Source organism: Aeromonas sp. S5(2024), from assembly GCF_041403025.1.
GTDB classification, from domain to species: Bacteria; Pseudomonadota; Gammaproteobacteria; order Enterobacterales; family Aeromonadaceae; genus Aeromonas; species Aeromonas hydrophila.
The window spans coordinates 114631-172301 of sequence record NZ_JBGLRI010000003.1; the positions used below are offsets into that span (position 1 = coordinate 114631).

The following is a 57671-nucleotide window of genomic DNA, read 5'->3' on the forward strand; positions in this document are numbered from 1 at the left end:
AGGATGAGGTCGTTGGTAGTGCCGCTGAAACAGACATCGGCCTGCTCGCAATGACGGGCCACCACCAGCTTGCCATCCTGCTCGCTGATGAACCAGCACAGCTCCAGATCCAAGACTTCGACCTTGAGCCACTTGCCCGCCAGGAATTCAAAGTCGCCATCTGCGATGGCCTCTTTGAACACGCTGGCCAGCAGGCGCTCCATCAGGCTCTGCTGCAAGGAAAATGGCACCAGTTTGAGAGGATGGCGCAGAATGCGGGGAGCCTGTTCGACCAGGCGACGTTGCAGTTGTTGAAACACGATAAACTCCCAGTTTTTTGCGCATTCAAGCACAGGGCCGCAGCCATGATCCTGTTGGAAATCAAACTTGTGCCCACTTACCTCAAGAAGGGTAAAGCCACACAAAGCTGCCTCAGGTCAAAAAGTGGAAGGACGCCGGTGAATACAATCGGGCCACTTTTGCATTTTTTGCCCTCTCGGAGCGTACCCGATGGAATTACTCTGTCCGGCAGGCAGTTTGCCGGCACTGAAAACAGCCGTGGATAACGGGGCCGATGCGGTCTATATCGGCTTCAAGGATGACACCAACGCCCGCCATTTCGCCGGGCTCAACTTCACCGACAGCAAGCTGGAGAAAGCGGTCGACTATGTGCACCAGCATGGCCGCAAACTCCATATCGCCATCAACACCTTCGCCCACCCAGGCTCCGATGTCCGCTGGCAGCAGGCGGTGGACAAGGGCGCCGCACTGGGGGCCGATGCCCTGATCATCGCCGACCTCGCCGTGCTCGACTATGCCAGCCGCCGCTACCCGGATCTGGAACTGCACGTCTCGGTGCAGGCCAGTGCCACCAACGCCGCCGCCATCCGTTTCTACCAACAGCACTTCAACGTCGGTCGGGTGGTGTTGCCGCGCGTCCTCTCCATGCATCAGGTGAGGCAGCTGGCCCGCGAGACCGACGTCGGCCTCGAGGTGTTCGCCTTCGGCAGCCTCTGCATCATGGCGGAGGGGCGCTGCTACCTCTCCTCCTACATGACCGGCGAGAGCCCCAATACCGTCGGCGCCTGCTCACCGGCCAAGTTCGTGCGCTGGGAGGAGACCCCGAGCGGCCTCGAGTCTCGCCTCAACGAGGTGCTGATCGACCGCTACGGCCCGGGGGAAAACGCCGGCTACCCGACCCTGTGCAAGGGTCGCTTCGAGGTGGATGGCCAGACCTACCACGCGCTGGAGGAGCCCACCAGCCTCAACACCCTTGGCCTGTTGCCCGAGCTGTTCCAGACCGGTATCCAGTCGGTCAAGATTGAAGGACGCCAACGCAGCCCCGCCTACGTGGAGCAGGTCACCCGGGTCTGGCGCGCCGCCATCGACGCCTATCAGGCCAACCCGGAAGCCTATCAGGTCAAGGCCGAGTGGGATGCCCAGCTCGCCCGCGTCTCCGAGGGGAGCCAGACCACCCTCGGTGCCTACCATCGCCAGTGGCAATAAGGAGCCCTGTTCATGAAATTCTCTCTCGGCCCCCTGCTCTTCTACTGGCCCAAGGCCGACACCCAGGGCTTCTATCAGGCGGCCGCCGCCAGCCAGGCCGACATCGTCTATCTGGGGGAAACCGTCTGCAGCAAGCGCCGCGAACTGAAAGTGGATGACTGGATTGCCCTCGCCCGTCAGGTAGCCGGCTCGGGCAAGCAGGCGGTGCTCTCCACGCTGGCGCTCATCTCCGCCCCCTCCGAGCTCAAGGAGGTCAAGCGGCTGGTCGACAACGGCGAGCTGATGATCGAGGCCAACGATCTGGGGGCGGTCCAGCTTGCCAGCGAAGCCGGGCTGCCGTTCGTCTGCGGCCCCGCCATCAACGCCTACAACGCCGACGTGCTGCGCATGCTGCTCAAACAGGGGATGCAGCGCTGGGTGATGCCGGTGGAGCTGTCACGGGACTGGCTGGTGCAGCTCAATCAGGATCTGGGCAGTGCCCGCCAGCAGTTCGAGGTGGAGGTGTTCGCCTACGGCCACCTGCCGCTCGCCTACTCGGCGCGCTGCTTCACCGCCCGCTCCCTTGACCGCCCCAAGGACAACTGCGAACTGGCCTGCATCGACTACCCCACCGGTCGGCTCGCCAGCAGTCGCGAGGGGCAGAAGGTGTTCAATCTCAACGGCATCCAGACCCAGTCCGGTTATTGCTACAACCTGGGCAACGATCTGGCCGGGATGGAGGGTCTGGTGGATGTGGTGCGCCTCTCCCCCGAGGGACTGGACACCCTGACGATGCTGGAGCGCTTCAAGGCCAACCAGCAGGGCCAGGCTCCCCTGCCCCTGCAGCAGGAGCGGGACTGCAACGGTTACTGGCGCCAGATCCCCGGCATGATGCTGGCGCAGTGAGCCGGCGGTGTACCGTCTGACAGGCGTGATTACCTCGGAGTGAGTCGATGAAGCAACATCGTCATGTCTGACACCCGGACAGCAAAAAGGCCTCGCAATGAGGCCTTTTCTACATCATTCAAACCGGCAACAGGGCAAGCTCAGGATGCCTGCTTGCTGCTCTTGCCCTGGGCACTCTGGGCACCGGGCGGCAGGGGTTTGCGCGCCATCAGCTCCAGTTCGAGCAGGGCATATCTGTGCTCGATGAAGTCATACACGTTGTTGGCGAGCGCCAGCTTGAAGTAGCTGATGGCTTCCTTGCGGTTGCCCTTGGCCAGTTCAAACTTGCCGAGGTAGAAGTAGGTTTCGCACAGGCGCTCGGCGAGCTCCCGGTTGTCCTTCACCCCTTTCACCACGTTGCCCATCAACTGGGTAGCATTGAGTTCGCCGGTATAGAGGCGCACCAGATCCCAGTTCCAGGCATCGTCATCGTACTTGTTGAGCCGCTCGCGCATCCGGCTCATGGCGGCCGGTGCATTGAGCTTCTGTTCGGCCAGATAGAGCCAGATCACCCGGTAGGGATCTTCCGGCTGCGCCTCGTAGAAGCGCTTCATATCGGCCGCGGCCAGCTCGGGACGATTGCCGTAATAGAGCGCAATGCCACGGTTCAGGTAGGCATAGTCATAATCGGGAGCCAGCTCGAGGGCGGAATCAAATGCCTCGTAGGCCTCGTCATAATTCTGCTGCTGCACCAGATAGACGCCGATGAAGTTGTAGGCTTCGGCGAAATCCGGCTTCTCCCGCAGGGCGCGGTTGAAATCCAGCCGCGCCAGGGAGCGCAAGCCTACCCGGTCAAATACGACAGCACGCTCATAAAACAGTTCAGCCCGTTGCTCCGTGGTCAATTCCATCTCACTGAGCATCTGCCCGAGTCGCGCCAACGCCAACTCGCTCTGGTAAGAGACCTGCAGGGGGGTCGCCAATACCAGTGAAGCGGGTTGCGGCTTGGGAACTTGAGGCGCTTCAACCTGACTGCTACTGCTGCAACCCCACATGGGGAGCAGCAACAGGATACCAAGGAGGTATCCAATCCCTTTCCTGACGTTCAATGAACACTCCGACGCTTACGCTTGACCCGGCATATGGTAAAGGTCAGCCGACACTTTGTCATGTGGCTGAGCCTCTCTCCCTCAAATAAATCAGGATTCGACAGGGTATCCGGCATCACACCAGCCCCGAAAGCCACCATCGACGCTGACCACCCGGCCGTAGCCCATCTTCTGTAGGTTCTCCGCCACCAGAATGGAGCGAAATCCCCCACCACAATAGAGGTAGAGCTCGGTGTCGGGATCCGGGTAACGGGTCTCGATGTCCCGCTCGATCACCCCGCGACCGAGGTAGGTCGCCCCCGGCAGATGGCCCCTGGCCCACTCGCTCTCTTCCCGCACGTCGACCAGGTGAAAGGTGCGCCCCTCATCCTGCCAGCGTTTGATCTGGTGCACATCGGTCTCCTGCACATGGGGACGAATGGCCTCTACCAGTGCCAGAAAACGGGGATTGTGTTGCATGGCTTGCTCCTTGCCTGTTGGCCAACAGCCGTGGGTGAAACCGTCATAATGACTCACCCGGACGATAAGAGAAAGGGCGCCTCGCGGCGCCCTTGTCATTTACGGCAGGATCTCTTGCTGATCCGCGCCCTCTTTTTCCACCTGGGTCGGCAGCATGTGCTCCCGCTTGACCCCGAAGAACATGGCGAACGAGCTCGCCACATAGATGGAGGAGTAGGTACCGAAGGCGACACCGATCACCATGGCCACCGAGAAACCGTGGATCAGCGGACCGCCCTTGAGCAGCAGCGCCAGCACCACCACGAAGGTCAACCCCGAGGTGATGATGGTCCGGCTCAGGGTCTCGGTCATGGAGAGATCCAGGATGTACTCGGTATCCCCTTTGCGCACCTTGCGAAAGTTCTCCCGCAACCGGTCGAACACCACGATGGTGTCGTTCAGGGAGTAACCCACCAGGGTCATCAATGCCGCCAGCACGGTCAGGTCGAACTCGTACTGGAAGTAGGCAAAGACGCCGAGGGTGATCACCACGTCGTGCACCAGGGAGAGAATGCCCCCCATGGCCAGACGCCACTCGAAGCGCACCGCCACGTAGATCAGGATACAGATGATGGAGGCCAGCATGGCCAGCGCACCGTCGGTCGCCAGCTCGTCACCCACGGAGGGGCCGACGAACTCGACGCGCTTGAGCACGGCCGCAGGATCGATCAGCTTGGCCGCTGCCAGCACCTCGTTGCCCTGCTGCTCCACCTTGACCCCCTCTTTCGGGGTCAGGCGGAACAGTACGTCACGGCTGGAGCCGAAGTGTTGCAGGGTCGCCCCTTCAATCTTCTGCTCGTCCAGCACCTGGTGCACCTTGTCCAGGCTCACCGACTGCTGGAAACCCACCTCGATGGTGGTACCACCGGTGAAGTCCAGACCCCAGTTCAGGCCCCGATCGAACAGGAAGAACAGGGAGATCACCATCAGCAGGGTAGAGAAGACCACACCCGGCCTGGCATAGCGCATGAAGGGAATGGGCTTTTCAAAATGTAGAATCTGAAACATGTCTCTTCCTTAGATCGGCAGCTTGTCGAGGCGCCGTCCACCCCAGGCCAGGTTGATGATGGCGCGGGAGACCGTGATGGCGGTAAACATGGAAGCACTCAGACCAATCCCCAGCGTCAGGGCGAAACCCTTGATGGCGCCGGTACCGATACCGAACAGGATCACACAGGTGATGAGCGAGGTGACGTTGGAGTCGGCGATGGTCGAGAATGCCCGATCAAAGCCCAGATGGATGGCCTGCTGCACCCCGCGACCATTGCGGATCTCTTCACGAATACGCTCGTAGATCAGCACGTTGGCATCCACCGCCATGCCCAGCGTCAAGACGATACCGGCAATGCCCGGCAGGGTCATGGTGGCCCCCGGGATCATCGACATGATACCGACGATCAGCACCAGGTTCATGGTGAGGGCGATGTTGGCCACCCAGCCGAACGCACGGTAGTAGATCCCCATGAACAGCACGATCACCAGCATGGCCCAGCCGATGGCTTCCATGCCGCTGTCGATGTTCTGCTGACCCAGGCTCGGGCCAATGGTGCGCTCTTCGACGATCTGGATCGGGGCGATCAGTGCACCGGCACGCAGCAGTAGCGCCAGGTTGTGGGCTTCGTTGGCGTTGTCGATGCCGGTGATGCGGAACTGGCTGCCAAGGCGCGACTGGATGGTGGCGACGTTGATCACCTCCTCCTGCTTGCGGAACTTGCGCTTGCCGTCCGGACCCGGCTGACCGACCGGCTTGTATTCGATGAACACGGTCGCCATGCCCTTACCAACGTTGTCCTTGGTAAAGTTGGCCATCTTGTTGCCACCCTGGCCATCAAGCTTGATGTTGACCTGGGGACGGCTGTATTCGTCGAAACCGGACTGGGCACCCACGATGTGGTCACCGGTCAGGATGATGCGCTTTTGCAGCACCACCGGACGTCCGTTGCGATCGTTGTAGACCTTGGAGCTCGGCGGCACCCGACCATCGGCCGCGGCCTGGATGTCGGCTGTCTCATCGACCATGTGGAATTCCAGGGTCGCGGTCGCGCCCAGGATCTCCTTGGCACGGGCGGTGTCCTGGATACCGGGCAGTTCCACCACGATGCGCTCGGCACCCTGCTGTTGTACCAGCGGCTCGGCCACGCCCAGCTCGTTCACCCGGTTGCGGATGATGGTGATGTTCTGCTCGAGGGCGTACTTCTTCACTTCCTTGATCTTGGCCTCACTCAGACCGGCCAGCAGGACGAACTCGTCCCCCTTCTGCTCGGTGGTGAAGGTGAGATCCGGGTTCTGACGACGCAGGTGAGAGATGGCCTTGGCCTGATCGGCCTCGTCACGGAACAGCACCTGTACCTGATCACCGGCCCGGCGCACGCCGGAATAACGGATCTTCTGGGTACGCAGCTCGGAGCGGAAATCCTGCACCATCTGCTCTTGCTGCTTGGTCAGCGCCTCGGCCATGTCCACTTCCATCAGGAAGTGCACACCGCCGCGCAGGTCCAGACCCAGCTTGAGCGGGTTGGCGCCGATGGCTTCGAGCCAGGCAGGCGTGGAAGGAGCCAGGTTGAGAGCGGTAATGAAGTTGTCGCCCAGCTTGTTGGCGACGATGTCGCGCGCCTTGAGCTGCTCTTCGGTATTTTTGAAACGAACCAGGATGAAGCCGTGCTCGAACGCCGCATGCTTGACCGGGATCTGAGCCGCATCGAGCGTCTCTTTCACCAGGTCAAGGGTGTCCAGCTTGACTTCGGCCCCCCGGCTGGCAGAGATCTGCAAGGCCGGGTCTTCGCCGTAAAGATTGGGGGCTGCATATAGAAAACCGATGGCGATCACCACGACCACCATCAGGTATTTCCACAGCGGATAGCGATTTAACACGCTGTGCTCCTCGGGAGATTAGAGGGACTGGATAGAACCCTTGGGCAGAACGGCAGAGACGAAGTCACGTTTGATGGTGACCTGGGTCTGATCGTTCAGGGCCAGCACGAGGTATTCGCTGTCGGCGGATACTTTGGCGATCTTGCCGACCAGGCCACCGGAAGTGAGTACTTCGTCACCCTTGGAGAGGGAGCTCATCAGGTTGCGGTGATCTTTGGCGCGCTTGGCCTGGGGACGATAGATCATGAAGTAGAAGATGAGGCCGAATACAGCCAGCATGATGATCATTTCCATGCCACTACTCTGTGCACCCGGAACTGCGCCTTCTGCATACGCCTTGGAGATAATGCTCATTTAACAACCTCTTATTGATGTAGATTTGAAAACTAGCTTATATATCGTTGTTATTTCACGTCATTTTCAGCTAACGGAGGCACGGGCTTCCCTTGCCGACGGTAAAACTCAGTTACAAAGTCGTCTAATTTACCCTGCTCGATCGCGTCCCGCAAACCCTGCATCACACGCTGGTAATAACGCAGGTTGTGAATGGTGTTCAGACGGGCACCGAGGATCTCGTTGCACTTGTCCAGATGGTACAAATAACTGCGGGTGTAGTTCTTGCAGGTGTAGCAATCGCAGTCGGCATCCAGGGTGCTGGTGTCTTCGCGATACTTGGCGTTGCGGATCTTGACCACCCCGTCGGTGGTGAACAGGTGGCCGTTGCGAGCGTTGCGGGTCGGCATCACGCAGTCGAACATGTCGATGCCGCGGCGCACCCCTTCCACCAGATCTTCCGGCTTGCCCACGCCCATCAGGTAGCGCGGCTTGTCGGCCGGGATTTTCGGGCAGACGTGCTCGAGGATGCGATGCATGTCCTCTTTCGGCTCACCCACCGCCAGACCACCGACCGCGTAACCGTCGAAGCCGATCTCCAAGAGGCCGTCCAGCGACACATCCCGCAGATCTTCGTACACGGACCCTTGGATGATGCCGAACAGGGCGTTCTTGTTGCCGAGCGCATCGAACTTGTCGCGCGAACGCTTGCCCCAGCGCAGGGACATCTCCATGGACTTGCGGGCCTCTTCGTAAGTGGCCGGGTACGGCGTGCACTCATCGAAGATCATCACGATGTCGGAACCCAGATCGTACTGGATCTCCATGGATTTCTCGGGGTCGAGGAAGATCTTCTCGCCGTTGATGGGGTGACGGAAGTGCACCCCCGCCTCGGTGATCTTGCGGATGTGTCCCAGGCTGAACACCTGGAAACCACCGGAGTCGGTCAGGATCGGGCCCTGCCAGTTCATGAAGTCATGCAGATCGCCGTGGGCGCGCATCACTTCCTGCCCCGGCCGCAGCCAGAGGTGGAAGGTGTTGCCTAGCAGGATCTGGGCACCGGTCTCACGCACCTCTTCCGGGGTCATCCCCTTGACGGTGCCGTAGGTGCCGACCGGCATAAAGGCCGGGGTCTGCACGGTGCCGCGCTCGAATACCAGCTGGCCGCGACGGGCACGGCCGTCAGTGGTTTTCAGTTCAAATTTCATTGCTACCTCGTTGCGTCAGAGAAACAGTCTGACAGTAGGGGGCCCGAGGGCCCGGTATAAAGGGCGCGGCTTATGCCAGCGCCCGGCGACGGGTGACGAACATCGCGTCCCCGTAGCTGAAGAAACGGTACTGCTCGGCCACGGCCGCCTGGTAGGCCGCCATCACGTTGTCGTAGCCGGCAAAGGCGCTGACCAGCATGATCAGAGTCGACTCCGGCAGATGGAAGTTGGTGACCATGGCATCGACCACCTGGAACTGGTAACCGGGGAAGATGAAGATGTCGGTGTCGCTGAAGAACGGCGCCAGCGGCTTGCCCTGGGCCAGGGTCACCTTGGCCGCGCTCTCGAGCGATCGCACCGAAGTGGTTCCCACCGCAATCACCCGGCCACCGCGGGCGCGCGTCGCGGCGATGGCGTCCACCACCTCCTGCGGCACCTCGGCATACTCCGAGTGCATGTGGTGATCTTCAATCTTGTCCACCCGCACCGGCTGGAAGGTGCCCGCCCCGACGTGCAGGGTGACGAACGCCGTTTCCACCCCCTTGGCACGAATTTTCTCGAGCAGCGGCTCATCGAAGTGCAGGCCGGCAGTCGGCGCCGCCACGGCACCCGGCTTCTGGTTGTAGACGGTCTGGTAGCGCTCCTTGTCGGCATCCTCGTCGGGACGGTCGATGTAAGGGGGCAGCGGCATGTGGCCGATGGCTTCCAGGATCTCCAGCACAGGGCGGGGGTCCAAGAAGTGGATCTCGAACAGGGCATCGTGACGGGCGCGCATCTCGGCTTCGACTTTCTCGCCGTCAGCCCCGCCATCCAGAATGAGCCGGGTACCGGGCTTGGGCGATTTGGAAGAGCGCACATGGGCCAGCACGCTGTGCTCGTCCAGCATCCGCTCCACCAGCACCTCCAGCTTGCCGCCGCTGGCCTTCTGGCCAAACATGCGCGCCGGAATGACACGGGTGTTGTTGAACACCAGCAGATCGCCGGGGTTGAGCTGGTCCAGCACATCCACAAATTGACCGTGGCGCAGTGCGCCAGTTTGACCATCGAGCTGCAACAGACGACTGGCGGTACGTTCCGTCATGGGATAGCGGGCAATCAGCTCGTCTGGCAGATCAAAATGAAAATCGGATACTTGCATCTTTCACCTCGGGGGGAATCGGCGGCTAGTCTAGTTATCCCCTTCTTCCAAGGCAACCCAAAAGACCAAAAACCCAAGGGAGACAAGGGATAGCGAGCAATTATGTGAAGCAGGGCCAGTTAAAAAACCTTTAAGGTTTTGTATTGACCCTGATCATGTTTTGCCGAGGGGGGCTGGGCTAGGGTGAAAGCAGATACACAAGGAGGCCCACCATGATGACCCTATCCGAGATCATGACTGAACACCCCTTCACCCTGGGTCCGGAAAACAGCGTCAAACAGGCGATGGATCTGATGCAGCAGGAGCGGATCCGCCACATCCCCATCGTTGACGAACAGCATCATCTGCTGGGCCTGGTTACCCTCTCCGACATCCTGGCCACCCGCGAGTCCAAACTGCTGCTGATCAATCCGGAGCGGGAGGCGGAGTTCACCGACAGCGTGCAGCTCGACGAGATCATGACCCGCCAGGTGGCTAGCGTGGATCCCCATGCCGGCATCAAGGAGGCGGCGCTCTACCTGCAACGACACAGATACGGCTGCCTGCCGGTACTCAAAGGGAGCAAGTTGATCGGCATCGTCACCGAGTCGGACTTCATTGCCGTCGCCATCAACCTGCTGGAACTGATGGAGGAGCAGGAGCCACCTGGCGACTTTTGATCTGAATTTCATGTAATAAAATTACAATAAAAGCGTTTTCAGCGTACTTGATCGGCAATAAAGCTGAAACCCTTTCATTTTGATTGAAAAATTACACCACAACCTTGCTTTGTGATCTGCATCACACTATCATGACCGTCATGCAATAGTTGCCGAGCGGAAGACGAGGGATTGTGCACCCGTCCTCTTCCTCTCATATGTCTGCAAGTTTGCACACCCCGTAGTTAGTCTTTGCTGTAAAGCTTTTGTTTATATAGCCATTCCTTGTTTGATGACCCGGCCTTGTCCTTGCGACGACGCCGGGATTTTTTTATCCGCGCGTTTCCCCTCCCCTCGCCCCGTGCGTGCCGGCGCCTGTGCGTCGCAAGGCAGCAACCCCTCACCTCTCTGCGGTTGGCAGACTGCCACTCGCCCCTTGAAAAGCCGAAGCCACGCACAGATGTTGAATCTCGACAAGGAGTTATCCCGGCATGCCGGCGATATTCATGTTAGGTACAGCAGCCATGGTTTATCTAATAAGTAGATTTAAGTGATTCAAAATTGCGGCTTTGATCGATTAGGAAAAGTCCCTATGATGAATCCATCGAAAGTTAAACGCCTCGTCCGGCACGACTCTTCAAACCCAGACGGGCATATGTACATCACCAAGGAGCAAATACATGTCTACCTACATCAACACTGAAATCAAGCCGTTCAACGCCACCGCCTACCACAATGGCAAATTCGTTCAGGTGTCTGACGCTGACCTGAAAGGCAAGTGGTCCGTGGTGTTCTTCTACCCGGCTGACTTCACCTTCGTCTGCCCGACCGAGCTGGGCGACCTGGCCGACAACTACGCCGAATTCCAGAAGCTGGGCGTCGAGATCTACTCCGTCTCCACCGACACCCACTTCACCCACAAGGCCTGGCACGACACTTCTGACACCATCCAGAAGATCCAGTACCCGATGATCGGCGACCCGACCGGCACCATCACCCGCAACTTCGGCGTGATGATCGAAGAAGCCGGTCTGGCTGACCGCGGTACCTTCGTCATCGACCCGCAAGGCATCATCCAGATCGTTGAAATCAACGCCGGCGGCATCGGCCGTGACGCCCTGGAGCTGCTGCGCAAGGTCAAGGCTGCCCAGTACGTTGCCGCTCACCCGGGTGAAGTGTGCCCGGCCAAGTGGAAAGAAGGCGACGCCACCCTGGCCCCGTCCCTGGATCTGGTAGGCAAAATCTAAGCCTCCCCGCTCTGAAGACCGGCCCACTCAAGGGCCGGTCTGCTTTCTGGCCTGACACAACGCCGACCCGCAATCAAAAGAAGGAATTCGAAGATGTTGGATACCAACCTCAAACAACAGCTGAACACCTATCTGCAGTACATCGTCAATCCCATCGAGATCAGCGTGTCCGGCAACGACAGCGACAAATCCGCCGAACTGCTGGCATTGGCCACAGAGATCAGCGAGATGTCCCCCAAGATTGCCATGACAGATGGCACTGCCGCTCGCAAGCCTTCCATGAGCGTCGCGCCGAAGGGCCAGGCCCCGCGCGTTCATTTTGCCGGCATCCCCATGGGTCATGAATTCACTTCCCTGGTCCTTGCCCTGCTGCAAAGCGGCGGTCACCCCTCCAAGGCCGATGCGGCCGTGCAGGAGCAGATCCGCAACCTCAAGGGCGAGTTCCACTTCGAGACTTACATTTCGCTCTCCTGCCACAACTGCCCGGACGTGGTGCAGGCCCTCAACCTGATGGCGACCCTGAACCCCGGCATCACCCACACCATGATCGACGGTGCCCTGTTCCAGGACGAGGTCAACGAGCGTCAGATCATGGCGGTACCAAACGTCTACCTGAACGGTCAGCCGTTCAGCCAGGGCCGCATTTCGCTCGAAGAGATCGTCGCCAAGCTCGACACCGGCGCCGCCGAACGCAAGGCTGAGGAGCTCAACGAAAAAGCGCCTTACGACGTACTGGTCGTCGGTGGTGGCCCGGCTGGCGCCGCCGCCGCCATCTATGCCGCTCGCAAGGGCATTCGCACCGCCATCGTCGCCGAGCGTTTCGGTGGCCAGGTGATGGACACCGTCGGCATCGAGAACTTCATCTCCGTGCCCTACACCGAAGGCCCCAAGCTGGCCGCGAGCCTGGAGCAGCACGTCAAGCAGTACGGCGTGGAAGTGATCACCGAGCAGCGCGCCGCCGCCATCAGCAAGGATGGCTACGTCAATGTGGATCTCGCCTCTGGCGCCACCTTGAAGAGCCGCGCCGTGATCCTGGCGACCGGTGCCCGCTGGCGCGACCTGAACGTGCCGGGCGAGCTCGAGTACCGCACCAAGGGCGTGGCCTACTGCCCGCACTGTGATGGCCCCTTCTTCAAGGGCAAGCGAGTCGCAGTGATCGGGGGCGGCAACTCCGGCATCGAGGCAGCCATCGATCTGGCTGGCATCGTCGAACACGTCACCGTGGTGGAGTTCGCCGACACCCTGCGTGCCGATGAGGTGTTGCAGAAGAAGGCCCGCTCCATGGGCAACATCGACATCATCATGAGCGCTCGCACCACCGAAGTGATCGGTGATGGCAGCAAGGTGGTGGGCATGGATTACGAAGATCGCACCACCGGCGAGATCAAGCATCTGGCGGTGGCCGGCATCTTCGTCCAGATCGGTCTGGTGCCGAACACCGAGTTCCTGAAAGGGAGCGACGTGGCCCTGACCCGCTTTGGCGAGATCGAGATCGACACCAAGGGCGCCACCTCCCTGCCCGGCGTCTACGCCGCAGGGGACGCCACCACGGTGCCGTTCAAGCAGATCATCATCTCCATGGGCGCCGGGGCGACCGCCGCACTGGGAGCGTTTGACTACCTCATTCGCAATCCGGCGCCGGAAGCGACCAAAGCTGACGCCGTCACCGCCTGATAGCCACCAGATGAACAAAAAGCCGACTCAGTGAGTCGGCTTTTTTTGTTGCTACGCACCCGCGACTCAGCCTGCCTTTGACTGCTGACCCTCATCCGATCCGGGTGTGGCATAGCTGGCGGGTACCGCCTCCCCCGCCAGATCCGTTCTCGGCTCCAGCTCCGCCGTCATCGGGGTATTGGGCGGCACCGGGATGAACACCTGATGATCGGCCAGCGGAATGGGGGCCCGTTGCCGCTTGCGCCAGCCGAGATACCCTGTCAGCAGCAGGCCACAGAGAGCAAAGTAGACGAACAGTCCCTCTGGCCCGAACTGCGCCATGACAAAAGGCGCCAGCAGCGGCCCGGTCATGGCCCCCAGGCTGTAGGCGAGCAGCAACCCCTGATTGGCCCCCAGCACCTGGTCCGGGCGCAGCTCGTCACAGGCGTGGCTGAGGCTCAAGGGATAGATAGAGAACGCCATGCCGCCCAGCAGGAACACCAGGCCCCCCATCAGTGGCTCGCGCCAGCCGGCGGGCAGCAGCACCATCAACAGGGCCAGCAGCGCCAGCACGGCGCCGAGCAGCAGGATCACCAGCCGCCTGTCGTAGCGATCGGAGAGACGACCTATGGGGTACTGCAGGCACATGCCCCCCAGGATCACCAATGCCATCATGTCCGCCACCTTGGAGAGCGACGAACCGCTGTCGGTAAAATAGAGCGGCAGCAGACCGTAGATGGCCCCGAGGATAAGGCCGGAGGTAAAGCTGCTGCCCATCCCCGCCGGGGTGAGGCGCACCAGCTCCAGCACGCCGACCGGCTGGGGTGCCACCATGGCCGGGGTCGCCACCCGGGAAATCGCCAGCGGGATCACCGACAGGGTCGCCGCCATGGCGCACAGGGCGAACGGGGTCAACACCATGGGATCCACCCACTTGAGCAGCAGTTGCCCCATGGCCAGGGAGCCGTAGAGCAGGATCATGTAGAGGGACATCAGCCGGCCCCGGTTGGCCGGCGTGCTGGAGACCAGCATCCAGGACTCCAGCACCACGAACAGACCGCCGGTGGCAAAGCCCCCCACCAGCCGCAGCGCCGCCCAGCTCAGCGGCTCCACCACCATGCCGTGCAGCAGAAACAGAAAGCAGAGCAGGGAGGCATAGGCCGCATAGGCCCGGATGTGGCCCACCCGGATGATGAGGCGGGCATTGACGAAGGCCCCCAGCACCAGACCGCCGAAGTAGGCGGCCGATACCAGGCCGATGGCCTGGGCCGATACCTGCTCGGCAGACAGGCGCACCGTCAGCAGGGTGTTGAACATGCCGTGGCCCAGAATGAAGATCACCAGACTGGTCAGGGGTGAGAGGAACCTTGCGAGTGTCATGGGGTCTCCCTGATTGGCTCAATCGTGAGCAAAACAACCATGGTACCGTCTGCTTCCCGCCCACTTCAACCCGAGCGCCCCGCCAGGGCGCGGACCGCGGGCTATGCTTGCTGGGTAGCCCATGATGGAGCGTCCCATCATGGTCATCACAGTGGAGACAGCCGACATGAAACCAGCCCTGCTTTTGGCCAGCCTGCTCTTTACCGGCAGCGCCCTCGCCTTTCACTGCCCCGCCGACATGAAGAAGATCGATGATGCCCTCGCCGCCAAACCCGCCCTCAGCGCCGACAAACTGGCCGAGGTGAAGAAGCTGCGCGCCGAGGGGGAAGTCCTGCACAAGGCGGGCAAGCATCAGGAGTCCGTCGATACCCTGGCCAAGGCGATGGCCATGCTGGGGTTGAACAAGAGTTAGCGCAGGCACCACAGCCCACCGCTGCGAACAGCATCAGCCATGCCCTTGCGGGCCCTCGCCACCGGTGGCAAGGGCCCGCTGTTTATCTGGGCCCCTTGCTACCCCCGACTGCTACACCCGACCGCTGTAGAGCAGGGTGTCGTAGTTGAAGGCAATCACGCCATCGACCGCATGGCGGGCAAATTCCCGCGCGATCAGCGCCGTCAGCGCGGCATGGGCTTGCGAGCCGGCCACCGGGGCATAGGAAGAGGAGTTGAGCCGCCCCAATACTCCGTCAAGATCGAACAGCTGGCGGTTGGCGAAACGATCGAGCCGGTACTCCCCCTCGAAGAAGGCCTGAAAATCCTCTTCACCCAGATTGCGGTGATTGACCTCCTCATAATCCCCCGAATAGGTGCGCAGGCCCGCTTCATAAGCCTTGAGAAATGGGGTGTCGGTCAGCCGGTCGTTCCAGATGAGGGCGACCCGGCCACCGGGTCTGAGCAGCCGCCGGCACTCCTTCTTGAAGGCGGCGCGATCAAACCAGTGAAACGCCTGCGCCACCGTCACCAGATCCACCGACCCGTCTGCCAGACCGGTGGCTTCGGCACTGCCATCCCGCCATTCGATATTGGTCACTGACTGCAGCTGGTGCCGGGCCGCCCCGCGCATCTCCGCATTTGGCTCGACCGCCCAGACCCGCGCCACCCGGGGGGCCAGCAGTGCGGTCAGGATGCCGGTGCCGGCCCCGATATCGGCCACCCGAGCAGCCGGCCCCATGGCCAACTCGCTGGCCAGAAAATCGAGCAGGGCGGCAGGATAACTTGGCCGATATTTCACATAGGCCTCGACCCGGGTCGAGAATCGCTGGGTACTGTCCATTGCCACTCCTTGTGCTGGATCTGTGCGGGATCAGGGCCGAATCAATCGCCCCGCCACTCATCCTGCCCCGAACGCAACCGGCAAGGCAACCACCCCGTCATGGCGGCCGGCATCATCGCCATTCACGCCACGGCCGGAGTCAGCCGATGCGCCGGCCTTGTGCATCCACCACCTGCTCTCCATCTTCCTTGCTGAAGGCTCCTTGCTGAGGGGACGGCAGAATATCCAGTACCACTTCTGACGGGCGGCACAGCTTGGTGCCAAGCGGGGTCACCACGATGGGCCGGTTGATCAGGATGGGGTGCGCCAGCATGGCATCGATCAGTTCATCGTCGCTGAACTTGTTCTCGGCCAGTCCCAACGCCTCATAAGGGGGCACGTTCTGGCGCAGCAGGCCGCGAACCGGTATACCCATGGCGGCAATCAACGCCAGCAGCGTCTCGCGGCTCGGTGGTGTCTCCAGATAGTGGATAACGGTAGGTTCAACACCTGAGTTGCGGATAAGCGCCAGCGTATTGCGGGAAGTGCCGCAGGCCGGGTTGTGGTAGATGGTGATGTGGGTATCATTCATGATGGGTTCTCTGGGTTGGTATAAGAGCGCTTCATGCGCAGGGCGACATTGACCAGGGCGATCAGTACGGGCACCTCCACCAGCGGGCCGATCACCCCGGCAAAGGCCTGATCCGAGCTCAGCCCGAACACCGCGATGGCGACGGCAATGGCCAGCTCGAAGTTGTTGCCGGTGGCGGTAAAGGCGATGGAGGCATTCTTGTCATAGGGGATGCCCAGTTTCTTGCCCACCAAGAAGCTGGTGAAGAACATCAGCACGAAGTAGACCACCAGGGGCACCGCGACCCGCAGCACATCCATGGGCAGTTCGACGATCATCTCCCCCTTGAGGCTGAACATCAGCACGATAGTGAGCAGCAGCGCGATCAGCGTGATGGGGGAAATTGCCGGAATAAAACGCTCGGTGTACCACTTTTCCCCTTTCGCCTTGACCAGATAGTGACGGCTCAGGAAGCCTGCGAGGAAGGGAATGCCCAGATAGATCAGCACGCTTTGCGCGATATCCAGCATGGTGATATCCACCGCAAAGCCCTGCAGGCCAAACAGCGGCGGCAGCACGGTAATAAACAACCAGGCCATCAGGCTGTAGGTGAGGATCTGGAACGCGCTGTTGAGCGCCACCAGGCCGGCGCCGTACTCCTTGCTGCCGCCGCCGAGATCGTTCCACACCAGCACCATGGCGATGCAGCGCGCCAGACCTATCAAGATGAGCCCCACCATATAGCCAGGCTGATCGTGCAAAAACACCAAGGCAATAGCGAACATCAAGATGGGGCCAACCAGCCAGTTCATCACCAGCGAGAGGGTGATGGCGCGGCGATCCCGGGTCATGGCCCCCATGGTGGCGTAATTCACCTTGGCCAGCGGTGGATACATCATCAGGATAAGGCCGATGGCCAAAGGTATATTGGTAGTCCCAACCGACATGGCCTCGTTCCACTGGGCAGCCTGAGGGAACAGATAGCCAATCCCAACCCCGATGGCCATGGCGACAAAGATCCAGAGGGTCAGATTGCGGTCTAGAAAACGCATTTTTTTGCTGACGGGCAGATCGCAGCAGGCATTGGTACTCATGAAAAGACTCCCAGAAGGGTAACGAATGGCGGGCAGACAGTGCCCTTACTCTTTATCACAACAGGCGGGCAGACAGTGCCCTTACTCTTTATCACAACAGGCAGGCGCACAGAGGGGCTCGACACCTCCCACCCCGCAGGCTTCCGGATGACCGGCGCAGCACTCTTCGGTGAGATAACCGATCAAATCGAGCATCAGGGGAATGTTGGCGCGATAGCGCAAGAAACGCCCCTCCTGCTCCACCGATAGCAAACCCGCGTGCAACATGGCCTTGAGGTGAAACGAGAGGGTATTCGGGGCGATGTCGAGCTCGCTGGCAAGCTGTCCGGCCACCATGCCTTCCAGACCCGACTTGACCAGCAGGCGCCACACATCGAGACGAATGCCGGACGCGAGGGACTCAAACACCTTGGTAGCGATCGCTTTGTTCATGCAAACCTCCGTCTATCTCTGCATAAATTCAACTATACAAGAAACATTGAAGCATTCAAACTCCCCCCGCCATTTCAGCGCCATCGTCCCCGCCAATAAAAAGGGCCTTGCGCATGCAAGGCCCTTGGTCTCTCTGTTCGAGTCGAGATGACTCTGCCCTTACTTGGCGTAATCCTCGGTCGGGATGCAGGAGCAGAACAGGTTGCGATCGCCGTAGACGTCGTCGATGCGGTTGACCGACGGCCACAACTTGGCGGCGCGCACAGCTTCCGACGGGAACACCGCCTCGGCGCGGCTGTAGCCACGGGACCACTCAGCGTCCATCACGTCATCCTGGGTGTGCGGGGCATGGACCAGCGGGTTGTCGGTGAGGCTCCACTGCCCATCCTGTACCTTGGCAATCTCGGCGCGAATGGCGGTCATGGCCTCCACGAAGCGGTCCAGCTCGCGCTTGGATTCCGACTCGGTCGGCTCGACCATCAGGGTACCCGCTACCGGGAAGCTCATGGTCGGCGCGTGGAAGCCGTAGTCCATCAACCGTTTGGCCACGTCCATCTCGCTGATGCCGGACGCCTCTTTGAGCGGGCGGATATCCAGGATGCACTCGTGAGCCACCCGACCGTTACGGCCGGAATAGAGCACCGGGAAGGATTCACCCAGCTTCTTGGCCAGGTAGTTGGCGTTGAGGATGGCCACCTGAGTGGATTTCTTCAGCCCCTCATCTCCCAGCATGGCGATGTACATCCAGCTGATGGGCAGGATGCTGGCCGAGCCGAACGGTGCCGCCGACACGGCGCCGTTGTTGCGGCTCTCCTTGTCGGTCTTGACCACGGCGTGACCGGCCACGAACGGCGCCAGGTGTTTCTTCACGCCGATGGGGCCCATGCCCGGGCCGCCACCGCCGTGAGGAACGGCGAAGGTCTTGTGCAGGTTGAGGTGGGAAACATCTGCCCCGATAAAGCCCGGAGCAGTGAGGCCCACCTGGGCGTTCATGTTGGCGCCGTCCAAATAGACCTGACCACCGTGCTGGTGAACGATGTCGCACACCTCCTTGATGGTCTCCTCGTACACTCCGTGGGTGGAGGGGTAGGTCACCATCAGACAGGAGAGTTGATCCCCCGCCTCGGCGGCCTTGGCGCGCAGGTCGTCCAGATCCACGTTGCCCGATTTGTCACAGGCGGTGACGATGACCCGCAGGCCCGCCATCTGGGCGGAGGCAGGGTTGGTACCGTGAGCGGACGCCGGAATGAGGCAGATATCGCGATGCCCCTCGCCACGGGACTCGTGGTACTTCTTGATGGCGAGCAGACCGGCGTATTCGCCCTGGGCACCGGAGTTGGGCTGCATGCAGACCGCATCGTAACCGGTCACCTTCACCAGCCAGTTTTCAAGGTCGGCCAGCAGCAGCTGATAGCCCTTGGCCTGGGCCAGCGGGGCGAACGGGTGCAGCTTGCCAAACTCGGGCCAGGTCACCGGGATCATCTCGGCGGTGGCGTTGAGCTTCATGGTGCAGGAGCCCAGGGAGATCATGGCGTAGTTGAGGGCCAGATCCTTGGCTTCGAGACGGTGGATGTAGCGCAGCATCTCGGTCTCGGAGTGGTACTTGTTGAACACCTCGTGGGTCAGCACGGCGTCGGTGCGCAGCAGATCCTGCGGGACGGCGTGATGGGCCTGGGCCGCCTTGTCGAGGGCCTCGATGTCCAGGCCGTGGCCTGTGCCCAGGAACAGTTCGAACAGCTCGGCCACATCGCCACGGGTGGTGGTTTCAGAGAGCGACACGCCCACCGCGCCGTCCAGATCCGCACGCAGGTTGATGCCGAGCCCCTCGGCCTTGGCGATCAGTGCGGCCTTGTCGGCAGTCTGAACGGTAAGGGTATCGAACCAGCTGGCATGCTTGAGGGCCACGCCCTTGGCCTTGAGGCCGAGCGCCAGAATGGTGGTCAGACGGTGCACGCGGGAGGCGATGGTTTTCAGCCCCACCGGGCCGTGGTAGACGGCGTAGAAGCTCGCCATGTTGGCCAGCAGCACCTGAGCGGTACAGATGTTGGAGTTGGCCTTCTCGCGGCGGATATGCTGCTCGCGGGTCTGCATCGCCATGCGCAGCGCGGCCTTGCCGCGGGCATCCTTGGAAACACCGATGATGCGGCCCGGCATGGAGCGCTTGTAGGCATCGCGAGTGGCAAAGAAGGCGGCGTGCGGGCCACCGTAGCCCATGGGCACGCCGAAGCGCTGGGCCGAGCCCAGCACCACGTCGGCTCCCAGCTCGCCCGGGGATTTGAGCAGCAGCAGGGAGAGCAGGTCGGCGCTGACACAGGCCAGCCCTTTCTGAGCCTGCACGGCGGCGATAAGCGCCCGCAGGTCTTTCACTTCACCCGTGGTTGTGGGGTACTGGAACAGGGCACCGAACACCTCTTCTGCGCAGGCCTGTGCGGCCGGGCCGACGGCCACGTCAAAACCGAAGTGAACCGCCCGCTCCTTGACCACATCGATCACCTGCGGGTGCACGTCGTCGGCCACGAAGAAGAGGTTGGACTTGGACTTGGCCATCCGCTTGGCCAGCGCCATCGCCTCGGCGGCGGCGGTCGCTTCATCCAGCAGGGAGGCACTGGCCAGATCCATGCCGGTCAAGTCCAGGGTCAGCTGCTGGAAGTTGAGCAGAGCTTCGAGACGGCCCTGCGCCAGCTCGGGCTGGTACGGGGTGTAGGCGGTGTACCAGCCCGGATTTTCCAGCACGTTGCGCAGGATGACGTGGGGCACATGGGTATCGTGATAGCCCATGCCGATGTAGCTCTTGGCTACCTTGTTCTGGGCGGCATAGCCCTTGAGCTTGGCCAGCGCTTCCACCTCGGTCATGGAGGCGCCGATGCCGAGCGGACCCGGCCGGCGAATGGCGGCGGGGACGGTCTGCTCAATCAGATCATCCAGGCTCTCGGCGCCCACTACGGCCAGCAGGGCGCGCAGATCTTCCTCACCCGGCCCGATGTGACGGCGGATGAAATCGGTTTTTTGCTCGAGTTCAAACAGTGACTGGGTCATTTCCCTATTCCTGATAAAAAGTCCTGATAACTAAGTGCCTGACAGCCGGCCTCGGCCGGCTTCACTCATGTTCGGCTGGCAGGGTGGCCCCTGCCGGCACCGGATGTCGCTCATAGCGACAGGGGGTCGTCTTGCGGCTGACCGGGTTGCGGCGGGCAAACCGGTGCGGACGACTTCACCCTCGCCGGTCGGCCCCCAGGCCGACGGGCACCTATACAAGCGGGCCCTGCGCATTGGCAGGGCCCGGGGGCATTACTCTTCGTCCACCACGTTCTGGTAGCCTTCGGCATCCAGCAGGTTGGCGAGCTCGCCCGCGTCGTCCAGCTTGATGCGGAACAGCCAGCCGGCACCGTAGGGGTCGGAGTTGACCAGCTCGGGGCTGCCTTCCAGCTCTTCGTTGACGGCCAGGATCTCGCCGCTCACCGGGCTGTAGATGTCAGAGGCGGCCTTGACCGACTCGGCCACGGCGCAGTCATCACCGGCACCGACCTGTTTGCCCACTTCCGGCAGATCGACGAACACCATGTCACCCAGCAGCTCCTGGGCGTGCTCGGTGATGCCGACCACGGCCTCGCCGTTGGCTTCGACACGGATCCACTCGTGGGAGGTGGCATATTTCAGTTCGCTCGGGATATGGCTCATTTGTGCTTCCTTTATTCACTTGGATCACTTGTCCCGGCGCGTTCGACAGACGTTGCCGGGGCAAGGGGGTCTGGCGAAGGGCAGCCCCTTCGCCGCAATGGGTCGTTACACCAGCTTCTGGCCGTTGCGCACGAAAGCCGGCTTGGTCACTTTGACGGTGACCAGCTTCTTGCGGATCTCCACCGAGGCCTGTTCACCGATATCACGGGGCACCCGCGCCAACGCAATACTGTACCCCAGGGTGGGCGAGAAAGAGCCGGAGGTGATCACACCTTCCCGCTCTTCTCCAGCGGCGGTGGTGAAAGTGACCGGCATGCCGCTGCGCAGTACGCCCTTCTCTTCCATCACCAGGCCCACCAGCTTGGGCTGGCTGCCGGCGGCTTTCTGGGCTTCCAGCGCGGCGCGACCGATGAACTGGCGATCGCTCGGTTCCCAGGCGATGGTCCAGGCCATGTTGGCGGCAAGGGGAGAGACGGTTTCGTCCATGTCCTGGCCGTAGAGGTTCATGCCGGCCTCGAGGCGCAGGGTGTCACGGGCACCCAGGCCGCAGGGTGCCACGCCGTTGTCCAGCAGCGCCTGCCACAGATCGCACGCCAGCTCTTGCGGCACCACGATCTCGTAGCCGTCTTCACCGGTATAGCCGGTGGTGGCGATGAAGAGCTCGCCGGCCTGCACGCCGAAGAAGGGCTTCATGCCTTCCACTGCGGCATTCTGCTCGGCGCTGAACACCTTGGCCGCCTTGGCCTTCGCGTTGGGGCCCTGCACCGCGATCATGGCGAGCTCGGGGCGCTCGGTCACGGTCACCCCGAAGTCCTGGGCGTGGTGGCGGATCCAGGCCAGATCCTTCTCACGGGTGGCGGAGTTGACCACCAGGCGGTAGAAGGTCTCGCCAAGGTAATAGGTGATGAGGTCATCGATGACACCGCCTTCCGGGGTCAGCATGCCGCTGTAGAGGGCCTTGCCGAAGACGGTGAGCTTGGCCACGTCGTTGGCCAGCAGGTGTTGCAGGAAGGCTTTGACCCGCTCGCCGGTCAAATCGACGATGGTCATGTGAGAGACGTCGAACATGCCGGCATCGGTGCGCACCTGATGGTGCTCTTCCAGCTGTGAGCCGTAGTTGATGGGCATTTCCCAACCGTGGAAGTCCACCATCTTGGCGCCGGCTTCCAGGTGCTTGGGATGCAGTACTGTAGTCTGGATCATCGCTGTGTTTCCTTAAGCGTTCGCGACAACACTCACGCATCGCTCGCCCGGCAGCCACCATCCGGCTATCTACCTGGGTGGCAGCAAGCGACGTGCCTGAGTCTGTGCTCGTTCCGGCCCCGCAGGGCAAGAGTGATTCCTTGAACGCAGCGGATTATAAGCCAAGCGGACGCGCATGCCGCTCAAAAAAAACTAATCCACCGCCAGTAAATAGACCCCAGACACTAAGGTAAAAACAGCGATAAAAACAGACAAAACCCGGCAATGGCGATATTAAATTTCGATTTTTACCGTTTCGTCACAATTTGGAGAAAAACGTTTCGCTGACTGCCCAGATTAAAGGCTGATGCCCAAACCGGGTCATCAGCCTCATCACATTAGTTTTGTTGTGAAAACAGCCGGGTATTATTAGATTTTTTCACCCTTGGCCAGGGCAGGCAGCTGGCCTTCCAGCCCCATGGCAGCCCGGATCACCCTCTTACTTCAGCCGGGTCGGCAAATTGTTCCCCTTGGCCAAGGCCGGCAACTCACCCTCTAACCCCATGGCGGCCCGGATCACGCTTTGCTTGAGCGGCGTCAGCAGATCGAAGGCGCACAGCCCGGCCCCACGCACCAGCTTCTTGAGCGGGTTGCTACCGGCGAACAACCGCTTGAGCCCCTCCATCGCCGCCAGCATGCTGGCGGCCTCGCTCTTGCGCCAGCGCTCGTAGCCACGCAGGTTGGCGAGCCGGCCGATGTCCTTGCCCGCCCCCTGATTGCGCAGGATTTGCTCGGCCAGGGCGGCGGCATCCAGCAGTCCCAGGTTGACCCCCTGCCCCGCCAGCGGGTGGATGGTGTGAGCAGCATCCCCCACCAGTACCAGCCGCTCGCGGGCAAAGTCGCGGGCATAGCGGGCGGTGAGCGGGATGGCGCTGCGCACCCCTGCCACCTTGCACAACCCCAGCCGGCCGTCGAACGCGGTGGTGAGCTGGCGGTTGAACTGCTCTTCATCGCACTGACAGAGCGCCTCGGCCCGGGCCGCTGGCACCGACCAGACGATGGAGCAGAGATCCGGTTGCCACAGGGGCAGGAAAGCGAGCGGCCCCTCGGGGGTGAAGATCTGACGCGCCACCGCCTCGTGGGGCTCGGCACAACGCACCGTCGCCACCAGCGCGTGGTGGCCGTAATCCCAACTGGTGAGCGGGATGTCGGCCTGCCGGCGCACCCAGGAGTGGGCGCCATCGGCCGCCACCACCAGCTTGGCCGACAGCGCGCGGCCATCTTCCAGCAGCAGCAGGGAGCCCGCCTCGCCGCTTTGCAGGCTGCTCGCCCGGGCCGGGCTCAGCAGCTGGATATTGTCGCCATCGAGGATCGCCTCCAGCAGCGCCAGCTGGATGACCCGGTTCTCGACGATGTGGCCGAGCTCGGACTGGCGCAGGCTGGCGGCATCAAAGGCGATCCGGCCAAAGCTGTCCTGCTCCCACACCTCCATCTGCCCGTAGGGCTGCAGGCGGCGCGCCTCGATCCCGCGCCAGGCGCCTACCTGCTGCAGGATGCGCTGACTGGCGAGACTCAGGGCACTGACCCGGTTGTCCGGCGCCTCGTCAAGCGCGGGCTCCGGCAGCTGGCCCTCAATCACGGCGACCTTGAGCGCACTTCCCTTGAGCGCGGCGGCGAGCCCCAGGCCCACCATGCCGCCCCCTACAATCACCACATCCACGTTTTGCATCTGCATCGTTCTATATCCTTTCAGGGCTGATCGCCGGGATCAGCGAGGGGACGCCCGAAGGCGCACCCGTTCAATACCCATGACGTCACCTCGCCTCAGGGGCGGCACACATCGGCGACAAAGCCCAGGGTGCGGGAGGCCAGCGGCGCCTTTAGGCAGCTCAGCCGCCCCATCAGGGAGAGCGCCAGGTTGCGGCCTGCCACCAGCGGGTCATGATCATTGGAGAAGAGCTGGGCCAGCGAAGAGGTGAGCCAGACCGTCTGGGCCTGATCCCCCTTGCGCTGCTGCCAGTAGCCACTGAGCACCTCAAAGCTGCCGATATCCTCCCCCGCCGTCAGCGCCCGGCCCACCGCCCGGGTGAGCAGGTCCAGATCGCGCATGCCGAGGTTGAAGCCCTGACCGGCAATGGGGTGCAGCAGATGGGCGGCGTTGCCCACCAGCACGGTGCGCTGGGCCAGCGGGTAGTCGGCCACCGTCAGCACCAGCGGATAGACGTGGCGCTGACCGGTTTGCAGGAAGCGACCGAGGCGCCAGCCGAAGGCCTGTTGCAGGCGGGCCAGAAACGCGGCGTCATCGAGCGCCATCAAGGCTGGCGCCTCATCCCGTGCCACGCTCCAGACCAGGGAGGAGAGCCCGTCCTGCATCGGCAGCAGGGCCAGCGGCCCTCCTTGGGTGAAACGCTCGAAAGCCCGTCCGGCCGGATCTTCGGCCGTCTTCACGGTGGCGATGATGGCGCTCTGGCCGTAGTCGTGGCGGCTCACCGCCAGCTTGCACTGCTGGCGCACGAAGGAGTTGCCGCCATCGGCCGCCACCAGCAGGCGGGTCTGATAACGCTCGCCACCGGCCAGGGTCAGGTTAACCCCCTCCGCCAATGGCTCCACGCGCTCGAGCTGGGCCGGACACAGCATGCGGATCTGCGGGCAGGCGGCAATCCCCTGCTGCAACGCAATGCCCGCCGCCGACAGCTCGATCACCTGGCCAAGGGCTGGCAGGCCATACTCCTCCGCCGTCAAGCCGGCCTGACCGAAGTGGCCCCGATCCGACACATGAATCTGGCTGATGGGGCTGCAATGGGGAGCAAAACGGGACCAGAGCCCGTGCCGGGCCAGCGCTTCGCAGGTGCCGGCGGAGAGCGCGATGGCGCGGGCATCGAAGCCGGGATGCGCATTGAGCTCGGGGGCGCTCGCCTCCAGCAGCAGGATCTGCAGGGGCTTGGGCCCTGGCAGGGCCGCGAGGGAGAGCGCCAGCACGGCGCCGCTCATTCCACCACCGACGATGGCCACATCGACGTGGTTCAGATCAGATTGAGACATGAGATGAGGGAAAAGACTGAAAACGTGGGGTCATGCTAACACAAAGCGTGGGGTCGGGATGCGAAGCCACGGGCAAAAAAGCGCAGTCTCTGTCGTCACTTGCCTCATCACGGCGGGCCGGCGCAGGCAACATCCAGATGTAAAAAGAGCGCCACCAGGCGCTCTTTATCAAGTTCGGCCGACTCAGTGCAGGGTCGGCGGCGTGCTCGGGGCATCCGGCCGCTTGCCGAACTCCTCGAAGCTCATCATCACCCCGAGGCGCACGTGCTCGTAGAGCACCAGGAAGGAGGCTTCGTTCTCTTCATCTTCCTGATCGAACTCGGCGGAGACCTGGGTGATGCTGGCGATGTCCTGGATCATCTCCTGCAGCTCTTCGGAAGCCTTGGAGAGCTCCTGCTGCACCACGCCGAAACCGGCCAGGAAGGCCTGGGACCAATCCACCAGCGAGTCGATGCGCTCGTCGAGCGGCGCTTCGTCGCTCGGCAACAGCAGCTCGACCCCTTTCTGGGCCATCAGGCTCTCGATCACCTGGTGATAGAGATCGGTCATCACCTGGCGCACCGGGGCCGGCAGACCGAAACCGTCATTGACCAGATCATTGAAATGGGGCAGCCAGCTCTTGTCGTCCAGTGCCACACCACCGCACACCAGACCGCAGATCACGCCATGGGCCTCTACAGCCGTTGCCATCAGCTCATGCTGCTCCATCAGGTCGGCCACGGCCGCGTATTTCAGGGGGTTCGTTTTGCTCATCGAAGATCCGCTCAAAGTTCAGGCAAATATGCAGAATTAATGGTCAGGATCCTAGCATTCTCCCCCTTCCAGAGCCAGCAAGGCCTTGAAACTTCTGCATCTGCGCTATATAGTCCCGCCCAGTTGTCCACGTGGATAAAGGCGGAAATCAGCTCCGCCGTATTGAGGAAGGCATGAGCACAGAGGCCGTAGAAATCGTCATTTTGGGACGTCCCTACAAAGTATCCTGTCCCCTGGGACAGCAGGATGCGCTGCGCCAGGCCGCCGACCAGCTGACTGATAAACTCATCGAGCTGCGTCAACGCTCCAAGGTCTCCAGCAACGAACAGCTGGCGGTGATGGCAGCGCTCAATTTTTGCCATGAGCTCTGCCTTGAAAAAGAGAAAAATCACCAATACTCTGAGACCATGGACAAGCGGATCAAGATGCTGCAACGCACCATCGAAGCGGCCTTGATCGAGCACGGACAATATGGCGAATCCAGCGACGAAGGCCTGCAGCCCTAATCGTCCACCGTTTTAAAATTCCCTGGGGTGTTTGTCAGCCGGTTCAAGTCCCCGAGCCGATATTCATACCAAACAGGGGATCTGCCTTCTGGCTATTGCGCATGCTCGGCACGACCGAGAAGCCTGCGGTCAGATCCGATCCCCGCCTTGAACCGACGGTTCAAGGGCCCAAACCGGCAACGGCATCTCCGGGGTACCAACAGCAAAAAGCCCGTCACCAACGTGACGGGCTTTTTCTTTATCTCCTGCGCCATCCGCTCTCCGCTGCCGCTGCAACCCTTCGACACTGCCCGCAGCGCCAGTCACACCAGAAGCGGCCCATAAAAAACCCGCCGGCTTGGGCGGGTCTTTTCTAGCGCTCGGCTCAGACAGCCATCTGTTGATGGGGTGAGCCGTGGTGGCGCAGCCAGAGGAAGCTCAGCGCCACGATCAGCACCATCAGTGTCATGATGGCCCCCAGAGTCACCTGCCCTTCCATCGGGAAGCAGGCTGCCAGCAGCGTCACGATACCGGCCCCCAGGTTCTGCATGCCGCCGAGGATGGCACCGGCGGTGCCCGCCTGACCCGGGAAGGGTTCGATGGCGCAGGAGGTAGCGGTCGGATAGAGGATGCCGCTGCCGATGAAGTAGACGGCGGCGCCGCCAACCAGGGAGGCCGCACTCACTACCCCGAACAGACCCGGCAGCAGGATGATCAGCGACCCCAGCGCCAGGAAGACGATGCCAAGGCGCATCAGCTTACCCTGACTCAGGCGAAAACTGAGCTTGGCAGAGAGCCAGGCACCGAACAGATAACCGGGCAGCGGCAGCACGAACAGCACGCTGACGGTGCGGGCACTCAACTTGAGCACATCGCCGAGCAGCACGCCGGCCGCCGCCTCGAACACCGCCAGGCCGGCAAAAGTCGCCATCAGGCAGAGCAGGTTGCCCTGAAAGCGCGGATTGCCGAGTACGTGGCGATAGGCGGCACCGACTCGCAGCGGCTGTTGGCGTGCGGTCGCCGGCAGCGTCTCAGCAAACCAGGCCAGCAGCGCCAGGGTCGTTACCGCACCGAAGCCGAACAGGAACCAGTACCCGGCACGCCAGTTGAACAGCTCGGTCAACCAGCCGCCCAGCACCGGCGCCAACAGCGGGGAGAAGATCACCCCCATGCTCACCAGGCTGTTGGCCCGGTTGAGCTCGGCGCCGCTGTAGCGATCGCGCATCACGGTCCGGCTCATGGCGCCACCCGCTCCGGTGCCCAGCCCCTGAATGAAGCTGCCCACCAGCAGCGCCATGAAGCTTGGGATCAACTGAATGGTCAGGGTGCCCACCAGAAACACCATCATGCCGATCAGCAGGATGGGGCGACGGCCGATGCGATCCGACAGCGGGCCGTAAACAAACTGGGAGAGCCCGTACGGGATCAGGTAACAGGCCATCACCGCCTGCAACTGGCCGGAGGCCACGTTGAAGTCCCCCGCCATCATGGGAATGGAGGGCACATACAGGGTCTGGGTCATCTGGCCCACAGCGACCATCAGAATGGTCAGAAAAAACAGCGGATAAAAACTGTGCCGATACATATCTCAGTCCCGAAAATCATCAAAAAGCTGCCGCACCCCTGGCAGAAACCTGCAGAGGGGATCCAAAAACACAGAGTCAATCAAAGGTGAAAATACAAGGCGGAGAACCCGCACCGGCCGGGAGCAGGACACTCCCTAGGCTTGCGGTGATCTTAGTGATTCAGATCACGAAAAACGAACGAATCTTTATAATCAGCTTTCCCTAGTTTTTCTAATGTGACGGGGTTTTTAGTCCCGTCAGCAATAAAAATCAACGCGTTACCATCTGCTGGGCCTGTTTGACCAGATCCTCCGGCTTCTCGTTGCGCGGCGGTATGGTGATCCCCTTCTGGCAGGCGGGCTTCTCTGCCATCCGGTCCATCCAGGCTTGCAGATGCGGCAACCCCTCGATGGAGATACCACTCCAGTCATGAATGCGCACCCAGGGCCAGGTAGCGATGTCGGCGATGCTGTACTCGTCGGCCAGATATTCGTGATGGGCCAGATGGCTGTCGAGCACCTCGAACAGACGGAGCCCCTCCTTCTGGTAGCGCTCGATGGCGGCCGGGATCTTCTCCGGGAAGTAGCGATAGAAGACGTTGGCCTGCCCCATCATGGGACCGACCCCGCCCATCTGGAACATCAACCACTGGATGGCCTGGGAGCGGCGTTTGGGATCTGCCGGCAGCAACTTGCCCGCCTTCTCCGCCAAATAGAGGAGGATGGCGCCGGACTCGAACACGGCGAAGTCACCATTATCCCGATCGACGATGGCCGGGATACGGCCGTTGGGGTTGATGGCCAGAAACTCGGGCTTCTTCTGATCCAGCGCCGACAGATCGAGCGGGATCACCCGATAGGGCAAGCCCAGCTCTTCCAGGGCAATCGCCACCTTGAAGCCGTTGGGCGTAGCGGCGGTATAAAAGTCGATCATCATGAACTCCTTGTGATTCACACATTGGTGCAGAGACGGCCACAGCCTCGCTCATGCGAGACGACAACGGACACAGAGCGGATGCCGCACCGGCATTTGCTCCGATGCCTGCATGGCAAAGCGGCACAATACTGGTCAGTTATGACAAATATTGTGCCGCTTGAACAGCCCGGACGCATGGAGGATCGTGACTAGTTGCACAGCCCCATGGGTTGGCGCTGGCGCAGCAGGATCAGGCGGGACAAGAGCGGGAAGTAGGACTCCAGTTTGCTCAGCAGCACCCGGCTGCAGGCGGGATCGGCGAGTTCCGACTCTTCCAGCACTATGCCGTTTGAGACGAAGTAGAAGCGCGGGTCACGCACGTCCGGCCCCTGAATGGTGAGGGTGGCATCGCCTTTGCGCATCAGCAGCGGCAACACCGGCAACCCGAACGTATCGCTGTTGCGCTGCCAGGCAAACTCCGGCCAGGCCGCATCGCCATCGAGCAGCAAGATCGCCGCCTCTTCTTTGCCTGGCTGCCATTGGCAAGGCTGGGCAATGCTCACCTCGTTGAAGTAGTCGCCATATCCGGTCGATGCGCGCAAGGCAGCCAGCAGCCCCTGGGTAGTGATTGCCGACGGTTTTTGACTGACTAATGACAAATTCATGATCCACGTCCCTATGCTCAATGCAGCCTGTTATTCGGCTGCTGCCCATAAGACTAGACCAAAAGGAGCCTATATTGGAGCCGTCAGATCTGGCAGTCGCCAAGGCTGGGGGGATGGCGTATAACGGTTGCCATTCTCGCGAAGACTGGTATGATACCGCGTCCTTTTATTCCCCGTTCTTTAACATCCAGTGGTGAACCTATGCATCCGATGCTGAATATCGCCGTGCGCGCTGCGCGCAACGCCGGTCAAGTAGTAGTAAAAGCCTTCTCTCAACCCGAGAACATCGAGGTTATCCAGAAAGGCAGCAATGACTTCGTGACCAACGTTGACCGTGAAGCCGAAGCGGCCATCATTCACACCATCAAAAAATCTTACCCGGAACACAGCATCGTGGCTGAAGAGTCTGGTGAGATTACCGGTACCAATCCGGACTACCAATGGATCATTGACCCACTGGATGGCACGACCAACCTGGTCAAAGGCATTCCGCACTTTGCCGTCTCCATCGCCCTGCGCGTGAAGGGCAAGACTGAACAAGCCGTTGTTTACGATCCGATCCGTGACGAGCTGTTTACTGCTACCCGTGGTAGTGGTGCCCAGCTGAACGGTTATCGCATCCGTGTCGGCAAGGCCAAAGAGCTGGCCGGCACCATCCTGGCCACCGGTTTCCCGTTCAAGCAGAAGCACCACATCGAGCCGTACCTGAAGATGTTCCAGAGCATGTTCATCGAGTGTGCCGACATCCGTCGTGCCGGCTCTGCCGCGCTGGATCTGGCCTACGTGGCTGCCGGTCGCGTCGACGGTTTCTGGGAAATCGGCTTGAAGCCCTGGGATACCGCAGCCGGTGAGCTGCTGGCCAAAGAGGCCGGCGCCATCGTCACCGACTTCGTCGGTGGTCACAACTACGAAAACTCCGGCAACATCGTGGTTGCCAACCCGCGCGTTCTGAAAGAGATGCTCGGCAAGATCCGTGAAAACCTGCCGGAGTCGCTGGCCAAATAAGCCAGCCTCGCGCAGCGCACGTACCACAAACCCGGCCTAGGCCGGGTTTTTTTATAGCCGTCAGCAAGGGAAGCGTGCCAATCTGCGTCATATCCCGGCATGTCATTGCCCTACCTACCCCATCGGTGTGACTGCATCCGTTGCCCAACCAAGGCGGCGTTTGTAGATGTCTCGTCAACGCGGCAAGAGGATGCGCCCCCCTTCGAACCGGCGCAGCACTACCACCCGGCCTCCTCCCTCAGGCTGCTCTCAGACCACCCCGGCTGCTAGCTTCTACCGTCGCGATCTTGCCGCGCCGTTCACCGAACCCGCTTTGCTCCCCCTTCCTTGCAAACCACATGACTAATCCAGTAGCCGCCAGCCAATAACAAACAACCCGGCCAGAGCCGGGTTGTTTGGGTGCCTGCCAATGCAGGCAGCGATTGTGTCGCCCTCCCTGGCGCGCAGCAGCATTACGCCAAACGGAAACGACCGATGGTCTGACGCAGACCGGCAGCCAGCTGGCTCAATTCCAGGCAGGCGCGGGCGGTATGATCGGCCCCAACAGCGACCTCGTTGGAGGATTCGTTGATCCGCTCCACGTTGCGACCCAGCTCATCGGAGACCGCATCCTGCTCGCCACAGGCGCTGGCGATCTGAATGGCCATGTCAGCGATCTGGGCCACCGCCTCTTCAATCTGCTGGATGCCGTTGCTGGTCTGCTCGCTCTGCTCCACGCACTGGCGGATCATCTCGCAGCTCTGGCCGGTCACCTCTTTGGCCTGGTTGGCACGGGCCTGCAGGGTTTCGATGATGGCAACGATCTCGCCGGTGGAAGCCTGGGTGCGACCCGCCAGGGTGCGCACTTCATCGGCCACCACCGCAAAGCCGCGGCCCTGCTCGCCGGCGCGGGCAGCCTCGATGGCAGCGTTGAGTGCCAGCAGGTTGGTCTGATCGGCGATGCCGCGGATCACGTCAACTACCACGTTGATCTGGGCGGATTCACGCTCCAGTTCGGTAACCAGGGTGCCCGCCTGTTCAATCTCTTCCGCAACCCGGGTGATGGACATCAGCGAGCTCTGCACATCCTGATTGCCACGGCGTGCCAAGGCATTGGCGGAGCTGGCCGACTCGGATGCGGTCTCGGTGTTGCCTGCCACATCGGCCACGGTGGCCTTCATCTGGGCCATGGCGGTGGCGACCAGCGAGATCTCCTGCTGCTGGCTCTGGATCCCCTGTGCCGACTGCTCGGAGACGGCGCTCACCTCTTCAATGGCGGCCCCCAGCTGAGTCACAGCGGCCACCACCTCTTCAATCAGGCCACGCAGGTTGTCCTGCATCTTGAGGGAGGCCTTGGCCAGCATGCCCAGCTCGTCGCGACCGATGTGCTGGCGATCCAGCTGATGGGTCAGATCACCGGCGGCGATGGCGTTGGCCTGCGCCACCACGGCCTGCAGCGGCAGGCAGATCTGGCGGGTCAGGAACCAGGTCATGGCCACCATGAACAGTAGCAAGCTGCCGATGCTCACCATGGCAAAACTGGTCACCATATTGACGCTGCCAAGCAGGCTGCCACGGTTCTCTTTCACGAAGCCGAGGTTCACTTCCACCAGTCCATTGACCGCCTGCTCCAGCTCGCCATAAATGGGGTTGGACTGGAACAGCTGATCTTTGGCCTGGGCCAGCTGACCCTGCACCAGCAGTTGATCCACCAGATTGACCGAGTTCAGATAGCGTTGCCACTCCTGCTTGGCGCGGTTGAACACCTGGCGTTCATGGTCGGCACCGACCGTGGCCTCATAGGCACGAAAGGCCTGCTCAACTTTCTGGACGCTGGCCTGGATCCGGCCGCGACGGGCCTGCAGATCGGTGGCGTCATCCACCATCAGCAGGGCAAACTGGGCACGGCGCACGTAGGATACGTCGTAGAGCAGGTTCTCGACCGAGAGCACGCTCGGCAGGGTGGAGTCGGTAAAATTCAGCACGCGATCGCGCACGCCGCGCAGCTCGCTGGAGAGAAAAATACCGAATATCACGTTGACGGCGGCAATGACCGCAAAGACCACGGCAATCTTTTTGCCGATAGACAGATTTTTGTAAAACATGGTGGCTGGTGATCCTCGACTGCTGACAAGCAGGTGCACAGTGGCGATCACATCCGTATGAACTGGTAACCCGGGCTTTCCTGGCGGGAGATGGGACGTTGCGAAAGACCAAGGGAAGGGTGGGTTTCGCGAGGGCGGTACTTTACCACAAACCTGCCTACTCCTTCACCAGCTTTCGCCGCAACAAAGCAAGTTGTTTTTCCGTACAACCAGATCTTCATCACAAACTATTCAAGGCGACCAAATCATTTCAAATAGTTAGCCGATGAATGCAATCGAGGCACCGGCATGGACAAGTCAGGCCCGGCTCGCTGTAATGCAAGAGTCCCCGGATGGCGCCTCGCCGTCCCCGCCATCAAGCAAGAGAGGTGATCTTCATGGATAACGCGTCGGCCCTGCCCCTTTCCTCCTGGTCTGCCCAGCTGCGCGAGCAACTGCGGGCACGCCCGGTGATCGCCATCGGCCTGCTCGTGGCACTGGCGGCCGTCGTGCTGTTGCTGCTGCAGAGCCTGGTGATGCTGGCCGCCGGCGACATCAGCCCCGGCGTTCGCTACGGCCTGCTCGGCGGCCTGGCCGGCTTTGCCGCCACCGCGCTCGGGGCCTTGCCTGCCCTCTTTCTGCGTTCGGTCCCCCAGCGGGTGGAAGACAGCATGCTGGGCTTTGCCGCCGGCATGATGCTGGCGGCCAGCGCCTTCTCCCTGCTGCTGCCGGGACTCGAGGCGGCAGAGGGGATCACCGGCGACGGCTTTCTCGCCGCCGCCGTGGTGGTGGCAGGCATGACCCTCGGGGTACTGCTGATGCTTGGGCTCGATCAATTCACCCCCCATGAGCATGACAAGACCGGCCCCTGCGGTCCCGGTCACGAGAGCTGCTCCCGGGTCTGGCTGTTCGTGTTTGCCATCGCCCTGCACAACCTGCCGGAAGGGATGGCCATCGGGGTGAGCTTCTCGCAGGGCGACATGTCGGTGGGTCTGCCGCTCACCACCGCCATCGCGTTGCAGGACATACCGGAAGGGCTGGCGGTGGCGCTTGCCATGTGCGCCGCCGGTTTTCGCCCCGGCAAAGCCGTGCTGGTCGCCATCGGCAGCGGCCTGCTTGAGCCGCTTGGAGCGCTACTCGGCGTCGGCCTCTCCAGCGGGCTGGCCATCGCCTATCCCATCGGCCTCGGGCTGGCCGCCGGCGCCATGCTGTTCGTGGTTTCCCACGAGGTGATCCCCGAGACTCACCGCAATGGCCACCAGACCCACGCCACCCTGGGCCTGATGGCCGGGTTTGCCTTGATGATGACCCTCGATACGGCGCTTGGTTGATAAGGTTCTGATATATGGCGTAATGTTTGAGCACTAGCGCCGTGACATCGGCGGCCAACGCCGCATTTCCCCACGCATCGAGGGCCAGCATGACATGATATTCCGAGTGATGATGCTGGGTTGTCTGCTGGCAGTCGCTCACCGGGCCGTCTCTGCCACCGAAATCTATCGCACGGCGGCGCAGCCCGAATCCGCCCCCAAATACACCCAGATGGCGGATGGCCGCATCGGAGGATTCTGCATCGAGCTGTTTCGCCTGCTGGAGCGCCAGGAGCCCGCCCTACGCATCCAGGGCGATCAGCGCTTTGTGCCCCTCAAGCGGCTGGAGAAACAGGTGCGTTTCGGCCAGCTCGACTTCATCTGCGGCGTGGGCGACAACCCGGACCGTCGCAACCACTTCCTCTATCTGCAGCCCCCCATCTTCACCGTGCGCTACCACCTGGCGGTGCGCAGCGATGATCCAGTCGAGATCCACCAGTGGGACGACGTCAAGGCCCTTGGCGAAGAGGGTATCATCCTCATCAATCACGGCAGCGGCGCCATCGAACGGCTGCAAGCCCTACAGGGGCTCATCATCGACAGCGGAGGGATCAGCAGTGCCGCCAATTACGACAAGCTGTTGATGAAACGAGGGCGCTTCGTCTACTACCGCTCACCCGGCTTCGAGGCCGACCTGCTGCGCCACCACCTGAGCGGCCAAATTCGCATCCTCCCCACCGCCATGGAGACCATTCCCTTCTATATCCTGTTTTACCAGCGCACCTCCCCTGCCCGGCTGGCCCTGTTCGCCAATGCCCTGCAACGGCTGGCAGACAGCGGCGAGCTGGCTGATCTCGCCAAGCGCTACCCTTAAGCGCCCCTTCACATCGCGCTGCATTGGAATGCTCGGCGCCATCGCCAACTTTTGTTATGATCCACAACAACTTATTCGGCCGCATGGCCATCAAGACGAGGTGAGTGATGAAAGTAGGTATTATCGGCGCCATGGAACAGGAAGTGGCCCTGCTGCGCAGCCAGATGAGCAACCCGACCACCCTGCAACTGGGCGGCTGCGAGTTCTATCAGGGCACCCTGGCAGGCAAGGAAGTGATCCTGACCCGCTCCGGCATCGGTAAAGTCGCCGCCAGCGTCGCCACCAGCCTGCTGCTGGAAAAATTCGCCCCCGACTATGTCATCAATACCGGCTCTGCCGGCGGCTTTGCCCAGGACCTGCACATCGGTGACGTGGTGATCGCCAGCGAGATGCGCTTCCACGATGTGGATGTGACCGCTTTTGGCTACGAGATGGGCCAGATGGCGCAGCAACCGGCCGCCTTCCCCTGCGACGAGAAGCTCATCGCTGTCGCCCAGGATTGCATCGCCGAGCAGGGCAAGCATCAAACCAAAGTCGGCCTCATCTGCACCGGCGATCAGTTCATGTGCAAGCCGGACGCCATCGCCAAAGCCCGTGCCGACTTCCCGCAGATGCTGGCGGTCGAGATGGAAGGGGCGGCCATCGGTCAGGTGTGCCACATGTTCAAGGTGCCCTATCTGGTGGTGCGTGCCATGTCCGACATCGCCGGCAAGGAACAGGTTGAATCCTTCGATGCCTTCATCGAGGTGGCCGGCAAGCACTCCGCCGAGGTGATCATCAAGATGCTCGGCAAGCTGTGATCCCACTCACCACGCTGGAACAGATGGCCGCCACTCCGGCGGCCATCTTGCTCGGTGCCGCCCTGCTGGAGGCCATCGTGCCTTGGCCGGCCCACTATCGGCTCTCCGCCGTCGTGCCGCTGCTGACCCGGCTGGGTCACAAGGTGTGTCGCCCCGATGGCGCCCCCGGGCAGCAATTGCAGGCAGGTCTGTTGGCCATGCTGATTGTCTGGCTGCCTTGCGCCGCCGGACTCTGGGCGGTGCGCAATCTCTCGCTCTCGGAGCCGCTGTTCGATCTGCTGTTTCTGCTGCTGATGCTGGAATCGCGTCCGCTGCGGGAGCTGGCCCGTGCCACTCGCTCGCTGACAGACCAGGATACGCTGGTGGTGGCTAGGTTGCAGGCCGCCCCCTGGCTCAGGCGCGATACCGGCAAGCTCTCTCTGATGGGGCTTGCCAAGGCGGTCAGCGAAAGCTGCGCCCTGCGCCTGATAGGACAGTGGGCCGGCCCTCTGCTGGGATTTGCCCTAGCAGGTGTGCAAGGCGCCCTGCTGTGGCGCCTCGCCCAGTTGATGAATCAGGGCTGGAGTCCGAAACTGCCAGCCTTTGCCCACTTTGGCCGAGCCGCCGCCGTGCTCTATCAGGCCCTGTGTACCCCTGCCATCTTGTTGCTGGCACTGCCCTTGTGCCTGACCCAGCTGCGCCAGCTGGCAAGCCGGCTGCGCACCGCGATACGCTGGCCCTACCCCGCCATGGGAATACTGCTGGCGCTGCTGTCCGGTTCGCTGGGCTGCAAGCTCGGTGGCCCCCGCTACTATCAGGGCAGCTTGATCCGTTTCCCCGTGTTTGACGCCGCCGCCGAGCCGGATGCCGGCACGGCCCTGCGCCTGCTCAATCGCCTGCAACAAGCCGGTTGGGGCTGGCTGGCGCTGGCATTGCTGCTCACTGTACTGGAGCAGCTGCATGGCTAGATGGCTCACCCTGCTCTGCCTGTTGTGCGTGTCGCCCGCCCTGCTGGCCGGGACACCGACACGCATCGTCAGCCTCACTCCTCATCTGACCGAACTGCTGTTTGCCATCGGCGCCGGCGATCGCATCGTGGCCACCGACGATGCCTCCGATTATCCACCCGAGGTCAAACGCCTGCCCCAGGTTGCCAACTACCGCAGCATCAATCTGGAAGCCCTGCTGGCCCAAAAGCCCGACTTGATCGTCGCCTGGCGCTCCGCCCAATCCCGCATGCTGGCCCCCGTCGAGCAGCTGGGGATCCCGGTGTTCTATTCAGAACCGACCGACTTTGCCTCCCTCGCCACCGAGATGCGGGCGCTGGGAAAAACATTGGGGGTGGAACAAGCCGCCAATGTCGAGGCCGATGCCTATCTCGCCCGCCTGGCCGCACTTGGGCAGCGCTACGGCAAGCCCAAACATATCAAGGTGTTTTATCAGCTCTGGAATCCACCGCTCACCAGCGTTAGCGGCAATGCCTGGCCCGCCCAGGCCATCGAGTTGTGCGGCGGGGAAAACGTGATGGCAGCGGCCCGCACGCCCTATCCCCAAGTCAGCCTGGAGCAGGTGATCAAGGCCAATCCGGCGCTGATCCTGGCGGGGAGTCAAGATCCCGACGCTCTGCGCCACTGGCAACAGTGGCCCAATCTGGACGCCGTCCGCCATCAGCGCCTGCGCCTCATCAACTCGGACGAACTGCATCGTTTCACCCCGAGAGCCCTCAACGCCGTGGAGCAGATATGCCGGGCCATTGAAGAGGCACAACAGCCGAACCAGTAAACCGCGCTGCTTAGCCATTTTCGCAATAAAAAAACACCGGCAAGCGCCGGTGTTTTTTTAATACGAAGACGTGTGATGAGGGATCGCCGTTATTTCTGCTTGAAGATATCCAGCCCGACGAAATAAACGGAATCGTGACGCTGGAAGGCATCGGCATAAATCGGCTTCGCATCATCAAAAAACAGCTCAAGGATGGTCTCAGCCTCTTTTATCTTGGCTTCGAACTTGTCAGGAGCAGCATCAAGCAGGGTCATCATCAAACCAATGATGTTGGCGTAGAAATAGTTCATCGAACCAATCAAAATGCGATAAAGATGGCAATCACGGCTCATCAGCAAATACAGCAGATAATCGTGATGACGCTGCATCATGGCCAATATCTCATTGTGCTCGTATTTGACCGTTTGCCAGTCGGTACGCAACTTCTCCAGCAAATCGTCAAACAGCGGTACGTTGAGCGCGGCATTGAAGTCGATACTGGTCATGTCGAACTGCTGGAAGCTGCACGCCATCAGCTCATCAAGCAGAGCGATTTTATCCAGCTCAGGGCCGCTGATTTGCAGAGCATCAACCCGTTGAGGGATGGCACCGTCAATGTAGGCACCATCACTGCAATTCAGGCAGCGTATATCCGGATGGCCAGTCAGCACGCGCGTCATATTATGAATGGCCAGACCAAACAGGTGATTGATCCGCACTTCCCCGCCAAAATTGCCCGGAGCCGGGAATGTATCCTTCAAGTTCTCGTCGTACTTGGCTTCTTTCTTCTCGTTGTAATAGAGGCTCAAACTGGAGTGATGCTTGTCTGCATACTTGTAGCCATTATCTATCCCGAACAGGTATACCTGCTTGAAACCGAGCAGGGCTGCATAGTTGAGACCGGTATTGCCAACGAAGGGGTTGGAAAACTCAATGGACTCATATTCGAAAGCCTGACCCAAACGGCTGGCCAGCATGGCAAACATGGGTTCATTAGGCTTGAAAGTCAGCCCCGTTTTGCGGAAAAAGGTCTTGCACTCTGGGTGGATCACATCGACGCTGAGGAACACTGCACTCTTGAGAAAATCATCCGCACCGAGAATGCGTAGGAAATCTGCCGAGCTCTTGGTTCGCTCCACCGCCACGTATATGTCAGGCTTGATGCCCGCCTTGTGCAGGGCACTGACGGCGGTACCGCAGGCGATGATGATGGCTTGCCCCTGATGCTGCCGAATAAAATCGATGCTCTGATCCAGTGACGGCCCGTTACCGACCACGAATACCGGTACCTGCTCGGCCAACGAGGTATCACGCTCTCGCTTCAGGAATGGCGTACCATCCTGCAGATGGGTGTGACTGTGGGCCAGCGCATAAATATTGTCATCGAAGAAACCCCAGCCCGTCTTGAGCAGATAAAGCTCACCCTCAGCCTTGTCGATCAAATCATGCAGCTTGGGTGAGTGATAATGACAGAATGAGAAGTAACTCGCCGACCAGAAGGCGCCCTTGCGATGCAAGGCTTCCATCATGTCGGCCACCAGCAGTTGCTCATCCACACCGATGAAAAGATGCAGGCTCAGCGACTCCTGTTCCATATATTCGAGCAGTCGGTGCCAGTCGAAACAATAAAGCGAGGCATAGAACATGTCGAGGTCGGGCTCGAAGGCAAACAGATTCCTGACCCTGCATTTCTCATAAAGATAGCCAAGCTGATAGCCCAGCCCGATCCCGTACATGAATGACAAGGGAATATCCGCATCCAGCGCCTTGCGAAGCGGTAGTCCCTCAAGGGAAGCATTCTCTTTGAGCTCTGAAATGGCATTGTTGTAGGCAATATGGATTTGCCCTTCCAGATACCATTGAGGGACAAAATCGATGCATTGCAATACGCTCTGTTCGATCACCTCGGCAATCTGGGCTTGCGCTTCGGCAAAGGGATCGTCCCCATACAGGGAAACCTTGTCATCAAGCCACAGAATATTTGGAATGCCATTTTCATTACAGAAAAAGCGAAAAGGTCTAGATGGCTGGTACTCTTTGAAAAATGCATGGATCCCTGGCATGTATTTTTCAAAGGCGGCCATATTAAGCTGATGGCGAACAGGCAACACCGCCAGCATGGCAGCTTCCTGTTCTTTTTGAACTGCAAGACGGGAAAGCTCTTCCTCTGCACTTTCTATGTTTTTATTAAAATCCATTCGATATTTAACCCGCATTCGACTTGTAAAGGCTCGTTGCTCGCCCAGCCTTGGAGAATTGGCGCAATTCATCTTCTGCCAGACTCCTGGCGCTCGCGATTCGCTCATGGATCATTTGAAACTGCAACAGAGCCTGCTGCTGTTCCATATCAAGGTGGCTTTCTACGGGGAACTGCCGAAACACACCATCGAAAGCATCAAGATAGTGATCCATTTGTGCCTCCGCTGCCGACAATTCATTTCTCTCCAGCAGCAGCAACAGCTGGGTGCCGTGAGCCATCACCCCGGACAGAATGGCATCGCTCATTCCGTCCTGCCCGCTTTTTGCTGGGCAATGGCCTTGTCGCGCTCTTCGACCGGAATGGCATCCCAGCCGCTTTTGACGGTCAGCATCAGGGTCATCACCTCATCGATGGCAGCGATATCCATGTCACGGCTGGCATCCATCATCCGTGCCTTCATATAGTCATACAGAGCAAAAAGATCCTCAGGCACCTTGCCGTAAGAGAGATCCAGCGAGTCCTGCAAACCGTTGATAATGGCCATGGTCTTGGATACAGACTGGGATTTGCCCTCGAAATCACGACGCTCGATGGCGCCACGGGCCTGGGCAAGCCGCTCGAGACAGCCCTGCATCAGCAACTGGATCACCCGGTAGGGATCTGCCACCGCAAGCTCAGACTGCAGATTCTGGGTGGTGTACGCCTTGATATTTTTCCGATACATACGAGACACGGCTCCTGACTACGTATTAATTCGACTTGGTATTGAGCAGATTGAGATAAGAGGCCGACTTGTTCATCTTGGCTAGCATGGAGTCCAGGCTGCCATAACGGGCACGCAGGGTCTCCTGATACTTGGTCAGTTGGGAGGCAACATCCGACTCCTTGCGGCTCACTTCACGCAGATCCGAATTCAGCGTATCTTCCCGCTTGGCCAGCAAGCCACCGGTTTTGGAGTAGGTTTCCAGCTGACTGGCTAGCTTGCCTGCCACCCCATCCTTGCCGCCAAAAACCGCCACCACCTGGTCAAAGTTTTTGTCGATGGCCTCGCTGAACTTGGTGTCATCAATGGAGAGAACCCCTTTGTTATCCATCTTCACACCCATCTGGAAAATCGTTGAGTAGGTTGAGGATTTTTGTGAGGGTTCGGTAATGGCACCGTTCATCATGTTGATCACCGCGCGTGTCGTCGCGTCACCAGCTAGGGCTCCACCATCATTCTGGCTTTTTCCAGCAACGATGGAGTTGCGTTTGCCCAGCTCATTGCTCTTCTTCACCAAGGCGTTGTAGCCATCGACAAAGCTTTTCACCATGTCTTTGATACCGGCCTTGTCGGTGGTCACTTCAACCTTGTTCGAGCTGTATGTTTTGACTGGATTGTTACTGGCATCGGTCGTCGTCGTACTATCCGACTCTCTCAGCACCGTCAGTTTGAGACCGACGATGGTGCCATCAAAGGTATTGGTTGCACTGGTCAGCTCATTGCCATCCACTTTGATCTTGGCATCCTGAGCGCTCTGGCTCTTGGTCAATTTGGAGACCAGATTATCGGTCAACTCGGTGGTGCTGCCGGTGATCTGCAGATCCTTGCCACTGCCGCTGACCCCTGAATCGATCATCAGCTTGGATTTGCCATCGGAGGTATTCATGATGTTGACGCTCAAACCGAAGTTGTCTGCGTCATTGTTGATGCGCTTTCGAATGGATTGCAGCGAATCGCCAGCTTTGACATCGACATCAAAGGTCTTGTCGCCAGCCTTGAACGTCAATTTTCCGTCTTGGGTGATAAGAGGAGTGGTCGACGAATCGAAGGTACCGTCAAATTTGCTGGTTTTTGCCAGCTGTTCGACGCTGATATCATATTGCCCATTGGAGGCCCCTGCCTTGCTCTCCACCTTGAGCACAGGCTTGTCCTTGTCCTGGGTAATGTTGATGGAGCGTTTGTTGAACGCGTCATCTTTCGCCATCGCCTGCAAGGTAGTCACGAAAGAGGCGATGGCAGATTTCAGCTGCCCCACACCGGAGAGAGTGATTTGAGTGTTGGTCTTCTTGGTGGTGATAGGCTGCATCAGCTGTGCTTTTTTGGCATCGACGCTGGCAGCAATCACTGACTCCAAATCGAGTCCGGAGCCGGCACCTGCAGACGTAATGGTGGGCATACTCACTCTCCTCTTAAGTTTTCATATCAGATCTCGTTATCGAGCAGCAACCCGGCGCGTGAACCTCCTCCGGTCGCATCACTCTCACGCAGATCTTTAATTCGTTTGCTGATAGCCAGCAACTCTTCGCTCGGGATTTGCCGGATCATTGACTTGGTCTCGGCGTCTACCACCTTGATCACCACCTGATCCAGATCCTTTTCAACACTGAAATTGACGGTCCAGCCTTGCAACTTACTGAACTCTTGCAACTTTTGGACCTCATTTTCAATGTCTGCCTGAGGCACATCCTGTTTGGCGTTTTTTTCACCAGGCTGTCCCTCTTGCTGTTTTTTCACATCCTGTGCCGTCACCCGCTGCTCTTCCGTCGTGCCAGATAGCACTTGAGCGGCCGATTGGCCGCTCTTGCTACTTGACTGAAGAGAAGAAGGAGTGACCGATGACGGGATCCCAATTTCATTGGCCATATCGTCGCTCCTCTTTCTATCTCATCACTGCGTTTCTGTTAACCCAGCAGGGACAGAGCAGATTGCGGTCTTTGGTTGGCTTGCGCCAGGATGCTGGACGCCGCCTGTTGCAGAATGTTCTGCTTGGTCAGGTTGGCAGTCTCGGTCGCAAAGTCTGCGTCGCGGATACGAGAGCGTGCTGCGCTCAGGTTCTCGGAAACGTTGGACTGGTTGCGAATGGTCGAGTCGAAGCGGTTCTGCACCGCACCCAGCTCTGCCCGTTTGCTGTCAACTGCCTTGATCATGAAATCAAGGTTCGCCATGGCCAGCTGAGCCGAACTTGCTGCCTTGATGCTGCTCACACTGGTAGAGGTCACAGCTGACGTACCCTTGGTCACAGTGTAAGGCTCGCCAGTGGCGCTGGTCGCAACGGTCGCACTTCCCTTGGTGGATGATGCAATCCCGCTGATGGTGAAAGCAGAGGTCATCTTGAAGGTGATGGTTTGGCTCGCATCGGCACCTACCTGGAACGAACCTTTGTAGTTACCATCCAACAACTTCTGGCCACCAAAGGTGGTGTCGTTGGAGATACGGTTGATCTCGGTAGTCAGCTGGTCAAATTCTTGCTGCAGCGCAGTACGGTCATCGGTGTTGTTGGAGCCGTTGGCGGACTGTTGTGCCAGCGTACGCATGCGTTGCAGCATGCTGGTCACTTCATCCATGGCCCCTTCTGCCGTTTGGGCAACAGAGATACCGTCGTTGGCGTTGCGGTTACCTTGATCCAGGCCGTTGATCTGAGAGGTCAAACGGTTAGAGATCTGCAGACCGGCGGCATCGTCCTTGGCGGTGTTGATACGCAGACCGGAAGCCAGTCTGGTATAGGACGTATCCAGGGACTTGTTGGTGTTCATCAGGTTACGCTGGGCGTTCAGTGATGAAGTATTCGTGTTGATATACATGGCCATAAAATATTCTCCCGAAGAACATGCGACTGCGGGTTGCGCCGCCAAAGCGGCGTCCCACCGTTAGAAGAACAGGTTGAACGAGCCTGATTCTTCTGGCGGGTGTCTGTTTGAACGGACAGGCCACCCGCAGTAGTGCAAACGTTGGATTCCGAACACCCCTCGATTGCTTCACTTTATTTAACGGCTGCACAGCGACAAGCTTTAGGAAAATAATTGCCGAAGGCGGCAAGTTTTATCCGGCAAGCGGCAAACGGCAGGCCCCCCATGTCCTTGGACACGGCACCAGACCTGAAACCAACTTGGAGGGATGAATGAACATATTTGGCACAGTTTGTGCTTTGCTATGGGGGAGTGGCGTCAATTTGACGGCACAATAAAAAGAGGCCGGAAAATCCGGCCTAAAACGAGCATACGCTCAGGAGAATATGACCAAGCGTGACAGAACTGAACAGCTGTACAACACTTGGCTTTACTAGTAGAGAATAGATTCTCTCCCGATAGAACAGAGTGCGAACCGAACACCCCTTTGTTCCATCTCTTGACCAGGGCGGCCTGAACAACCGCCCTGTTTTCTTTTATCAGCCCTGCAGCAGGGAGAGTGCTGACTGCGGACGCTGGTTTGCCTGGGACAGTATGGTCGAGGCTGCCTGTTGCAGAATGTTCTGCTTGGTCAGGTTGGCGGTCTCGGTCGCGAAATCGGCATCGCGGATCCGTGAGCGCGCGGCACTGACGTTTTCAGAGACGTTCGCCTGGTTGCGAATGGTCGAATCGAACCGGTTCTGCACCGCACCCAATTCCGCACGCTTGCTGTCCACCACCTTGATCATGTAATCCAAGTTAGCCATGGCCGACTGAGCAGAGCTTGCCGCAGTAATGGTCGACATGCTGGTAGAGCTGACCGGAGTCCCTGCCGTCTTGGTGATGGTATAAGGCTCGCCGGTAGTCGTGGTCGCTACCGTTGCACTACCACTGGTCGCAGAAGCCATACCCGAAATACTGAACGCAGTGGTCATCCGGAACGTGATGGTCTGACCGGCATCGGCGCCCACCTGGAAGGAGCCTACATAACCCCCCTTGAGCAGGTTCTGGCCACCGAAAGTGGTATCTTTGGCCACCCGGTCGATTTCTGTCATCAGCTGGGAGTACTCTTGCTGCAACGCGGTACGGTCATCGGTGTTGTTGGAGCCGTTGGCGGACTGCTGGGCCAGAGTACGCATCCGTTGCAGCATGGAGGTGATTTCATCCATGGCGCCTTCAGCAGTCTGGGCGACGGAGATACCGTCGTTGGCGTTGCGGTTGCCCTGATCCAGACCATTGATCTGGGAGGTCAAACGGTTGGAAATCTGCAAGCCGGCGGCATCGTCTTTGGCGCTGTTGATGCGCAGACCAGATGCCAGACGGGTGTAGGATGTATCCAGAGATTTGTTGGTGTTCATCAGGTTACGCTGAGCGTTAAGCGATGAAACGTTCGTATTGATATAAAGACCCATGACCATTCTCCTAAGCTATTAAATTTACTATCTAATTTGCTCGAACTTTATTGTCTTTCCTGTTCGATGCGTCTTATTTAACGGCCTCTTTTTCGATGTCTTTAGCATTATTTTCAACGCTTCATCGCATTAACGCCGCTTACCCTATTTATCGGCATGTTCTCGTTGAACTTGAGGAAAAAAATGCCCTCTTCTTCCCGCTAAGCTCATGAGGCAAACAACAGAGGGCGATGGGCAAGGCAGCGTGAGCCTTGCCGGCGATCTGGCACCACTCTGGCGCCATGACACCAACCGGCACCATCACCGCCGACAAAAACTTGGTCTGGCTCCCACTTCTTGCAGGCAGCCATTGGTCAGACGCCGCAATCCCCCCTAAAATCGCGGCCCCATCAACAATTGGACGTGAGTTGTTCTCCATGCAGACACTGGTTGAGCAGATTGTTTACATCAGCGACATGTTTGGTACTGCGGTATTCGCGTTTTCGGGGGTTTTGGTGGCGGGCCGCCTCAGGATGGACGGTTTTGGCGTCATGGTATTGGCGGCAGTCACCGCCATCGGGGGTGGGACCATCCGCGACATGATCCTGGGGGCCACCCCCGTCTTCTGGGTACGCGACCCTCTCTACATCTGGGTGGTGATAGCAACGGCACTCATCGGGATGTGGATGGTCAAGCTGCCCCGCCGCATGCCCTGGTACGTGTTGCCGGTTGCCGACGCCTTCGGGCTGGCACTCTTTACCGTGATCGGGGCGCAAAAAGCCCTCAACTTTGGCACATCGGGGCTGATTGCCGTATTGATGGGCACCATGACAGGGGTGGCCGGCGGCATGATCAGGGACGTGCTGGCCCGGGAAGTGCCCATGGTCTTGCAAAAAGAGATCTATGCCACCGCCTGCATTCTGGGGGGCATCCTCTATACCCTGGCGCTGGAGATAAACGTGGATCGGGTGACCGCCATGCTCATCTGCATGACGGCGGTGTTCGGTTTGCGGGTGGCGGCCATCTATTGGCATTTGTCACTGCCCACCTTCTCCCTGCAGCGCAATTGATGCCGTGGCCAGGGGTAGAGTCGCACTCCTGGCCAGGTTGCGTTGAACCAAGCAGGCTTTTCTGTTGTCATAAGGTCCAGTGTTGTAAGCCGGAATCCCTCATGCAAAAACTTGGACTCATCACATCACTGCTATTGATGAATGTGGCAACGGCGCAGGCCGAAGCGCAGGTACTGTTTGGACGGCTCGCTTCCACCCCGGTGCAGCAGTTCAACCAGCAGATCCGACAGGCAAGCACTGCCCAGCAGAGCTGGGTCAATGACTATCGTGAAGTGGCATTGCGTTTTGTCGGCCACAGCGACATCCCCAGTCGCATTCAGGCACAACAGCTGGACAACGATCTGGTGCTCTCCGTTGCCCTCGACGGCACCAAGAGCGACATGATCTACATCCTGACCCTATTTCGCAGCAACAACCTCTGGCAGATGCGCCAGGCGGAGATGGGGTGGCGCTGCCAGGGGCAATCCACCTTTACCCCAGTGCCCTGCCCTTAACGACAGTCGTCTCCAGCGAGTGAAATAAAAAATCCGGCTCATTGGCCGGATTTTTTATGCATGCGTGAACGTCACATTACGGACGGTACACCTTGACGTTGGCAAAGCCTTTCTCTTTCAGATAGAGCGCCTGCAGCTTGCTCATCACGCCGCGATCACAGTAGAGCAGGTAGGTCTTCTCCTTGGGCAGATCGCCAAAGGCGGTGGCCAGCTTGAAGAAGGGGATATGCATGACCTCACGCCCTTCCACCAGCAGCGGCTTCTCGTCGTGCTCGTCCATGGAGCGGATATCGAGGATCACCTCGTTGTCACCGCTCTCGGCGGTGGTCTCCACTTCCTGCACCTCGGCGGCGGTCTCTTCACCGATGCGACGAATGTCGAGGTAACGGGCCTCGGCCACCACCTTGTCCAGAATGGCGAAGTCGAAGTTCTCCTCTTCCGCCTCGATGCGGGAGAGCTCGGCCTTCACGGTCGGCTTCTTGGAGATGACACCGCAATACTCCGGCATGGTTTCGGCGAACTCTAGGGTACCGATGCGGCGGGCTTCACTGATGATGTCCGGCTTGTCCCAGGTGATGAGCGGGCGCAGGATCACCTTGTCGGTCACCCGGTCGATGACGTTCAGGTTGGTGAGGGTTTGGCTGGAGACCTGACCCACGCACTCGCCGGTCACCAGCGCCGGGATCTGGAACTCGTCGGCCACCTTGGCGGCGGCGCGCATCATCATCCGCTTGAGCACCACGCCCATCTGGCCGTTGTCGATCTTCTCGAGGATCTCGGCCACCACCGGCTCGAAGTCCACCGCGGTGAAACGCACCCGGTGGGAAGAGCCGAAGCGGTTCCACAGGTGATAGGCAACCTGCTTGACGCCGATCTCGTGAGCGGCACCACCCAGATTGAAGAAGCAGTAGTGCACCCGGCAGCCGCGCTTGATGAACTGGAAGGAGGCCACACCGGAGTCAAAACCGCCGGAGATGAGGCTCAGCACATCTTCCTGAGTGGCGATGGGCATGCCGCTCAGGCCCTGATGAATGGCGCTGACGATGAAGAGCTCTTCACCGTCGATCTCGAGGTTGATCTTCACATCCGGGTTCTTGAGGCGCACGCCGTTGCTCACGCAATGCTGGTTCAGGCCACCGCCCACGTAGCGTTCCACTTCGAGGGAGGAGAACTCGTGCTTGCCGTGGCGCTTGGCGCGCACGCAGAAGGTTTTCCCCTCGAGCTGGTCACCCCACACGGCTTTCACCTGCTCGAAGATGTCGTGCAGGTCGGTAAACTTGCTGGCCTGCACCTCGAGGAAAGCCTGAATGCCGGGAATGCAGGCCAGGGCTTCGATGGCCTGTTCACGGAACTGGTCATTGCGGGAGCTCACGATCAGCTTGTCCCAATCCATCCGTACCCGGGCATCGTCATCGAAGCGGCGCAGGACATTGCGGATATTGCCCTGCAGGATCTTGATGAAACGCTGGCGAACCGACTTGCTCTTGATGGTGATTTCCGGGAACAGCTTGATAATGAACTTCATGGTAATGACTCGGGTGACCTTGATTTAAGGGCGCGAATTATATCAGAACTTTGTGGCCAGCGCCTACTGGATGAGCGTTTGCTCACATTCCCCCACGCAATGTTTGCCGCACCGAGGCAATCTTGCGTATATTCCCGAACCTGCGTCCCGGCAACATTCCTGACCACAGACCCATTCGATGAAGACCTACATCTACTACCCCGGCATGGAAGTGCGCGACGAGCTGTGGCTCAAGTTTGCCCTGCTCTATCTAGAACGGCTCGCCTTCGTCTTCACCGTCAGTGAGAAGAGCGGCCTCACCGCCCTGCTGCAGACGCTCGAACAGGAGACGGATCTGCTGGCCGAGCGGCCGGATGACGCCTTCTTCGCCACCATCACTCCCCAGCTGGAGAGTCAGCTGAGCAGCCTGCTCGCCCCCGACTTCGTGCGTCACAAGGTGTTTGGCAACAAGGAGCTGATCGGTCGCTGGCGCACGCCGGCCAACCACGACTGCTTCTGCCCGGCCCAGGCGGGGCTGGAGCGGCTGCACGGCTTTTGCCTGGCGCACGGTTTTGCCAGTCAGGAAGAGGGCGGGTTCAGGATGGCGCGCCGCTTTGCCAACCTGCTATCCATGCGGCTCGCCCGCGAGTGGGCGCTCGCCAATGAGGGAGCCCTCATCACCGATCACGACTATCTCGATCGCCTGCTTCACCTGCTTGAATCCCGCTATCACAACCGCGGTGGCCAGGATTGCTTCCACCTCGAGATCCCGCTGCAAGTGCCCACTCACTTGGCCGACATCCCGTTTGCAGAGCTGATCGCCCTGCGCAGTCGCAGCGGCTTTCGCCAGCAGCTGGCCGAGTTTAATCAGGCGCTCGATGCCCTGCTCGCCATGCTGGGCAGCGGCTACGCCGAGCCCGCCGTGCTGACCCGCTTCGAGCAGGCCCAGCAGGGGCTCAACCAGCTGCTGGGGCCGCAGACCCAGAGTCTGCCGCTCACCACCCTGGTGAGTACCGGCCTGCCCGCCATGGCGATGATCCATCGCCTCAAGGCGAGCCATCCGGACAGCAAGCTGGTGTTTCACTCCATCAAGAAGAGCCACTTCCACCAACGCAAGAGTCAGCACTTCTTCACCCGGCTGGGGCAGGTCAAGCCCTGACTCCGCGACGCCCTGTCGGGAAATCGACAATCCGCTGATGGCATCGGAGCCATCCCCCGATGTCGTCAATATTCTGACACGCCAAAGAGAGGCGCCTCCCCTCAGGAGGGATTCTCCAGCCGAAACTCGATGCGATCACTGTTGCCCGCCTCGTCCACCACCACTAGCTGGTAGCGACCCGCCTCACTCAGCACCTGATCCCCGTCCCAGCGCAGCCGCTGGCCGTTGAGAAACCAGGCCGGCTTGCCGACCCCGCCCAGCACCTTGGGCTGCAACCGATAGCACTGACTGCGGATAAGGTTGCCCTCCCCCGGCGCCACGATGCGAATGGGGGCCTGCAGCTCGGCGCTCTGCCCCTCCCCTGCACAACCGCTGGCAAGCAGCGCCTGCCGCCGCTCGCTGAGGGACCGCCAAGGCTCCAGCGACAATGGCCAGAGCGCCCGAAAGCCGGATTGCGCCGCATCCTGGCAGCGGGTCAGAGTCGGCTTGCCCCCAGCGGTCAGTGCGACTTGGCGCAACGGCGAGGGCCAGTCCATGGGATCCGGCAAGGTGGGGGGATCACGCCCTTCCAGCAACCAGGCAATCTGGCGCTGCAAACAGGCCTCAGGCAGGGTCGTGCTCACCTTGCGCCCCAGCGGCCAGCACACTTCGGCCTCGCTCACCGTGTTGGGCTGCACCGGCAGGGGGCTGTTGTCAGCGAGCCGCGAGTAGACAGAGAGCAGCAGCGGCACCGCCGCGCTCTGACCGTAGAAACCGGGCATGGGGGTGCCGTCGGGGCGCCCCAGCCAGACGCCGATGGTCCAGCGACCGGAGACCCCCATCGCCCAGCTGTCGCGATAGCCGTAGCTGGTGCCGGTCTTCCAGGCCAGCCGGTTGACCCGGCCGGTCGCCTCGCTGGCAAAGGGCTGATCGGCGCGCCCCTGCGCGCTCAATATTTGCCAGATGATCCAGGCCGCCCCCGGGCTCAGCAAGGGGCGTGACACCGCCTGCTGCCCCGCCAGCCAGACCGGCATCGCCACCTGTCCCTCGCGGGTCAGCGCACTGTAGAGCGCAACCAGCTGCTCAAGCCGAATGCCCGCCGCCCCCAGTGCTATGGCCGGATTGGGCTTGTCGGAGAGTGCCAGCCGCACCCCGGCGTTGTCGAGGCGGCTGACCAGCTTGTCGGCCCCAAGCGCCTCCAGCACCTGTACCGCTGGCACATTGAGGGATTGCTGCAGCGCCTGAGTCAGGGTCACCGGCCCCTGAAAGGCGCCGGAAAAGTTGGCGGGGCGATAGTCAGACCCGAGCCTTGGCGCATCGGAGAGCAGGGAGGCCGAGTGCACCAACCCCTCGTCCATGGCCAGACCGTAGATGAAGGGCTTCAGCGTAGAGCCGGGGGAGCGGATCGCCTGCACCATGTCGAGGTAACCGTGGCGGCGCAAATTGCCATACTCGGCGCTGCCCACATAGGCGCGCACCGCCATGGTCTTGTTGTCTACCAGCAGCAGAGCGGCGGAGGTCTGCTCGGGGAAGCGCCGGATATAGCTGGCCACCCGCCCCTCCAGCCAGCGCTGCAGATCGCCGTCGATGGTGGTGTGCACCAGCGCTCCCGCCTGATGGTCGGCGGCGAGACGGGCAAACAGCGGCGCCTCCATCGGCGTGAAGTGACCGCGGGCCAGCACCGGCTCGATACGCCCCTCCTGCCAAACCTGCTCTGGCCAGACGCCCTGCGCCACCAGCCGCTGCATCACCTTGTCACGGGCGGTGCGGGCCCGCTCGGGATGCCGGTCCGGCCGGTTGCGGCTGGGAGCCTGCGGCAGCACCGCCAAGAGCGCTGCCTCGGCATAAGTCAGCTTGGCTGCACTCTTGCCGAGATAGGCAAAACTTGCGGCCTGCACCCCCTCCAGATTGCCGCCAAAGGGAGCCCGGTTGAGGTAGACGGTGAGCAGGGTGCGCTTGTCATAGTGCCACTCCAGTTGCAGCGCCCGCGCCATCTGGCGCAGCTTGCCGGGCACGCTCCTGTGGTAGGGCTCGATAAGACGCGCCACCTGCATGGTGAGGGTCGAGCCCCCCGACACAGCCCGCCCATAGCGCAGCCACTGCCAGACCCCGCGCACCATGGCCACCGGATTGACTCCGGGATGACGCCAGAAGTAGCGATCCTCATAGCCGAGCAGCGCCTCGATATAGCGTGGGGAGACCTGCTCCAGGGTCACGGGGTAGCGCCACACACCGCTGGTATCGGCAAAGGCGCGCAGCGGTCGCCCCTTCATGTCGAGCACCACCCGTGCATAGGCAGGGTCGAGTGGCGGCGGCGGGAAAAGTCGATCCAGCGCCAGCAATGACAGGAACAGTGCTACAACGCCCAGCACCGAGACACGCAGCCAGCGTGGCAGACGGCCAAGCCAGCGCCAGCTAGCGCGGCCACTGCGACCCAGGCTCAGCCAGCCACGCTGCCAGAAAGTGAGCGGACGAACCCGCTCCAGGGAGGGTTTGTTACTCAGAGATAAGCACCTCGTGGATATCCTCACCCACAGCCCGGATCTCGGGTCGGTACATATCCTCCACCTGGGTCGGCGGCACCTGATAGCGACCCGGCGTCACCGCCCGCATCAGGTAAACCAGCTGCTGGTTGCTCCCCTCGCTCAGATCCAGCGCTGCCGTGTAGCGGTCATCGCGAAACTCCTGATGCTTGAGATAGTCGTTCCACTCGCTCTGCCACGCCGGTTTCCCCTCGATGGAGAGCTCTTCGAGCTTGATGCTGTTGCCAAGAGCCGGGTTCTCCAGCTCGAAGCCAGCGGGCACCATCTCCACCAGCAGGGCATCGGGCACCGCCGATTCACTGCTGACATTGAGCCGCACCACCACCAGATCGCCCACCTTCACCTTGGTCGGGTCAAAACGCTGACCGTCGCTATTGAACCAGCTGCGGGTCACACTCATCCCCTTGCTGATCCGTGCCGGTGCCTGTTCGGGGTAGCCGACCAGAGTGCGCTGCACATAGAGGGATCCCCTGCCCTCGTTGGTGACGGCGCTGGCGGCCAATGCCTCGGGGGCACCCAACTGCAACGGGGCCGAACCGCTCAGGGACTCGCTACCAAGAGAGGAAGTTACCTTGGCCTGCCAGTCGACGGCCGGATCGAAGCGGGCGAGTCGCAACAGGGCGAGCCGCTCCTGAGTGCTGAGCCACTGACGGTGGGCCAGAGTGTCGGCCACCTTGGCGCTGAGGGCTGGCCAGCGCTCCGCAGCCAGCTTGTGCTGGCGCAGCAGTGAGAGTTCAAGGGCCTGATCACGCAGCGACGAGCCGTAATCCCCGAGATAGTCGTCACCACGCTCGGTCGCCAATGCCCGGCTGAGGGCCTTGGCGGCGTTCTGCTCATCCCCCATGGCCGAGAGCGCAAGCGAAAGGTGCAAGAGCGGCAAACCGGAGCGAGCGTGATCGGCCTGCTGCTCCCAGACAAGACGCAGGGTAGCGAGCGGCGCCTTGCCCACCCGGGCCAGCACATAGGCGCTGTAAGCCTGATAGGCCAGCCGGCTGTGCTCGGGGGCACTGCTCCAGCGCTCACCATACTGGCTGTCGGTGAGATAGCTCTGCAACCGGTTCAGCGCCTGATTGAGCATCGCCTCCGGCACGGCGTCGCCTGCCTCCTTGCGCGCCAGCAGGTAGTCGGCCGCATAGGCGGTGAGCCACTGCTCCTCATCGGAGCGACCATCCCAGAGGCCAAAGCCGCCGCTGGGCAGTTGCAACCGCTGCAGCCGTTGCAGCAGGGCGCGTTGCACATCTGCCTCGCTCGCCGCTTTCTTGCCCTCTGCGGGTTTGCGCCAGGCGGCCCGCTCATCGGCCGTGGTCAGCAAGTAGGGCCAGGCACGGGACAAGGTCTGCTCCAGACAGGCATAGGGGTAATCGGCCAGCGCCTGCCACTGGGCAGCCGGATCCCAGGGGGGAGTACCGGAGAGGCTGAGCAGCCCCTGCAAGTTGGCGCGGTCCAGCCCGACCAGCTCAGCTGGCGCAAAGCTCATCTGCTGGCCGGGGGCCAGCATCTGGTAGCGCTGGCGAGTCTCGGCAGGCCAGGGGGAGCGCAGCGGCAAATACCAGTCGCGGCTGATGGCAAAATCCTTGCCGCTGGCCGCCAACTGCAGGCTTGCCACGCCGCTTGCCCCGGTCACGGTGAGCGGCAGGGTCAGCCACTGCTCCTCGCCATTTTTAAGGGAAAGGGTGCCGGGCAGCTCGCCATTTGCCTTGAGTCCGCCATTGAGGGTCCAGGCAAGGGAGAGGGTCTGATCCTCGCCGCTCATGTTGCGCAGCTGCACCAGCGCCCGGGTCTCATCCCCTCTAGCGCCAAAGCGCGGCCAGCCAATTTCGGCCACCAAGGGTGCCACCACCTTGACGGCACGCTCGGCCTCACCGACTTGCTGTTCGTTCCAGGCCAGCGCCATCAGTGCCAGCTCGCCGTTGAAGTTGGGCAGATCGAGCGGGATCACCGCCTTGCCGCTCTCATCAAAACTCACCTCGCCACTCCACAGCGCGGCGATCTCGACCCGGCTCTCAAGCGCGCCGCCCTTTTTCAGCGGCGCCCGGTCCCCCCCGTAGTTGAGGCGGGCCAGCTTGCCATCTTGCGGCGGGATCACCTGGCCGTAGTTGTCGAACAAATCTTGAGCGAAGCGCTTGCGACCAAAGAAGATCTCGAACGGGTCGAGCGGCTGGTAGTCGCTGATATTGAGCACGCCCCGATCCACCGCCGCCAGCACCACGCGCCCCTGACTGTTGGGGGTGGAGGTGGCGGTCACTTCCAGCCGGGTAAGCGGCACCGCTTTATCCGGTGCGCTCAGGGTAAGCGGCAGACGGCGCGCTTCCCGATCCAGGGTGAGCGGCACCAGTCCGACCGAGCGCAGGCTCTGCCCCTGTTGCTTGCCGGACGGTTTGGACGCGCTGTCTGGCGCGGCGATCTGGGCCGAGATATGCAGATCATGACGCTGCCACTCGGGACTGACCGGGATCTCGAACTCGCCGCGGGCATCCTTGGCATCGCCACCTGCGCCCTTGAGCTCGATGCGCTGCCACCAGCGCAGGCCGTCGCCATCCTCCACCAGCAGCAACCCCTTGCCGGGGCGCGGCGCCACCAGCGTCACTTTGGCCTTGTCACCCGCCCGATAGGCGCGCTTGTCGAGGGTGATGGCAATCTTGTCGGGCCGTGCCTGCTCGCCACCACCGCCCCAGGCGTAACTGCCTATCTCCACCCGCAGGCTGGATTGATGGCCCTGACTGTTCTCCACCTCCAACCGGTACCAGCCCGCCGCCAGTTGTAGCGTGAGCGGGGTCGGCCCCTTGCCATCCAGCTGCAGGGTCTGCTCCTGCTCCAGATAGGGCTGGCTGTTGAACTCGTACTTCCACCCCTCGCCATCGGCGTAGTGCCAGTAGTAGTCGCGGTACTCGTTGATAAGACGCACTTTCACCGCCCCCGCCACCGGCTGGCCCTTGTCATCGAGGTTGAGGATCTGGAAGGGCAGCGGCTTGCCCCCTTCCACCCGATCCGCCACGAAATCGGCCTTGAGGGCCGGCCACTGGCTGCCCATGGGCCAGCCATACTGGGTGCGGCTGCGATTGACGGCGCGGCCACCGGGCTCGGCGAGCGACACCCGATAGGCCACCTCCAGCGGCCCGAGGGCGCGCACCCCATCAAGCTCATCAGCTAACGAAAAAGTCCCCTGCCCCTGCGCATCGAGGGTGAGATTGAGGGGCTCGAGATCTTTGGCCTGCTCGGCGAGCAGCACGTCACACAGAGTGAACTCCTGCCACTGGGTAAAGGGCATGGTGGCGCGGCTGATTTTCACCTCCGCCTTCGCCTTGGTGGCGCTCGCCGGCGCGCCGTAGAGATAGTCCCCTTGCAGTGGCAGCGTCAGGGCAGCGTCCAGACTCGTGACTTCCCCATCCGGCCCCTTGCCAAGCTGCAGTTTCAGCCGTTCCGGCAGAAACTCCTCCACCAGGAAAGGCCACTCGAAGCGGCTGCCGGCGGCGGTCTTGAGGTTGATGGTCCAGCGCCCCAGCGGCGCATCGTCCGGCAGACGCAGGCCGTAGTGGGCGGCGCCAAGGCTATCGGGTAGCAGCCGTTTCTGTTCGAGCAATTGACCGTCCGGCTGCTTCACCTCCAGCTCCACCGCCATGCCGGGCAACAGCTGGCCATCCTGCCCCTTGAGCAGGATCTCGCTGTCGAGCCGCTCACCGGGGCGATAGAGATCGCGCCCGCTGAACAGATAGAGCTGCTGTGCCTGCCAGGGCTGGGTGCCGAGATCGAAGGTGGAGAGATCGAGCGCCGCCCCATCGAGGCGCAGCACCGCCAGATGGTTGCCCTGTTCGGCCAGCAGCAGGCGGGCCCCCTGCACCTGATCGAAGCGGCGATGACCCTGGGGATCGGTGGTTTGCACCTGCAGCCGGTTGCCCTTCTCATCGAGCAGGGAGAGCTGCACATCCTTGAGGGGGTCGGCGCTGGCCAAGGAGCTCACGAACACCTCCAGCTGATCGCGGTAACGGCGGGCACTGAGCCCCATGTCGCTCACCGCGAAGTAGGTGGTCTCCTTGCGCCAGTCGTAGTTGCCAAGGGGCGACATCACCGCAAAGTAGACGCCAGCCTCGGCCAGCTGCGGCTCCTTCACATTGATGAGGCGGGTCTCGCGCCGGTTGGCATCAAGCTCCAGCCCATAGCGGCCGCTAAACACCCGCTTGGCCCGCTGGGTGATCTGTTCAAGCTCCCAGTTGCCCATGCCGGCACCGGGGCGATATTCGGCCAGAAAACGGGGTAGGTATTCCGCATCGACCCGGAAGAAGTCGATATTGACCTCGTCCACGTTGACCGCGCTGATGGGCAGGCGCAGCTCGTCGCGCAGCGGCAATACCATGCCGCTGGCGGTAAAGGAGGCTCCCGCCTCCAGCGGGCGGGTCTTGAGGGTCCAGCTCTGGGGGGATGGGCCCAGCCCCGCCTTGAGGCTCACTTCGTAGCTCTTGTCGGGCTGGACGTTAGGAAAATAGAGGGTGCGGCCATCGTCGGCGAGGATCCACTCCCCCTGCACCTGCTTGCCCCTTTCACTGACCCCGAGCCAGCTCTGCCAGTTTGCCTTGGGCACCAGGGGGCCGGAGAAGACCAGCGCCAGCGCCGGGGCATCCCGATATTGACGGGCATTGGCCTGCACAACTGAACTCGGCTCTCCTGCCTCCTGCTGGGCAGCGGGCTGCGTGGTCGGCGTATTGGCGACAGGCTTGTCGGGGCCGCAGCCGCTCAGCAGCAGCGCTGTGAGCCCCAACAACAGCAGGGCCGGCCAGTGGCGCCCGGGGGCAACAGTCTGTTGCGGTGAGGAACAAGAGAGGCGAGGGTGAGAGTCGACGCGGCGCATAAATGTCATCCCTGATTGGCTCGCTGCCAGTGCAGCGCAATAGCCAACAGGATAAGGGATCAGGCTCGCTTGACACAAAACTCATTGCAGTTAAAACGCAAGCTCCCCACCAGATGCAACAGCGCCGACCCTGGGGTCGGCGCTCTCTTGTGGCTGTGGCGAGTTACTCCATCACCGCCATCTGCCAGGTCTTGAAGCCGCCGGAGAGGTTCTTGACCTTGAAGCCGTGCTGGCTCAGCAGGCGACAGGCCACGTGACCGCGCAAACCCACCTGGCAGCTGATGAGCAGCTCTTTATCCCTGGGCAGCTCGTGAAGGCGACCGCGCAGCTCATCGAGGGGGATGTGCAAGGCGCCCGGGATGCGACCCAATTTGTCGAGTTCGGGACCATTGCGCACGTCCAGCACCTGCTGATAGGGGTGACGGGCCTCGACCTCGGCTGCGTGGCAGAGCAGGGTGTCCCCTTTCAAGTGATTGCTGGCCACGAAGCCGGCCATGTTGATCACGTCCTTGGCCGAGCCGAAGGGCGGCGCATAGGTGAGCTCCAGATCCTGCAGATCAAACACGGTGAGACCGGCGCGCTGGGCCACCGCCAGCACGTCGATGCGTTTGTCGACCCCGTCCTTGCCGATGGCCTGGGCGCCATAAATCTTGCCATCCGGGGCAAACAGCAGCTTGAGGCTGACCGGGTGGGCACCGGGGTAGTAACCGGCGTGGCTGCCCGGGTGGACATAAGCCTTCTCGAACGGCAGCCCCAGCTGCAGCAGCCGCTTCTCGCTCAGGCCGGTGCTGGCCACCGCCAGATCGAACAGCTTGCAGATGGCGGTGCCCTGGGTCTTCTTGTAGGTTTCGGCTCGGCCCAGCATGTTGTCGGCGGCGATGCGCCCCTGCCGGTTGGCGGGGCCCGCCAGCGGGATCAGCACAGACTCGCCGGTGACGAAGTCGATCTCCTCCACCGCATCCCCCACCGCATAGATGAAGGGATCCGAGG

At 61.0% G+C, this 57671-nt stretch carries 50 protein-coding genes and 1 other RNA gene (2 of these 51 only partly in view); 17 read left to right on the forward strand and 34 right to left on the reverse strand.

Annotated elements, in window-relative coordinates; genetic code table 11:
- Window positions 1–299, reverse strand: partial view of an SCP2 domain-containing protein gene (locus ACB032_RS07125; protein ID WP_371137637.1) — the 5' portion only. It extends 241 nt beyond the left edge of the window; only the first 299 of its 540 coding nucleotides appear in the window; its start codon is at window positions 297–299; its stop codon lies off the left edge, out of view.
- A gap of 190 nt (window positions 300–489) precedes the next feature.
- On the opposite strand from ACB032_RS07125, the gene ACB032_RS07130 reads away from it, so the two are divergent.
- Together ACB032_RS07130 and ACB032_RS07135 are read left to right on the forward strand one after the other, a co-directional pair.
- Window positions 490–1485 carry a peptidase U32 family protein gene (locus ACB032_RS07130; RefSeq protein WP_029301248.1) on the forward strand — a complete coding sequence of 332 codons (996 nt, stop codon included), beginning with the start codon at window positions 490–492 and terminating at the stop codon, window positions 1483–1485.
- Between the two features lie 12 nt (window positions 1486–1497).
- Window positions 1498–2370, forward strand: coding sequence for a U32 family peptidase (locus tag ACB032_RS07135; protein ID WP_024944088.1), 873 nt, complete (start codon window positions 1498–1500; stop codon window positions 2368–2370).
- A 140-nt stretch (window positions 2371–2510) separates the two neighbouring features.
- Here the strand turns inward: ACB032_RS07135 and nlpI are convergent, their stop codons facing one another.
- The 7 genes from nlpI to queA form a co-directional block, all read right to left on the reverse strand.
- On the reverse strand, window positions 2511–3458 hold the full coding sequence (nlpI, locus tag ACB032_RS07140) for a lipoprotein NlpI (RefSeq protein ID WP_280940144.1): 948 nt from the start codon (window positions 3456–3458) through the stop codon (window positions 2511–2513).
- 90 nt (window positions 3459–3548) lie between these two features.
- The gene (locus tag ACB032_RS07145; RefSeq protein WP_017410225.1) at window positions 3549–3917 is read right to left on the reverse strand and encodes a rhodanese-like domain-containing protein; all 369 of its coding nucleotides are present in this window, start codon (window positions 3915–3917) and stop codon (window positions 3549–3551) included.
- Window positions 3918–4016: 99 nt separating this feature from the next.
- Window positions 4017–4964: a protein translocase subunit SecF gene (gene secF / locus ACB032_RS07150; RefSeq protein ID WP_016350392.1), complete on the reverse strand. Its 948-nt coding sequence runs from the start codon at window positions 4962–4964 to the stop codon at window positions 4017–4019.
- A 9-nt stretch (window positions 4965–4973) separates the two neighbouring features.
- Window positions 4974–6827 (reverse strand): protein translocase subunit SecD, encoded by a 1854-nt coding sequence (gene secD, locus ACB032_RS07155; RefSeq protein ID WP_011705625.1) that lies wholly within the window; start codon window positions 6825–6827, stop codon window positions 4974–4976.
- Window positions 6828–6845: 18 nt separating this feature from the next.
- Entirely contained in the window at window positions 6846–7181 is a 336-nt protein-coding gene (gene yajC, locus ACB032_RS07160; protein ID WP_045790122.1) for a preprotein translocase subunit YajC, read from the reverse strand.
- 50 nt (window positions 7182–7231) lie between these two features.
- The gene (gene tgt / locus ACB032_RS07165; protein WP_010634306.1) at window positions 7232–8368 is read right to left on the reverse strand and encodes a tRNA guanosine(34) transglycosylase Tgt; all 1137 of its coding nucleotides are present in this window, start codon (window positions 8366–8368) and stop codon (window positions 7232–7234) included.
- Window positions 8369–8438: 70 nt separating this feature from the next.
- Complete coding sequence (gene queA, locus ACB032_RS07170) at window positions 8439–9506, reverse strand: tRNA preQ1(34) S-adenosylmethionine ribosyltransferase-isomerase QueA (protein ID WP_139748648.1); 1068 nt, start codon at window positions 9504–9506, stop codon at window positions 8439–8441.
- A gap of 212 nt (window positions 9507–9718) precedes the next feature.
- Here queA and ACB032_RS07175 point away from each other — a divergent pair, with 212 nt between their 5' ends.
- The 3 genes from ACB032_RS07175 to ahpF all read left to right on the forward strand — a co-directional run bounded on the left by ACB032_RS07175 (window position 9719) and on the right by ahpF (window position 13065).
- Window positions 9719–10165 (forward strand): CBS domain-containing protein, encoded by a 447-nt coding sequence (locus tag ACB032_RS07175; RefSeq protein WP_371137638.1) that lies wholly within the window; start codon window positions 9719–9721, stop codon window positions 10163–10165.
- A gap of 659 nt (window positions 10166–10824) precedes the next feature.
- Window positions 10825–11391: an alkyl hydroperoxide reductase subunit C gene (gene ahpC, locus ACB032_RS07180; RefSeq protein WP_011705621.1), complete on the forward strand. Its 567-nt coding sequence runs from the start codon at window positions 10825–10827 to the stop codon at window positions 11389–11391.
- A gap of 93 nt (window positions 11392–11484) precedes the next feature.
- Complete coding sequence (gene ahpF / locus ACB032_RS07185; protein WP_273774976.1) at window positions 11485–13065, forward strand: alkyl hydroperoxide reductase subunit F; 1581 nt, start codon at window positions 11485–11487, stop codon at window positions 13063–13065.
- 66 nt (window positions 13066–13131) lie between these two features.
- Here the strand turns inward: ahpF and ACB032_RS07190 are convergent, their stop codons facing one another.
- A complete protein-coding gene (locus ACB032_RS07190; protein ID WP_113994289.1) occupies window positions 13132–14424 on the reverse strand; it encodes an MFS transporter in 1293 nt (430 codons plus the stop codon).
- A gap of 166 nt (window positions 14425–14590) precedes the next feature.
- Between ACB032_RS07190 and ACB032_RS07195 the strand changes: the two genes are divergently transcribed.
- Window positions 14591–14836, forward strand: coding sequence for a hypothetical protein (locus tag ACB032_RS07195; RefSeq protein WP_029301252.1), 246 nt, complete (start codon window positions 14591–14593; stop codon window positions 14834–14836).
- A gap of 111 nt (window positions 14837–14947) precedes the next feature.
- Here ACB032_RS07195 and ACB032_RS07200 read toward each other — a convergent pair whose 3' ends face one another.
- The 10 genes from ACB032_RS07200 to ACB032_RS07245 form a co-directional block, all read right to left on the reverse strand.
- Entirely contained in the window at window positions 14948–15697 is a 750-nt protein-coding gene (locus ACB032_RS07200) for a class I SAM-dependent methyltransferase (RefSeq protein WP_371137639.1), read from the reverse strand.
- Between the two features lie 139 nt (window positions 15698–15836).
- The gene (gene arsC, locus ACB032_RS07205) at window positions 15837–16268 is read right to left on the reverse strand and encodes a glutaredoxin-dependent arsenate reductase (protein WP_371137640.1); all 432 of its coding nucleotides are present in this window, start codon (window positions 16266–16268) and stop codon (window positions 15837–15839) included.
- Window positions 16265–17341, reverse strand: a complete 1077-nt coding sequence (gene arsB / locus ACB032_RS07210) for an ACR3 family arsenite efflux transporter (protein WP_371137641.1) — start codon at window positions 17339–17341, stop codon at window positions 16265–16267. The genes arsC and arsB overlap by 4 nt, the downstream gene beginning before the upstream one ends.
- An 81-nt stretch (window positions 17342–17422) precedes the next feature.
- Entirely contained in the window at window positions 17423–17773 is a 351-nt protein-coding gene (locus tag ACB032_RS07215; RefSeq protein ID WP_324011140.1) for a helix-turn-helix domain-containing protein, read from the reverse strand.
- Window positions 17774–17932: 159 nt separating this feature from the next.
- On the reverse strand, window positions 17933–20809 hold the full coding sequence (gene gcvP / locus ACB032_RS07220; RefSeq protein ID WP_371137642.1) for an aminomethyl-transferring glycine dehydrogenase: 2877 nt from the start codon (window positions 20807–20809) through the stop codon (window positions 17933–17935).
- 252 nt (window positions 20810–21061) lie between these two features.
- Window positions 21062–21451, reverse strand: coding sequence for a glycine cleavage system protein GcvH (gene gcvH / locus ACB032_RS07225; protein ID WP_010634317.1), 390 nt, complete (start codon window positions 21449–21451; stop codon window positions 21062–21064).
- Window positions 21452–21556: 105 nt separating this feature from the next.
- Window positions 21557–22654, reverse strand: coding sequence for a glycine cleavage system aminomethyltransferase GcvT (gene gcvT, locus ACB032_RS07230; RefSeq protein WP_102988997.1), 1098 nt, complete (start codon window positions 22652–22654; stop codon window positions 21557–21559).
- Between the two features lie 478 nt (window positions 22655–23132).
- On the reverse strand, window positions 23133–24368 hold the full coding sequence (locus ACB032_RS07235; protein WP_371137643.1) for an FAD-dependent 2-octaprenylphenol hydroxylase: 1236 nt from the start codon (window positions 24366–24368) through the stop codon (window positions 23133–23135).
- Window positions 24369–24457: 89 nt separating this feature from the next.
- A complete protein-coding gene (ubiH, locus tag ACB032_RS07240) occupies window positions 24458–25675 on the reverse strand; it encodes a 2-octaprenyl-6-methoxyphenyl hydroxylase (RefSeq protein WP_371137644.1) in 1218 nt (405 codons plus the stop codon).
- A gap of 183 nt (window positions 25676–25858) precedes the next feature.
- Complete coding sequence (locus ACB032_RS07245; RefSeq protein ID WP_011705605.1) at window positions 25859–26428, reverse strand: UPF0149 family protein; 570 nt, start codon at window positions 26426–26428, stop codon at window positions 25859–25861.
- Between the two features lie 173 nt (window positions 26429–26601).
- On the opposite strand from ACB032_RS07245, the gene zapA reads away from it, so the two are divergent.
- Together zapA and ssrS are read left to right on the forward strand one after the other, a co-directional pair.
- Window positions 26602–26934 (forward strand): cell division protein ZapA, encoded by a 333-nt coding sequence (gene zapA / locus ACB032_RS07250; protein ID WP_016350376.1) that lies wholly within the window; start codon window positions 26602–26604, stop codon window positions 26932–26934.
- A gap of 16 nt (window positions 26935–26950) precedes the next feature.
- A non-coding RNA gene (ssrS, locus tag ACB032_RS07255) (6S RNA) lies at window positions 26951–27133 on the forward strand.
- A 165-nt stretch (window positions 27134–27298) separates the two neighbouring features.
- Here ssrS and emrD read toward each other — a convergent pair.
- The 3 genes from emrD to ACB032_RS07270 form a co-directional block, all read right to left on the reverse strand.
- Window positions 27299–28498: a multidrug efflux MFS transporter EmrD gene (gene emrD, locus ACB032_RS07260; protein WP_016350375.1), complete on the reverse strand. Its 1200-nt coding sequence runs from the start codon at window positions 28496–28498 to the stop codon at window positions 27299–27301.
- A gap of 250 nt (window positions 28499–28748) precedes the next feature.
- Window positions 28749–29411, reverse strand: a complete 663-nt coding sequence (locus tag ACB032_RS07265; RefSeq protein ID WP_371137645.1) for a glutathione S-transferase family protein — start codon at window positions 29409–29411, stop codon at window positions 28749–28751.
- Between the two features lie 191 nt (window positions 29412–29602).
- Entirely contained in the window at window positions 29603–30058 is a 456-nt protein-coding gene (locus ACB032_RS07270) for a hypothetical protein (protein ID WP_011705601.1), read from the reverse strand.
- A gap of 201 nt (window positions 30059–30259) precedes the next feature.
- On the opposite strand from ACB032_RS07270, the gene suhB reads away from it, so the two are divergent.
- Window positions 30260–31063 (forward strand): inositol-1-monophosphatase, encoded by an 804-nt coding sequence (gene suhB / locus ACB032_RS07275; protein WP_016350372.1) that lies wholly within the window; start codon window positions 30260–30262, stop codon window positions 31061–31063.
- A gap of 452 nt (window positions 31064–31515) precedes the next feature.
- Here the strand turns inward: suhB and ACB032_RS07280 are convergent, their stop codons facing one another.
- The gene (locus ACB032_RS07280) at window positions 31516–33147 is read right to left on the reverse strand and encodes a methyl-accepting chemotaxis protein (RefSeq protein WP_180345367.1); all 1632 of its coding nucleotides are present in this window, start codon (window positions 33145–33147) and stop codon (window positions 31516–31518) included.
- Window positions 33148–33524: 377 nt separating this feature from the next.
- Here ACB032_RS07280 and ACB032_RS07285 point away from each other — a divergent pair, with 377 nt between their 5' ends.
- The 5 genes from ACB032_RS07285 to ACB032_RS07305 all read left to right on the forward strand — a co-directional run bounded on the left by ACB032_RS07285 (window position 33525) and on the right by ACB032_RS07305 (window position 37871).
- A complete protein-coding gene (locus tag ACB032_RS07285; protein WP_049049035.1) occupies window positions 33525–34457 on the forward strand; it encodes a ZIP family metal transporter in 933 nt (310 codons plus the stop codon).
- 94 nt (window positions 34458–34551) lie between these two features.
- On the forward strand, window positions 34552–35310 hold the full coding sequence (locus ACB032_RS07290; protein ID WP_101148865.1) for an ABC transporter substrate-binding protein: 759 nt from the start codon (window positions 34552–34554) through the stop codon (window positions 35308–35310).
- 107 nt (window positions 35311–35417) lie between these two features.
- Window positions 35418–36110, forward strand: a complete 693-nt coding sequence (gene mtnN / locus ACB032_RS07295; protein WP_106552260.1) for a 5'-methylthioadenosine/S-adenosylhomocysteine nucleosidase — start codon at window positions 35418–35420, stop codon at window positions 36108–36110.
- Window positions 36107–37057 (forward strand): cobalamin biosynthesis protein, encoded by a 951-nt coding sequence (locus tag ACB032_RS07300; RefSeq protein WP_223950233.1) that lies wholly within the window; start codon window positions 36107–36109, stop codon window positions 37055–37057. The genes mtnN and ACB032_RS07300 overlap by 4 nt, the downstream gene beginning before the upstream one ends.
- Window positions 37050–37871 carry a cobalamin-binding protein gene (locus ACB032_RS07305; protein WP_371137646.1) on the forward strand — a complete coding sequence of 274 codons (822 nt, stop codon included), beginning with the start codon at window positions 37050–37052 and terminating at the stop codon, window positions 37869–37871. Before ACB032_RS07300 ends, ACB032_RS07305 begins: the two co-directional genes overlap by 8 nt.
- A gap of 89 nt (window positions 37872–37960) precedes the next feature.
- Here the strand turns inward: ACB032_RS07305 and ACB032_RS07310 are convergent, their stop codons facing one another.
- From ACB032_RS07310 to flaA, 7 genes are all read right to left on the reverse strand, one after another.
- Entirely contained in the window at window positions 37961–40048 is a 2088-nt protein-coding gene (locus tag ACB032_RS07310; RefSeq protein ID WP_371137647.1) for a 6-hydroxymethylpterin diphosphokinase MptE-like protein, read from the reverse strand.
- A 7-nt stretch (window positions 40049–40055) separates the two neighbouring features.
- The gene (locus ACB032_RS07315) at window positions 40056–40355 is read right to left on the reverse strand and encodes a hypothetical protein (protein ID WP_371137648.1); all 300 of its coding nucleotides are present in this window, start codon (window positions 40353–40355) and stop codon (window positions 40056–40058) included.
- Window positions 40352–40774, reverse strand: a complete 423-nt coding sequence (gene fliS / locus ACB032_RS07320) for a flagellar export chaperone FliS (protein ID WP_017410249.1) — start codon at window positions 40772–40774, stop codon at window positions 40352–40354. The genes ACB032_RS07315 and fliS overlap by 4 nt, the downstream gene beginning before the upstream one ends.
- Before the next feature lie 25 nt (window positions 40775–40799).
- Window positions 40800–42209, reverse strand: coding sequence for a flagellar filament capping protein FliD (gene fliD / locus ACB032_RS07325; RefSeq protein WP_254199596.1), 1410 nt, complete (start codon window positions 42207–42209; stop codon window positions 40800–40802).
- Window positions 42210–42235: 26 nt separating this feature from the next.
- A complete protein-coding gene (locus ACB032_RS07330) occupies window positions 42236–42676 on the reverse strand; it encodes a flagellar protein FlaG (RefSeq protein WP_042067438.1) in 441 nt (146 codons plus the stop codon).
- Window positions 42677–42714: 38 nt separating this feature from the next.
- On the reverse strand, window positions 42715–43620 hold the full coding sequence (gene flaB / locus ACB032_RS07335) for a flagellin B (RefSeq protein WP_017410252.1): 906 nt from the start codon (window positions 43618–43620) through the stop codon (window positions 42715–42717).
- 578 nt (window positions 43621–44198) lie between these two features.
- Complete coding sequence (flaA, locus tag ACB032_RS07340; RefSeq protein ID WP_017410253.1) at window positions 44199–45110, reverse strand: flagellin A; 912 nt, start codon at window positions 45108–45110, stop codon at window positions 44199–44201.
- 416 nt (window positions 45111–45526) lie between these two features.
- Here flaA and ACB032_RS07345 point away from each other — a divergent pair, with 416 nt between their 5' ends.
- Together ACB032_RS07345 and ACB032_RS07350 are read left to right on the forward strand one after the other, a co-directional pair.
- A complete protein-coding gene (locus tag ACB032_RS07345) occupies window positions 45527–46159 on the forward strand; it encodes a trimeric intracellular cation channel family protein (protein ID WP_011705587.1) in 633 nt (210 codons plus the stop codon).
- A gap of 101 nt (window positions 46160–46260) precedes the next feature.
- Window positions 46261–46653, forward strand: a complete 393-nt coding sequence (locus ACB032_RS07350) for a hypothetical protein (RefSeq protein WP_039214967.1) — start codon at window positions 46261–46263, stop codon at window positions 46651–46653.
- Window positions 46654–46729: 76 nt separating this feature from the next.
- Here the strand turns inward: ACB032_RS07350 and thiI are convergent, their stop codons facing one another.
- Window positions 46730–48178 carry a tRNA uracil 4-sulfurtransferase ThiI gene (thiI, locus tag ACB032_RS07355; protein ID WP_024946451.1) on the reverse strand — a complete coding sequence of 483 codons (1449 nt, stop codon included), beginning with the start codon at window positions 48176–48178 and terminating at the stop codon, window positions 46730–46732.
- A 178-nt stretch (window positions 48179–48356) separates the two neighbouring features.
- Between thiI and ACB032_RS07360 the strand changes: the two genes are divergently transcribed.
- Window positions 48357–49316, forward strand: a complete 960-nt coding sequence (locus tag ACB032_RS07360) for a hypothetical protein (protein WP_371137649.1) — start codon at window positions 48357–48359, stop codon at window positions 49314–49316.
- Between the two features lie 101 nt (window positions 49317–49417).
- On the opposite strand, the gene pbpC is transcribed toward ACB032_RS07360, so the two are convergent.
- From pbpC to ACB032_RS07375, 3 genes are all read right to left on the reverse strand, one after another.
- Window positions 49418–51826 (reverse strand): penicillin-binding protein 1C, encoded by a 2409-nt coding sequence (pbpC, locus tag ACB032_RS07365; protein ID WP_371137650.1) that lies wholly within the window; start codon window positions 51824–51826, stop codon window positions 49418–49420.
- Window positions 51792–56681 (reverse strand): alpha-2-macroglobulin, encoded by a 4890-nt coding sequence (locus ACB032_RS07370; protein WP_371137651.1) that lies wholly within the window; start codon window positions 56679–56681, stop codon window positions 51792–51794. Before ACB032_RS07370 ends, pbpC begins: the two co-directional genes overlap by 35 nt.
- A 163-nt stretch (window positions 56682–56844) precedes the next feature.
- Window positions 56845–57671: the 3' end of an FAD-dependent oxidoreductase gene (locus tag ACB032_RS07375; RefSeq protein WP_371137652.1), read on the reverse strand. Its footprint extends 862 nt past the window's final position; the window shows 827 of its 1689 coding nt (coding positions 863–1689); the start codon falls outside the window, past its right edge; it ends in the stop codon at window positions 56845–56847.

Coding starts and splice junctions, on each gene's coding strand:
- ACB032_RS07130 (WP_029301248.1), top strand. CDS start 490: ATGGAATTACTCTGTCCGGCAGGCAGTTTGCCGGCACTGAAAACAGCC.
- ACB032_RS07135 (WP_024944088.1), top strand. CDS start 1,498: ATGAAATTCTCTCTCGGCCCCCTGCTCTTCTACTGGCCCAAGGCCGAC.
- ACB032_RS07145 (WP_017410225.1), bottom strand. CDS start 3,917: ATGCAACACAATCCCCGTTTTCTGGCACTGGTAGAGGCCATTCGTCCC.
- secF (WP_016350392.1), bottom strand. CDS start 4,964: ATGTTTCAGATTCTACATTTTGAAAAGCCCATTCCCTTCATGCGCTAT.
- yajC (WP_045790122.1), bottom strand. CDS start 7,181: ATGAGCATTATCTCCAAGGCGTATGCAGAAGGCGCAGTTCCGGGTGCA.
- tgt (WP_010634306.1), bottom strand. CDS start 8,368: ATGAAATTTGAACTGAAAACCACTGACGGCCGTGCCCGTCGCGGCCAG.
- queA (WP_139748648.1), bottom strand. CDS start 9,506: ATGCAAGTATCCGATTTTCATTTTGATCTGCCAGACGAGCTGATTGCC.
- ACB032_RS07175 (WP_371137638.1), top strand. CDS start 9,719: ATGATGACCCTATCCGAGATCATGACTGAACACCCCTTCACCCTGGGT.
- ahpC (WP_011705621.1), top strand. CDS start 10,825: ATGTCTACCTACATCAACACTGAAATCAAGCCGTTCAACGCCACCGCC.
- ahpF (WP_273774976.1), top strand. CDS start 11,485: ATGTTGGATACCAACCTCAAACAACAGCTGAACACCTATCTGCAGTAC.
- ACB032_RS07190 (WP_113994289.1), bottom strand. CDS start 14,424: ATGACACTCGCAAGGTTCCTCTCACCCCTGACCAGTCTGGTGATCTTC.
- ACB032_RS07195 (WP_029301252.1), top strand. CDS start 14,591: ATGAAACCAGCCCTGCTTTTGGCCAGCCTGCTCTTTACCGGCAGCGCC.
- ACB032_RS07200 (WP_371137639.1), bottom strand. CDS start 15,697: ATGGACAGTACCCAGCGATTCTCGACCCGGGTCGAGGCCTATGTGAAA.
- arsC (WP_371137640.1), bottom strand. CDS start 16,268: ATGAATGATACCCACATCACCATCTACCACAACCCGGCCTGCGGCACT.
- arsB (WP_371137641.1), bottom strand. CDS start 17,341: ATGAGTACCAATGCCTGCTGCGATCTGCCCGTCAGCAAAAAAATGCGT.
- ACB032_RS07215 (WP_324011140.1), bottom strand. CDS start 17,773: ATGAACAAAGCGATCGCTACCAAGGTGTTTGAGTCCCTCGCGTCCGGC.
- gcvP (WP_371137642.1), bottom strand. CDS start 20,809: ATGACCCAGTCACTGTTTGAACTCGAGCAAAAAACCGATTTCATCCGC.
- gcvH (WP_010634317.1), bottom strand. CDS start 21,451: ATGAGCCATATCCCGAGCGAACTGAAATATGCCACCTCCCACGAGTGG.
- gcvT (WP_102988997.1), bottom strand. CDS start 22,654: ATGATCCAGACTACAGTACTGCATCCCAAGCACCTGGAAGCCGGCGCC.
- ACB032_RS07235 (WP_371137643.1), bottom strand. CDS start 24,368: ATGCAGATGCAAAACGTGGATGTGGTGATTGTAGGGGGCGGCATGGTG.
- ubiH (WP_371137644.1), bottom strand. CDS start 25,675: ATGTCTCAATCTGATCTGAACCACGTCGATGTGGCCATCGTCGGTGGT.
- ACB032_RS07245 (WP_011705605.1), bottom strand. CDS start 26,428: ATGAGCAAAACGAACCCCCTGAAATACGCGGCCGTGGCCGACCTGATG.
- zapA (WP_016350376.1), top strand. CDS start 26,602: ATGAGCACAGAGGCCGTAGAAATCGTCATTTTGGGACGTCCCTACAAA.
- emrD (WP_016350375.1), bottom strand. CDS start 28,498: ATGTATCGGCACAGTTTTTATCCGCTGTTTTTTCTGACCATTCTGATG.
- ACB032_RS07265 (WP_371137645.1), bottom strand. CDS start 29,411: ATGATCGACTTTTATACCGCCGCTACGCCCAACGGCTTCAAGGTGGCG.
- ACB032_RS07270 (WP_011705601.1), bottom strand. CDS start 30,058: ATGAATTTGTCATTAGTCAGTCAAAAACCGTCGGCAATCACTACCCAG.
- suhB (WP_016350372.1), top strand. CDS start 30,260: ATGCATCCGATGCTGAATATCGCCGTGCGCGCTGCGCGCAACGCCGGT.
- ACB032_RS07280 (WP_180345367.1), bottom strand. CDS start 33,147: ATGTTTTACAAAAATCTGTCTATCGGCAAAAAGATTGCCGTGGTCTTT.
- ACB032_RS07285 (WP_049049035.1), top strand. CDS start 33,525: ATGGATAACGCGTCGGCCCTGCCCCTTTCCTCCTGGTCTGCCCAGCTG.
- ACB032_RS07290 (WP_101148865.1), top strand. CDS start 34,552: ATGATATTCCGAGTGATGATGCTGGGTTGTCTGCTGGCAGTCGCTCAC.
- mtnN (WP_106552260.1), top strand. CDS start 35,418: ATGAAAGTAGGTATTATCGGCGCCATGGAACAGGAAGTGGCCCTGCTG.
- ACB032_RS07305 (WP_371137646.1), top strand. CDS start 37,050: ATGGCTAGATGGCTCACCCTGCTCTGCCTGTTGTGCGTGTCGCCCGCC.
- ACB032_RS07310 (WP_371137647.1), bottom strand. CDS start 40,048: ATGGATTTTAATAAAAACATAGAAAGTGCAGAGGAAGAGCTTTCCCGT.
- ACB032_RS07315 (WP_371137648.1), bottom strand. CDS start 40,355: ATGAGCGATGCCATTCTGTCCGGGGTGATGGCTCACGGCACCCAGCTG.
- fliS (WP_017410249.1), bottom strand. CDS start 40,774: ATGTATCGGAAAAATATCAAGGCGTACACCACCCAGAATCTGCAGTCT.
- fliD (WP_254199596.1), bottom strand. CDS start 42,209: ATGCCCACCATTACGTCTGCAGGTGCCGGCTCCGGACTCGATTTGGAG.
- ACB032_RS07330 (WP_042067438.1), bottom strand. CDS start 42,676: ATGGCCAATGAAATTGGGATCCCGTCATCGGTCACTCCTTCTTCTCTT.
- flaB (WP_017410252.1), bottom strand. CDS start 43,620: ATGGCCATGTATATCAACACGAATACTTCATCACTGAACGCCCAGCGT.
- flaA (WP_017410253.1), bottom strand. CDS start 45,110: ATGGGTCTTTATATCAATACGAACGTTTCATCGCTTAACGCTCAGCGT.
- ACB032_RS07345 (WP_011705587.1), top strand. CDS start 45,527: ATGCAGACACTGGTTGAGCAGATTGTTTACATCAGCGACATGTTTGGT.
- ACB032_RS07350 (WP_039214967.1), top strand. CDS start 46,261: ATGCAAAAACTTGGACTCATCACATCACTGCTATTGATGAATGTGGCA.
- thiI (WP_024946451.1), bottom strand. CDS start 48,178: ATGAAGTTCATTATCAAGCTGTTCCCGGAAATCACCATCAAGAGCAAG.
- ACB032_RS07360 (WP_371137649.1), top strand. CDS start 48,357: ATGAAGACCTACATCTACTACCCCGGCATGGAAGTGCGCGACGAGCTG.
- ACB032_RS07370 (WP_371137651.1), bottom strand. CDS start 56,681: ATGCGCCGCGTCGACTCTCACCCTCGCCTCTCTTGTTCCTCACCGCAA.